The sequence below is a fragment of the Dactylosporangium sp. NPDC048998 genome (assembly GCF_043197855.1).
In the GTDB taxonomy this organism is placed as follows: Bacteria; Actinomycetota; Actinomycetes; order Mycobacteriales; family Micromonosporaceae; genus Dactylosporangium.
This window is the reverse complement of the sequence record NZ_JBICTV010000006.1, coordinates 336,865-393,093: the sequence shown is the minus strand read 5'-3', so window position 1 is coordinate 393,093 and position 56,229 is coordinate 336,865. Positions and strand designations below refer to the sequence as shown.

51 protein-coding genes (2 of these 51 cut by a window edge) are annotated in these 56,229 nt (G+C 71.4%); 26 read left to right on the top strand and 25 right to left on the bottom strand.

The window, feature by feature from the left end:
- Window positions 1–846, top strand: the 3' portion of a protein-coding gene (locus ACGFI8_RS18525) for an SIS domain-containing protein (protein ID WP_392806310.1). It extends 111 nt beyond the left edge of the window; only the last 846 of its 957 coding nucleotides appear in the window; the start codon falls outside the window, past its left edge; the stop codon is at window positions 844–846.
- 122 nt (window positions 847–968) lie between these two features.
- A complete protein-coding gene (locus ACGFI8_RS18520) occupies window positions 969–2,576 on the top strand; it encodes a flavin monoamine oxidase family protein (RefSeq protein ID WP_392806308.1) in 1,608 nt (535 codons plus the stop codon).
- Between the two features lie 64 nt (window positions 2,577–2,640).
- Here the strand turns inward: ACGFI8_RS18520 and ACGFI8_RS18515 are convergent, their stop codons facing one another.
- From ACGFI8_RS18515 to ACGFI8_RS18490, 6 genes are all read right to left on the bottom strand, one after another.
- Complete coding sequence (locus ACGFI8_RS18515) at window positions 2,641–3,912, bottom strand: hypothetical protein (RefSeq protein WP_392806306.1); 1,272 nt, start codon at window positions 3,910–3,912, stop codon at window positions 2,641–2,643.
- The gene (locus ACGFI8_RS18510; RefSeq protein ID WP_392806304.1) at window positions 3,905–4,432 is read right to left on the bottom strand and encodes a SigE family RNA polymerase sigma factor; all 528 of its coding nucleotides are present in this window, start codon (window positions 4,430–4,432) and stop codon (window positions 3,905–3,907) included. The genes ACGFI8_RS18515 and ACGFI8_RS18510 overlap by 8 nt, the downstream gene beginning before the upstream one ends.
- A 140-nt stretch (window positions 4,433–4,572) precedes the next feature.
- Entirely contained in the window at window positions 4,573–4,971 is a 399-nt protein-coding gene (locus ACGFI8_RS18505; RefSeq protein WP_392806301.1) for a hypothetical protein, read from the bottom strand.
- Window positions 4,972–5,231: 260 nt separating this feature from the next.
- Window positions 5,232–6,887, bottom strand: coding sequence for a lectin (locus tag ACGFI8_RS18500; RefSeq protein WP_392806299.1), 1,656 nt, complete (start codon window positions 6,885–6,887; stop codon window positions 5,232–5,234).
- A gap of 133 nt (window positions 6,888–7,020) precedes the next feature.
- A complete protein-coding gene (locus ACGFI8_RS18495; RefSeq protein ID WP_392806297.1) occupies window positions 7,021–7,437 on the bottom strand; it encodes a hypothetical protein in 417 nt (138 codons plus the stop codon).
- A complete protein-coding gene (locus tag ACGFI8_RS18490; RefSeq protein ID WP_392806295.1) occupies window positions 7,434–7,859 on the bottom strand; it encodes a DUF6158 family protein in 426 nt (141 codons plus the stop codon). Before ACGFI8_RS18490 ends, ACGFI8_RS18495 begins: the two co-directional genes overlap by 4 nt.
- A gap of 242 nt (window positions 7,860–8,101) precedes the next feature.
- On the opposite strand from ACGFI8_RS18490, the gene ACGFI8_RS18485 reads away from it, so the two are divergent.
- The 3 genes from ACGFI8_RS18485 (at window position 8,102) to ACGFI8_RS18475 (ending at window position 13,355) form a co-directional block, all read left to right on the top strand.
- Window positions 8,102–9,685, top strand: a complete 1,584-nt coding sequence (locus tag ACGFI8_RS18485) for a sensor histidine kinase (RefSeq protein WP_392806293.1) — start codon at window positions 8,102–8,104, stop codon at window positions 9,683–9,685.
- Between the two features lie 70 nt (window positions 9,686–9,755).
- Window positions 9,756–10,547, top strand: coding sequence for an SAM-dependent methyltransferase (locus ACGFI8_RS18480; RefSeq protein ID WP_392806291.1), 792 nt, complete (start codon window positions 9,756–9,758; stop codon window positions 10,545–10,547).
- Between the two features lie 51 nt (window positions 10,548–10,598).
- Window positions 10,599–13,355 (top strand): AAA family ATPase, encoded by a 2,757-nt coding sequence (locus tag ACGFI8_RS18475; protein ID WP_392806289.1) that lies wholly within the window; start codon window positions 10,599–10,601, stop codon window positions 13,353–13,355.
- Between the two features lie 13 nt (window positions 13,356–13,368).
- Here the strand turns inward: ACGFI8_RS18475 and ACGFI8_RS18470 are convergent, their stop codons facing one another.
- Complete coding sequence (locus tag ACGFI8_RS18470) at window positions 13,369–14,577, bottom strand: RNA-guided endonuclease InsQ/TnpB family protein (RefSeq protein ID WP_392806287.1); 1,209 nt, start codon at window positions 14,575–14,577, stop codon at window positions 13,369–13,371.
- A 156-nt stretch (window positions 14,578–14,733) separates the two neighbouring features.
- Here ACGFI8_RS18470 and ACGFI8_RS18465 point away from each other — a divergent pair, with 156 nt between their 5' ends.
- Entirely contained in the window at window positions 14,734–15,777 is a 1,044-nt protein-coding gene (locus ACGFI8_RS18465) for a putative Ig domain-containing protein (protein WP_392806285.1), read from the top strand.
- 44 nt (window positions 15,778–15,821) lie between these two features.
- On the opposite strand, the gene ACGFI8_RS18460 is transcribed toward ACGFI8_RS18465, so the two are convergent.
- The 3 genes from ACGFI8_RS18460 to ACGFI8_RS18450 all read right to left on the bottom strand — a co-directional run bounded on the left by ACGFI8_RS18460 (window position 15,822) and on the right by ACGFI8_RS18450 (window position 18,130).
- Complete coding sequence (locus ACGFI8_RS18460) at window positions 15,822–16,403, bottom strand: hypothetical protein (protein WP_392806283.1); 582 nt, start codon at window positions 16,401–16,403, stop codon at window positions 15,822–15,824.
- A 75-nt stretch (window positions 16,404–16,478) separates the two neighbouring features.
- On the bottom strand, window positions 16,479–17,687 hold the full coding sequence (locus tag ACGFI8_RS18455) for an RNA-guided endonuclease InsQ/TnpB family protein (RefSeq protein WP_392806281.1): 1,209 nt from the start codon (window positions 17,685–17,687) through the stop codon (window positions 16,479–16,481).
- Window positions 17,672–18,130 (bottom strand): hypothetical protein, encoded by a 459-nt coding sequence (locus ACGFI8_RS18450; RefSeq protein ID WP_392806279.1) that lies wholly within the window; start codon window positions 18,128–18,130, stop codon window positions 17,672–17,674. The genes ACGFI8_RS18455 and ACGFI8_RS18450 overlap by 16 nt, the downstream gene beginning before the upstream one ends.
- Window positions 18,131–18,394: 264 nt before the next feature.
- Here ACGFI8_RS18450 and ACGFI8_RS18445 point away from each other — a divergent pair, with 264 nt between their 5' ends.
- On the top strand, window positions 18,395–18,610 hold the full coding sequence (locus ACGFI8_RS18445) for a DUF3311 domain-containing protein (protein WP_392806278.1): 216 nt from the start codon (window positions 18,395–18,397) through the stop codon (window positions 18,608–18,610).
- Window positions 18,611–18,648: 38 nt separating this feature from the next.
- Window positions 18,649–20,253 (top strand): sodium:solute symporter, encoded by a 1,605-nt coding sequence (locus ACGFI8_RS18440; RefSeq protein ID WP_392806404.1) that lies wholly within the window; start codon window positions 18,649–18,651, stop codon window positions 20,251–20,253.
- A 50-nt stretch (window positions 20,254–20,303) separates the two neighbouring features.
- Here ACGFI8_RS18440 and ACGFI8_RS18435 read toward each other — a convergent pair whose 3' ends face one another.
- A complete protein-coding gene (locus ACGFI8_RS18435) occupies window positions 20,304–21,674 on the bottom strand; it encodes a carbohydrate-binding protein (protein WP_392806276.1) in 1,371 nt (456 codons plus the stop codon).
- A 274-nt stretch (window positions 21,675–21,948) separates the two neighbouring features.
- Between ACGFI8_RS18435 and ACGFI8_RS18430 the strand changes: the two genes are divergently transcribed.
- Both ACGFI8_RS18430 and ACGFI8_RS18425 read left to right on the top strand, forming a co-directional pair.
- Window positions 21,949–22,860, top strand: a complete 912-nt coding sequence (locus ACGFI8_RS18430) for a hypothetical protein (protein WP_392806274.1) — start codon at window positions 21,949–21,951, stop codon at window positions 22,858–22,860.
- 82 nt (window positions 22,861–22,942) lie between these two features.
- Window positions 22,943–23,587: a TetR/AcrR family transcriptional regulator gene (locus tag ACGFI8_RS18425; protein ID WP_392806272.1), complete on the top strand. Its 645-nt coding sequence runs from the start codon at window positions 22,943–22,945 to the stop codon at window positions 23,585–23,587.
- Between the two features lie 34 nt (window positions 23,588–23,621).
- On the opposite strand, the gene ACGFI8_RS18420 is transcribed toward ACGFI8_RS18425, so the two are convergent.
- The gene (locus ACGFI8_RS18420; RefSeq protein ID WP_392806270.1) at window positions 23,622–23,948 is read right to left on the bottom strand and encodes a hypothetical protein; all 327 of its coding nucleotides are present in this window, start codon (window positions 23,946–23,948) and stop codon (window positions 23,622–23,624) included.
- Window positions 23,949–23,978: 30 nt separating this feature from the next.
- Window positions 23,979–24,590, bottom strand: coding sequence for a hypothetical protein (locus tag ACGFI8_RS18415; RefSeq protein ID WP_392806268.1), 612 nt, complete (start codon window positions 24,588–24,590; stop codon window positions 23,979–23,981).
- Window positions 24,591–24,884: 294 nt separating this feature from the next.
- On the opposite strand from ACGFI8_RS18415, the gene ACGFI8_RS18410 reads away from it, so the two are divergent.
- Window positions 24,885–25,103: a hypothetical protein gene (locus ACGFI8_RS18410; protein WP_392806266.1), complete on the top strand. Its 219-nt coding sequence runs from the start codon at window positions 24,885–24,887 to the stop codon at window positions 25,101–25,103.
- Window positions 25,104–25,203: 100 nt separating this feature from the next.
- On the opposite strand, the gene ACGFI8_RS18405 is transcribed toward ACGFI8_RS18410, so the two are convergent.
- From ACGFI8_RS18405 to ACGFI8_RS18370, 8 genes are all read right to left on the bottom strand, one after another.
- Window positions 25,204–27,351 (bottom strand): hypothetical protein, encoded by a 2,148-nt coding sequence (locus ACGFI8_RS18405; protein WP_392806264.1) that lies wholly within the window; start codon window positions 27,349–27,351, stop codon window positions 25,204–25,206.
- Window positions 27,351–29,297: a TIM-barrel domain-containing protein gene (locus tag ACGFI8_RS18400; RefSeq protein WP_392806263.1), complete on the bottom strand. Its 1,947-nt coding sequence runs from the start codon at window positions 29,295–29,297 to the stop codon at window positions 27,351–27,353. Before ACGFI8_RS18400 ends, ACGFI8_RS18405 begins: the two co-directional genes overlap by 1 nt.
- A 13-nt stretch (window positions 29,298–29,310) precedes the next feature.
- A complete protein-coding gene (locus tag ACGFI8_RS18395; protein WP_392806261.1) occupies window positions 29,311–30,132 on the bottom strand; it encodes a carbohydrate ABC transporter permease in 822 nt (273 codons plus the stop codon).
- The gene (locus ACGFI8_RS18390) at window positions 30,129–30,995 is read right to left on the bottom strand and encodes a carbohydrate ABC transporter permease (RefSeq protein WP_392806259.1); all 867 of its coding nucleotides are present in this window, start codon (window positions 30,993–30,995) and stop codon (window positions 30,129–30,131) included. The genes ACGFI8_RS18395 and ACGFI8_RS18390 overlap by 4 nt, the downstream gene beginning before the upstream one ends.
- On the bottom strand, window positions 30,992–32,200 hold the full coding sequence (locus ACGFI8_RS18385; RefSeq protein WP_392806257.1) for an ABC transporter substrate-binding protein: 1,209 nt from the start codon (window positions 32,198–32,200) through the stop codon (window positions 30,992–30,994). The genes ACGFI8_RS18390 and ACGFI8_RS18385 overlap by 4 nt, the downstream gene beginning before the upstream one ends.
- A 72-nt stretch (window positions 32,201–32,272) precedes the next feature.
- Complete coding sequence (locus tag ACGFI8_RS18380; protein ID WP_392806255.1) at window positions 32,273–33,250, bottom strand: LacI family DNA-binding transcriptional regulator; 978 nt, start codon at window positions 33,248–33,250, stop codon at window positions 32,273–32,275.
- A gap of 155 nt (window positions 33,251–33,405) precedes the next feature.
- A complete protein-coding gene (locus ACGFI8_RS18375) occupies window positions 33,406–33,888 on the bottom strand; it encodes a DUF3995 domain-containing protein (protein ID WP_392806253.1) in 483 nt (160 codons plus the stop codon).
- Between the two features lie 38 nt (window positions 33,889–33,926).
- Window positions 33,927–34,166, bottom strand: a complete 240-nt coding sequence (locus tag ACGFI8_RS18370) for a hypothetical protein (RefSeq protein WP_392806251.1) — start codon at window positions 34,164–34,166, stop codon at window positions 33,927–33,929.
- A gap of 570 nt (window positions 34,167–34,736) precedes the next feature.
- Between ACGFI8_RS18370 and ACGFI8_RS18365 the strand changes: the two genes are divergently transcribed.
- Both ACGFI8_RS18365 and ACGFI8_RS18360 read left to right on the top strand, forming a co-directional pair.
- Window positions 34,737–35,873, top strand: a complete 1,137-nt coding sequence (locus ACGFI8_RS18365) for a sensor histidine kinase (RefSeq protein ID WP_392806249.1) — start codon at window positions 34,737–34,739, stop codon at window positions 35,871–35,873.
- Between the two features lie 116 nt (window positions 35,874–35,989).
- Window positions 35,990–36,994 (top strand): NAD(P)-dependent alcohol dehydrogenase, encoded by a 1,005-nt coding sequence (locus ACGFI8_RS18360; protein ID WP_392806402.1) that lies wholly within the window; start codon window positions 35,990–35,992, stop codon window positions 36,992–36,994.
- 159 nt (window positions 36,995–37,153) lie between these two features.
- Here the strand turns inward: ACGFI8_RS18360 and ACGFI8_RS18355 are convergent, their stop codons facing one another.
- The 3 genes from ACGFI8_RS18355 to ACGFI8_RS18345 all read right to left on the bottom strand — a co-directional run bounded on the left by ACGFI8_RS18355 (window position 37,154) and on the right by ACGFI8_RS18345 (window position 39,607).
- Window positions 37,154–37,636 carry an ester cyclase gene (locus ACGFI8_RS18355; RefSeq protein ID WP_392806247.1) on the bottom strand — a complete coding sequence of 161 codons (483 nt, stop codon included), beginning with the start codon at window positions 37,634–37,636 and terminating at the stop codon, window positions 37,154–37,156.
- A 114-nt stretch (window positions 37,637–37,750) separates the two neighbouring features.
- On the bottom strand, window positions 37,751–38,383 hold the full coding sequence (locus tag ACGFI8_RS18350; protein WP_392806245.1) for a TetR/AcrR family transcriptional regulator: 633 nt from the start codon (window positions 38,381–38,383) through the stop codon (window positions 37,751–37,753).
- A 171-nt stretch (window positions 38,384–38,554) separates the two neighbouring features.
- Complete coding sequence (locus ACGFI8_RS18345; protein ID WP_392806243.1) at window positions 38,555–39,607, bottom strand: amidohydrolase family protein; 1,053 nt, start codon at window positions 39,605–39,607, stop codon at window positions 38,555–38,557.
- Between the two features lie 280 nt (window positions 39,608–39,887).
- Between ACGFI8_RS18345 and ACGFI8_RS18340 the strand changes: the two genes are divergently transcribed.
- Window positions 39,888–40,733 (top strand): MOSC domain-containing protein, encoded by an 846-nt coding sequence (locus ACGFI8_RS18340; RefSeq protein ID WP_392806241.1) that lies wholly within the window; start codon window positions 39,888–39,890, stop codon window positions 40,731–40,733.
- A gap of 96 nt (window positions 40,734–40,829) precedes the next feature.
- On the opposite strand, the gene ACGFI8_RS18335 is transcribed toward ACGFI8_RS18340, so the two are convergent.
- Entirely contained in the window at window positions 40,830–41,585 is a 756-nt protein-coding gene (locus ACGFI8_RS18335) for an SHOCT domain-containing protein (protein WP_392806239.1), read from the bottom strand.
- Between the two features lie 385 nt (window positions 41,586–41,970).
- On the opposite strand from ACGFI8_RS18335, the gene ACGFI8_RS18330 reads away from it, so the two are divergent.
- The 12 genes from ACGFI8_RS18330 to ACGFI8_RS18275 all read left to right on the top strand — a co-directional run.
- Complete coding sequence (locus ACGFI8_RS18330) at window positions 41,971–45,087, top strand: BTAD domain-containing putative transcriptional regulator (RefSeq protein WP_392806237.1); 3,117 nt, start codon at window positions 41,971–41,973, stop codon at window positions 45,085–45,087.
- 190 nt (window positions 45,088–45,277) lie between these two features.
- Window positions 45,278–45,814 carry a hypothetical protein gene (locus tag ACGFI8_RS18325; protein WP_392806235.1) on the top strand — a complete coding sequence of 179 codons (537 nt, stop codon included), beginning with the start codon at window positions 45,278–45,280 and terminating at the stop codon, window positions 45,812–45,814.
- A 181-nt stretch (window positions 45,815–45,995) separates the two neighbouring features.
- Complete coding sequence (locus tag ACGFI8_RS18320; RefSeq protein WP_392806400.1) at window positions 45,996–47,315, top strand: aspartate aminotransferase family protein; 1,320 nt, start codon at window positions 45,996–45,998, stop codon at window positions 47,313–47,315.
- On the top strand, window positions 47,312–48,343 hold the full coding sequence (locus tag ACGFI8_RS18315; protein WP_392806233.1) for an NAD-dependent epimerase/dehydratase family protein: 1,032 nt from the start codon (window positions 47,312–47,314) through the stop codon (window positions 48,341–48,343). The genes ACGFI8_RS18320 and ACGFI8_RS18315 overlap by 4 nt, the downstream gene beginning before the upstream one ends.
- A 13-nt stretch (window positions 48,344–48,356) precedes the next feature.
- Window positions 48,357–49,304 (top strand): UbiA prenyltransferase family protein, encoded by a 948-nt coding sequence (locus ACGFI8_RS18310; protein WP_392806231.1) that lies wholly within the window; start codon window positions 48,357–48,359, stop codon window positions 49,302–49,304.
- 30 nt (window positions 49,305–49,334) lie between these two features.
- The gene (locus tag ACGFI8_RS18305; RefSeq protein WP_392806229.1) at window positions 49,335–50,363 is read left to right on the top strand and encodes a glycosyltransferase family 2 protein; all 1,029 of its coding nucleotides are present in this window, start codon (window positions 49,335–49,337) and stop codon (window positions 50,361–50,363) included.
- Entirely contained in the window at window positions 50,360–51,436 is a 1,077-nt protein-coding gene (locus ACGFI8_RS18300; RefSeq protein WP_392806227.1) for an endonuclease/exonuclease/phosphatase family protein, read from the top strand. Before ACGFI8_RS18305 ends, ACGFI8_RS18300 begins: the two co-directional genes overlap by 4 nt.
- Window positions 51,433–52,428, top strand: a complete 996-nt coding sequence (locus ACGFI8_RS18295; RefSeq protein ID WP_392806225.1) for a glycosyltransferase family 2 protein — start codon at window positions 51,433–51,435, stop codon at window positions 52,426–52,428. The genes ACGFI8_RS18300 and ACGFI8_RS18295 overlap by 4 nt, the downstream gene beginning before the upstream one ends.
- Complete coding sequence (locus ACGFI8_RS18290; protein ID WP_392806223.1) at window positions 52,425–53,429, top strand: glycosyltransferase family 2 protein; 1,005 nt, start codon at window positions 52,425–52,427, stop codon at window positions 53,427–53,429. The genes ACGFI8_RS18295 and ACGFI8_RS18290 overlap by 4 nt, the downstream gene beginning before the upstream one ends.
- Entirely contained in the window at window positions 53,426–54,484 is a 1,059-nt protein-coding gene (locus tag ACGFI8_RS18285) for an endonuclease/exonuclease/phosphatase family protein (protein WP_392806220.1), read from the top strand. The genes ACGFI8_RS18290 and ACGFI8_RS18285 overlap by 4 nt, the downstream gene beginning before the upstream one ends.
- Window positions 54,481–55,428, top strand: coding sequence for a hypothetical protein (locus ACGFI8_RS18280; protein ID WP_392806217.1), 948 nt, complete (start codon window positions 54,481–54,483; stop codon window positions 55,426–55,428). Before ACGFI8_RS18285 ends, ACGFI8_RS18280 begins: the two co-directional genes overlap by 4 nt.
- Window positions 55,425–56,229, top strand: partial view of a class I SAM-dependent methyltransferase gene (locus ACGFI8_RS18275; protein ID WP_392806214.1) — the 5' portion only. The gene runs 188 nt beyond the window's last position; 805 of the gene's 993 nt are visible here — the first part of the coding sequence; its start codon is at window positions 55,425–55,427; its stop codon lies beyond the right edge, outside the window. Before ACGFI8_RS18280 ends, ACGFI8_RS18275 begins: the two co-directional genes overlap by 4 nt.

Sequence of the window (56,229 nt, the reverse complement as noted above, 5' to 3'; positions counted from 1 at the left end):
GACCGGGTGCTCCTGCTCGGGATGGGCAGCTCGCGCTACGCGGCCGAGACGGCGGCGCTGCGGCTGCGCGCGGCGGGCATCGACGCGGTGGCCGAGTACGCCTCGGCCACCGCCTCGTATCCCCCCGGACCGCGGACGCTGGTGATCGCCATCTCGGCCACCGGGACCAGCCAGGAGACGCTCGACGCGGCGAGCCGCTATCGGGGCTCGGGACGCCTGGTCGCGCTCACGAACTCGCCGGAATCGCCGCTGGCCGAGGCCGCCGACCTCGTCGTGCCGATGGGTGCGGGTATCGAGGAGGGCGGGGTGGCGTGCCGGACCTTCCAGCACACCCTGGTGCTGATGCTGGATCTGGTGGCCCGGCTGACCGGGGCGCGCGGCGACGTCGCGGGCCTCGCGCGGCGCGCCGCCGACGCCACGGAGGATCTGCTGATCCGCCGCGACGACTGGCTGCCGGCGGCCGACGACCTCCTGGACGGCCCGCACGGGATCTACGCCCTCGCGCCCGCGGAGCGGCTCTCCTCCGCGCTGCAGTCGGCGCTGATGGTCCGCGAGGGCCCCCGCCGCCCGGCCGGCGGGTGCGAGACGGGCGACTGGTCGCACGTCGACGTGTACCTCACCAAGACCCTGGACTACCGCGCGTTGCTCTTCCCCGGATCGCGGTACGACCCGCCGGCGTTGGAGTGGCTGCGGGCGCGGTCGGCCACCGTGCTCGCGGTCGGCGCGGACGTGGCCGGCGCCGCGGCGGTGATCCGTTACCCCGGCGACGACGATCCCGGCGTGCGCCTGTTGACCGAGACCCTGGTCGCCGAGCTGGTGGCGGCCCGGTGGTGGGCCCGCACCTGAATGTGAAATCAGCTCGCATGCGCGCACTTTGTAACTGCTTGATGAACTCCTTGACTGTCTATCTGAATTCGGCTTTAAATTGCGGTCACGCCAGCTGAGGCGCCCGCGACCGGAGGTCAGTCATGGGATCCAGAGGTCGAACTCCACTCACCACCCATCTACGCGCGATCCTCGCCGCGCACGCCGAATCCGAACGGACCGGGATCCCGGTCGACGAAGTCATCGACATGCACGCCGCGGGCCTGTCGCGCCGCAAGCTGCTCGGGGGCGCCGCCCTCGTCGGCGCGGCGACCCTCTCCGCGACCAGCGTCACCCGCCCGGCCGCCGCGGCCGCGGCGCCCACCCCACCCCCGTCGGTGACGATCGTGGGGGCGGGGCTCGCCGGCATCCGCGCCGCGCACTGGCTCTACAAGGTCAAGGGCGTCAAGGCATCGGTCTACGAGGGCAACTCCCGCGTCGGCGGCCGCTGCTACACCCTGCGCGGCTTCTTCGACGACGGCGTGGTCGTCGAGCACGGCGGCGCGTTCATCAACACCGATCACAACACGATCCGGAGCCTCCTCAACAACCTCGGGCTCAGCCTGCGCCCGGTGTACGGCGGCAACCAGCCGCCCGGGGGCGACAAGTACTGGATCGACGGCGCGGACTACTCCTACAGCGCGGCGAACGCCGACTGGGGCCAGGTCTACCAGGCCTTCAAGGCGGCTCAGCAGTCCGCTCCGTACCCGCAGACGTACAACAGCTACACCGCGGCCGGGGCGGCGCTGGACAACCAGACCGTCAACCAGTGGCTCGACGCCAACATCCCGGGTGGACTGTCCAGCCGCTTCGCCAAGCTGATGCAGAGCAACGTCCTCGCCGAGTACGGGCTCGATCCGGACCAGCAGTCGGCCCTCAACCTCATCTACCTGCTCGGTTCGAACGGGCCGAACTCGTTGTCCCCGCTCACCGGGGGCGACGAGAAGTACACGATCATCGGCGGCAACGACCAGCTCGTCACCGCCATGGTCGGCGAACTGCCGGCCGGCACGGTGACCCTGGACCGCAAGCTCTTGGCGGTCAAGTCCAACGCCAACGGCTCGGTGACCTGCACGTTCCAGGCCGGCACCAAGACCGTCGACGTGACCTCGGACAAGGTGATCCTCGCCCTGCCCTTCACGATGCTGCGCGAGTGCGACCTGACCAAGGCCGGGTTCTCGGCGGTGAAGATGCGCTCCATCAACCAGTTCGACCTGGGCAGCAACGCCAAGCTCCACGTCCAGTTCACCCGGCGGCCCTGGGTGAGCCAGGGCTACGGCGGCTCCACCTACACCAACATGACGGGCTTCCAGTGCGCCTGGGACGACACCGTCAACCAGCCGACCACGACCGGCGTCCTGTGCGAGTTCCCGGGCGGCAGCCAGACCCGGGCGTGGACCGGCGCGGCGTTCGGCGCGGCACCGGCCGCGCAGGTGACGTCGCTCCTCAACCAGCTGGAGCCCATGTATCCCGGCATCAGCGCCGCCTACAACGGCAAGGCGTACCGCGACGCGTGGCCGCTCAACCCGTGGTCGAAGGGTGCCTACTCGGCCCAGAAACCGGGCCAGTACACCAGCTTCTTCGGCATCGAGGGCGTCCGCGAGGGCAACGTCCACTTCGCCGGCGAACACACCTCGATCGAGTACTTCGGCTACCTCAACGGCGCGGTCGAATCCGGTGAGCGCGCCGCCAAGGAGGTCACCGGCCCCTAGAACCGCCTGACCGCCTCCTCCTCCGGGCGTGGCCCGGAGGAGGAGGCGGCGACGCCGCTCATCGTCACGCGGTGGCGGAGGGGATGGTCTTCTTCGCCGCCTGCTGGTCGCCGAGGCGTAGCAGCACGAAACCGGCGCCCGGCGACCCGTTGCCGGCCAGGCCGCCGGCCTGGGATTCCTCCAGCTCGTAGCGCAGCGTGAAGGTCTTCGTCGCGCCCGCGGCCAGGGAGCCGGCCGAGCAGCGGTTGGCCTTCGCATCGCTGTACTCCACGGTGACGACCGGGCAGTCGCCTTTCGGCGCCGTCAGCTCGAAGTTGGCGAACACCGTCACGGTGACGTCGGCGACGGTGGCGCCGCCGCCGTTGTGGACGGTCACCGTCAGGGTGACCGGGCGCACGCCGCCCGAGGCCGGCAGCAGGCGCATCGTCGCGTTCGTCACCGTGACGCCGCGGTCCGGCGTGGTGAACGACGTCGAGCCCGCGTACTGGACGAAGGCCCGGCCGTCCCAGCGGTAGCCGCGCCACTGCTGGACCTCCTCCACGAAGGAGGCGCCGTCGCTGCCCTTCAGGTTGCCCACGTGCAGCCAGACGTCGCCCGCGTTGCCGGCGCCGAGGTCGGACACCCAGGAGATCGCGCCGGGGGCCTCGCCGTACGTGGCGAAGTCGCCGAGCGCCCGGATGCTGCCGCCGGTGCGGGTGAAGACGACCACGGCCTGCGTGCCCGGGTCGCTGCCGCCGCAGTTGTACAGCGCGACGGTCTCCGCCTGGCCGTCGTGGTCGACGTCGGTCTGCACGACCCGGACCAGCTTGGTGTAACCACTGGTCCCGGCCTTGAACGTGGCGGGGCCGTCCGGGCAGTTGCCGTTGTGGTCCGACGCGGGCATGTCAAACGTGCCGTTGCACAGGTCCGCCATGCTCACCGGGCCGCCGCCGGTCGGGTGCGCGCAGTCGACCGGCACGGACCTGTTCGGCGGGGCGCCGGCCGCGACGGACGGCGGGGACTGGGTCTGCGGGGCGCTCGACTCCTGCGCCGACGGCGTGTCCGACGGCGGCGCGCTCGACGGCCCGGCCGGGGGCGACGCCGAGCCGATCGCGGCCGGGGACGAGCCGCCGGGCACGGGCGGGCCGCTGTCGCCGTGGTCGCGCGCGGCGAACGCCGCCACCGGGGCGATGACCGCGATCACCGCGATGAACGATGCCGCGGTGATGCGGACGGTACGGCGGTGGCGCACCGTGGCGCGCACCGGATCCATGCCGGCGGGCTTGACGTGGGGCGCGGTGGCGGCGGTGAAGTCGGCGAAGGCCGCGTCGAGCAGCCGGTCGTGGTCGTCAGCCATGGTTGTCCTCCCGTGCGTCGGTGAGCTCGGCGGCGAGCGCGGCGCGGCCGCGGTGCAGCCAGACGCGCACCGTGCCCTCCGCGGCGCCGAGCTGCGAGGCGATCTCGGTGACCGTCAGATCGGCAAGGTGGTGCAGCACCACCGCCTTGCGCTGGTTGGGCGGCAGCTTCGCCAGCGCCGCGGCGAGCGCCACCCGGTCCGGGCCCGGTCCGGCGACGTGCTCCTCGCGCTGGCGGCGCAGGAAGTCCGTCGCCGCCCGCGCGCGCCGCCACCGGCTGGTCGCGAGGTTCCAGGCGACCCGGCGCACCCAGGCGGCCGGGTCGTCGTACGTGCGGATCCGGTGCCAGCGCGGCAGCGCCCGGCAGAACGCCTCCTGCACCAGGTCCTGGGCCGCGGCCAGGTCGCCGGTGTAGGCGTAGAGCTGCAGCGTCAGGCCGTGCACATGGATCGCGTAGAACTCGTCGATGTCCTGACCCACCGGAGGTGACGCATCCCTGGCCTCGGTGCGCAACGTGTTCACACCGTTCCTCCCCCTCGTGACGGCGGCCGGCATCCGTCCGGCCCGATGCGAACCACACGCGCCGGCGCGCCACCGGGTTACAGGCCGTATCGTGCCGCATTCACGACAGTCACGAGCCGCCCTGGGCAGGTCAGGGCAGGTCAGGGCCTCGGCAGCCGCCGGCGCAGCAGAAGCAGGGCGACCACGCCGGCGAGGGAGGCCGCGGCGACGGCGCTGCCGGTGGCGGTGCCGGCCGGGCTGACCTCGTTGACCGTGGCGCCGTTGAGAGTGGCCGGGACCCGGGCGCCCGAGTCCTCGTCGTAGGTCTGGACGAAGTGGACGGCCTCGCGGCGGATCGTGCCGTCGCTGGACTCGAAGGTGCCGATGCATTCGTACCGGGGGCGGTGGGGGCCGGCGTCGAACGCGCACGACCCGACGGTGACGGTGCCCCGGCGGCCGGTCGCGTAGTGCACGACGTCGGTGAGCACCGCGGCGCCCGCGCACAGCGCTAGGAGGGCCAGCAGGCCCGCGGTGGTCAGCAGTGCGCGGCGCCGGGTCATCGGGCCATGCCCGCGAGGGTCTGCGTGAGCGTGGACTTGGCCGCGGCGATCAGCTTGTCGCGGGCGTCGTTCTTCTGCTGGAATGCCACGCGCCACACAGAGGCCATGGCCGAGGATCATCCCATGCCGGGCCCGCGCCCGCTGCCCGCCGCCGCGGTGCGCGCCGTTTTCACAGATCACGGAGTGGACGCGTTGCTCCTTTGTACGTGTCCACTCCGTGATCATGACGAACGGCGCCGCCCACGTCCGGCCGTGCGGGATCAGGCGGTGACGAGGTCGAACTGCTCCCACTGCCCGATCGCGGTGCGGTTGGCGATCAGCGGCGCGGCGCCCGCGTTATCCGCGCACACGTACCGGTTGTTGACCGTGGCCAGCAGGCTCACCGTTCCGTCGGCGTTGCGGACGAGCCTGAAGGTCTCCCACGGGCCGACGGCGGTGCGGTTGGCGATCAGCGGCGCGGCGCCCGCGTTCTCGGCGCAGACGTACCGGCCGTTGACCCGCGCCCGCAGCGCGATGTTGCCGCCGCCCAGGTCGATCTGGTCGAACTGCTCCCACGCGGCGACCACCGAGGCGGTGGCCTGCAGCGCCGAGGCGCCGGCGTCGCGTGCCGAGACGAACAGGTTGTTCGCGCGCGAACGCAGCGCCACCGCGCCGGTCGGGGGCGGGGTGGTCGTGCCGCCGACGACGGGCTGGGTGGGGCGGGTCGCGGTCAGGGCCGCCTGGCCCTTGAACATTCTGCCCCCGTCGGCGGTGATGCGCAGGTAGTAGTCCGACGAGCAGGCCACACCGTCGGCGTCCAGCGCGGGGTGACCGAAGTCGGTCGGCTGCATCGACGCGTTCTCGGCGGTCTTCGCGATCTGGTTGCCCTCGTTGAACTCGTCGAACATCGACACGTACAGGCCCTGGGCGCCCAGCCTGGTCATGTTGTAGATGTGGCGCCAGTAGAAGTCGCCGTGCGCGCGGGCGCCCGCGGACAGGTCGCCGGGCATCACGCAGGGCTGGTAGTCGATGCCGCGGGCGTTGCAGTCGGCCTGGTCGCCGACGTTGACGTTGTTGTAGTAGGAGTCCAGGCCGGCGATGTCGCCGGTCCGGCCGACCATCCACGGGGAGATCATGTTGAAGGCGTGGTACACGTCGAGGAACCCGGGGCGGGAGTCGTTGACGCCGGTGCGCCACCAGGTCGGCACGCCACCGATGACGTAGCAGCCCTGGGCCTTGAACCAGTTCACGACGTCCAGGCACGGGCCCGGCGCGAACGGCCTTCCCGAGTCGTTGAACCCGAAGCCCCAGATGCACACGACCGGCTTTCCGTTCTGCCGGGCGTACGCCGGGGAAGCGGTGTAAGCCGACATCTTGTTCGTCCAGTCGGTCTTGAGCTCCGACTGCATGTTCGTCCAGCCGGTGACGTCGTACATGATGTAGAACTTGCGGCCGTACGTCTCGGCCGCGCTGCGGACCTTCACCGCCATCGCGTCGCGGGTCGGGCCCTCGCCCCCGAACGGGTTGAAGCGCTGCAGCGCGGCGGTGTCGCAGCCGTAGTCGCGCATCCACTTGAAGTGGGTGTCCACGGTCTGCTGGTCGTAGGAGGAGAACAGGCGCGCGGGCTGGCCGTTGCCGAGGTTGGCGTAGGCGGTCGTGTAGCCCTTGGTGAACTCGCGCATGTCCGGCCACGAGACGATCGTGGTGTTGCTCGCGGACGGGGGCTGGCCGCCGTTGCGGCTCCAGTGCCACCACGAGTTGATCGGCGCGCCGTCGCCGGGGCAGGCGAACCAGCCCTGGTAGCCGACGCTGATCTTGCCTACCACGTCGCCCGGGGCGCTGGCCGCCTCGGCCGTGCCGACGGTGAGGTAACCGACGGCCCCGAGGCCGGTGGCGGCCAGCCCGGATGCGAGCACCTGACGTCGTGTGAGACTCATGAGGTTCCTTTCGGCGCGGAACAGGAGCGCGCCGATCGCACCTGCGGGTCTGCCTCAGAATTTGGCCGACGTCGATGCACTTGTCAATGATTTCGTCCGATGATTCGATACCGAATGCAGAAATAATGACCCTTTAAGGTCCGGCGAACACCACCACTCGTCCGATGTCACCCGGTGCGCAGGCCTCTTCCCTGAACACCGTGACCGGACCGGGGAGCGCGGTGCCGTCGCCGAGGATGACCATCCGCTGCATGTGCACGTCGCCCCGGCAGATCGACCGGGTCGGCATGGCGCGAGCGAGCGAGATCGCCCGCGGCGGGGCGGCGGGGGCGGCCGCCAGCAGCGCCAGGGCGGCCACGACGAGCATCCGCGCGCCGGGCCTGCGCCGCGTGGACGCCGGGCCGGGCAGGTCGTCCGGGTCGAGCTCGGGATAGCGGTCGAGGTCGATCACCGGCGTCATGCTACCCGGCGGCTGCGCGCTGAGGCTGCCGATCGCCCGCAGGATCCGCTCGGCCACCCGGCCGCGCTCCTCATCGCCGGGTGCCTTCAAGCGTTTGATTGAGCACGCGCCCCGGCCCGCAGGCGGCGCGGATCCACCTCGCGGTCGGGAAAGCGGCGCAGGTACTCGCCCTCCAGCTCCGCGGTGCGCTCGTCGTGATGCTCCAGCGCCTGCGCCGAGGCGTGATGGAACGCGTCGTCCCGGGTCTTGTGCAGGTGCCGCAGCTCGCGGCCCAGGTCCGCGTCGGAGAGCTCGCCCGCCGGCACCCCGGTGCCCAGGATCGCCCGCCCGTTGAGCTGCACGAGCGCCTCGGCGGCCTCCTCCTGCGCGTACTCACCCTCCGGCAGCGCCTCCAGCGCGGTGACGACCTCCGCGGGCAGGTCCAAGGCGACGGCGCGGCGGTAGATCTCGCTGCGGCTGACCCGTTCCCGCCCGGCGTACACGTCGTCCAGCAGCTCCTCGATGTCGTGCATACGTCCTGGTTACCCGCCCTGCGCCGCGCGACACCCCCGGAATGGCGGACGGCTGGTATAGATCACGGTATGTGGAACCGCCGCGGCCACGGTCCGAGCCTCGGTGCTCGCCGAGCTGCTGCTGGCCGGCCCGCCGCCCCGGCCCGGCGCTGATCAGCGACGGGAAGCAAGGAAGGGTAGCGTAGCTAACGTGTGGTTCTGATCGCGTTCGGTCAGGATTGGCCCATTTGTCAGGCAGACCCTTGTCGTCCCTTCTCGCCATCGCCGCCATGGTGGTGGCCGCTGTCGTCGGTCTGGGCAGCTCGGGGCTGCTGAGCCCGTGGTCGTCGCTGTTCGTCTACGACGCCACGCAGTTCTTTACCGCGCTCGCCGCGACCCTCGCCTGCTGGATGACGGCCGGGCGCCATACCGGCGGGCAGCGGCGGTGGCGGGTGTGGATGGGCGCCGCGACATGCGGCTGGATGATCGGACAGTTCTTCTGGTCCTGGTACCAGCTGTTCCGCAACGTCGGGCTGCCGAGCCCGTCGCTCGCGGACGCCGGATATCTGACCATGCCGGTGTTCGCGCTCGTGGCGATCATCTCCCTGGCCGCCGACCGGCCCGCGCAGGGCATGCCGCGGCACCGCCCGGGTCAGCTGGTGCTGGTCCTCGACGGGGTCATTGTCGTGGGTGCGTTGTTCGTGCTCAGCTGGGCCACCACGCTCGGGCCGGTGGTGCGTGCCGGTGCGGCCACCCCGCTGGCCTATTCGGTCGCGATCGCCTACCCGCTCACCGATCTGTTGCTGGCCGTCATCGTCATCCTGCTCATCGCCGCGGCCTCGTCGACGGCGAACCGGTCACAGCTGATCATTCTCGGAGCCGGGCTGTTGTGCCTGGCGGTCTCGGACAGCGTTTTCGCGTACCGGGTGTCCGAGGGCGCGCACAGCATCCCGTCGCCGGCCTATGCCGGGTTCGTCGCCGGGCTCGCGCTCGTCGCGGTCGCCGCGCTGGCCCCGGCCCGGGAGACGCCGGGCCTGGCGAGACGCCAGGACGCACGCCGGGGCCAGCTGTTGCTGCCCTACGTGCCGGTCGCCGGGATGCTCCTGCTGTTCATCGTGCAGCGCGTCCAGGGCATCCCGCTGGACACCGTCGAGATCGTCATCGAGACCGTGGTCATCGCACTGCTGCTCATCCGCCAGGCGGTCACGCTCGTGCAGAGCGCCAACCTCGTCGCGTCGAGGGCCCGGCTCGTGCTCGCCACCGACCACACCCGCCGGCAGCTCGAACGCGACCTGCACGATGGCGTCCAGCAAAGACTCATCTCGCTGGTCCTGGACGTCCGCCGGGCCGAGGCGGACGTGCCGCCGGAGCTGACCCAGCTTCGGCAGCAGCTGTCCGCCGTCGTGGCCGGGCTGAACGGCACGGTCGACGACGTGCGCGAACTCTCGCGCGGCGTGCATCCGGCGATCCTCACCGACGGCGGCCTGCGACCCGCGCTCCGTGCGCTGGCCCGCCGCTCCGGCGTCCCGGTGGAGCTCGACGTACACGTGGACGGCCGGCAGCCGGAACCGGTCGAGGTCGCGGCGTACTACGTGGTGGCGGAGGCGCTGACGAACGCCGCCAAATACGCCCAGGCCCCGCTCGTCCACGTCTGCGTGCAGGCCCGGGGTGGCTACCTGTACCTGTCGGTCCGCGACGACGGCGTCGGTGGCGCGGACCCGAAGCGCGGCACAGGCCTCACCGGGCTGAGCGACCGCGTCGAGGCCGTGGGCGGCACGCTCACCCTCGACAGCCCGGCCGGCAAGGGCACCCGCCTGCAGGCCGAATTCCCGCTCAACCGACGCTGACCGGGCGGGCGGTACGGTCTGAGCGAGCCCTATGCTGTGGTGGACATTGTGGATACCGCATGGAGGATCAATGGCCGCGCCCTTCGACACTGACCGGCCACACCCCGCGCGGGTCTACGACGTCCTGCTCGGCGGCAAGGACAACTTCGCCGCCGACCGGGCCGCGGCGGCGGAAGGGCTCAAGGTCAACCCGAACGCGGCCACGGCACCGTTGCAGAACCGGGCGTTCCTGCGCCGGACGGTCAGGTTCCTGGCGGCCGAGGCCGGGATCCGGCAGTTCCTCGACATCGGCACGGGGCTGCCGACGTCGCCCAACGTGCACGAGGTCGCCCAGGCGGTCGACCCGTCGGCGCGAATCGTCTACGCGGACAACGATCCCATCGTGCTGACCCACGCACGGGCGCTGCTGACCAGCACACCGCAAGGGCGCACCGCCTACGTCGACGCCAACCTCCAAGACGTCGACAGCATCCTGGCCGCACCCGAGCTGCGCGACAACCTGGATCTCGACCAGCCGGTCGCGTTGCTGCTCTTCGCGATCCTGCACTTCCTGGACGACGAAGACGACCCCTACGGCGTCGTCGAGCGACTCATGGCCGCACTGCCCAGCGGCAGCTACCTGGTGCTGTCGCACACCACTGCGGACTTCGACCCGCAGAGCTGGGCCCGGTTCGTGGAGATCATGCGCCGCCAGGGCATCACCTCGCGGCTGCGCAACCAGTCCGAGGTCGCCCGGTTCTTCACCGGGCTGGAACTGGTCGACCCGGGCGTGGTGTCGATCCTGCGCTGGCGCCCCGAGCACGATTCGCAGTTCACCGACGCCCAGGCCGCACTGTACGGCGGGGTGGCCCGCAAGCCCTGACGCCCGAGTGCGCGTGCTGCGCACCGGCCCTAATTGCCGCGAGGGCGGACCTTGACGCTAGTCGGGAGTGCCGGCGACGTTGATCTCGTCGGCCGTGACGACGATCTGGTGGTGCTGCGCGCGTTCGTTGACCGGGCCGGGCGGGCGGGTGGCACCTTGTTGCTCGTGGGCGAGCCCGGTGTCGGCAAGACGGCGTTGCTGGGGGCGGCATCCGGGTACGCCGAGGCGGCGCGGACGCGGTTTCTGGCGGTCTCGGGCACGCAGTTCGAGGCGGCGCACAGCTTCTCGGCCCTGCACCAGGCGCTGCATCCGTTGGTCGAGGATCTCGGCGGGTTGAGCGCGACCCACCGGCGGGCGCTCGACGTCGCGCTGGGGATCCGCGCCGGTTCCCCGCCCAGCCTGTTGATGATCGCCAATGCGACGCTGGCGCTGCTCGAACGGGTGGCGGCGACCGCTCCCGTGCTGCTGATGGTCGACGATCTGCACTGGCTGGATCGCGCCAGCGCCCTGGCGCTGGCCATCGTCGCCCGTCGCATGCCGGCTCGGGTCGGGCTGCTGGCCGCCTACCGATCCGGGGAGGAGAGCTTCTTCGACCGGGCGGGCTTGCCCGTCCATGAGATTCGGCCGCTTGACGATCGGGCCGCCACGACACTGGTCGTCCAGCGGTTTCCGGCGCTCGTTCCCCGGGTCCGGCGGCGCCTGCTCGATGCGGCGCAGGGCAACCCGCTCGCGCTGCTGGAGCTTCCGCTGGCGCTCACCGACCGCCAGAAATCCGGGCTGGGATCGCTGCCCGAGGTACTTCCGCTGAACCGCCGTCTTCAGGCGGCGTTCGAGTCGCGGGTGAGCGGCCTGCCCGCGCCGACCCGGCGGTTGCTGCTGCTGGCGGCGTTGGACGGCACCGGCAGGCTGAGCACCCTGACCGCCGGCGACGCGGGCCTCGCGGCCCTGGCTCCGGCCGAGCGGGCGGGTCTGGTCCACGTTGACGAGGGTGCCGGCAGCCTCGCGTTCCATCACCCGCTGACCAGGTCGGCCGTGGTTGATCTGTCCACGGTGGACGAACGTATGCGTGCGCATGCCGACCTTGCCGAGCGGTTGGCGGACCGCCCGGAACGGGCCGCCTGGCACCTGGCCCAGGCGACCGTCGGGACGAACGAAGCGGTGGCCCGCCGGCTCGAGGACGCCGCCTACGCGATCCGCAGCCGTGGCGACGCCGCCGGCTCGGTCACCGCGCTGCTGCGAGCCGCCGACCTCAGCCCGGTCGGTGCCGATCGCAGCCGCCGGCTCGCCGAAGCGGCGTACCTCGGCGCGGTCGTGACCGGCGACCTGCGGGACGTCCCGCGCCTGCTCGCCGACGCCCGCCTGGGCGAACGCGAGCGGAACCGGCCGCTGGTCTCCGCCGTCGCCGCCGCCCATCACCTGCTGCTCAGCGGCGAGGGCGACATCGACACCGCCCACCGCCTGCTGGCCGGCGCCATCGAGATGCAGCCGGCCCCGTACGACGGCGGCAACCCCACGCTGGTCGAGGCGTTCTACACCCTAGGCTGGGTGTGCTACTTCGGGGGACGGGCCGAGTTGTGGCAGCCGTTCCACGCCGCACTCGCCCGGCTCGCACCTGGAGTACCCGAACTGCTCGCGCTGCTGGCCGGCACGTTCGACGACCCGGCGCGCACCGCGGCGGCGCTGCTCGGCCGGATCGACACGGCGATCGCCGGCCTCGCCGCGGAGGCGGACGCGGTGTGGAGCATCCGGGTCGGCCTTTCCGCGATGTTCGTCGACCGGCTCACGTTCTGCCGTACCGCGCTGTCCGAAATCCTGGGCGACGACCGCGGTGCGGCGGTCACCCTGTCACTGCACGCCCGCTCGCTGCTCGGGCTGGACCAGCTGATGACCGGGGAGTGGGAAGATCTGCTGCCACTTGCCGAGGAACACGTCGCACTGTGCCGGACGCACGACTACCGGCTGCTGGAATGCGTGGGACTGTACCTGCTGGCGATGGTGGCCGCCGCGCGCGGCGAGCGCGACACCGTCAAGCAGCTGACCGACCGGATGACGATGTGGGCGACACCGCGCCGTGCCGGCCTCGTCCTGCGCATCGCCGCCCAGGCGAAGCTGATGGCCGCGCTCGGCCGCGGGGAGTTCGAGGAGGCGTACCGGCAGGCAACGACGATCGCCCCCGTCGGCGAGCTGGCCGCTCACGTGCCGCACGCGCTCTGGGTGATCATGGACGTCGTGGAGGCCGCGGTGCGTACCGGGCGGATCGCCGAGGCGGCGGCGCACGTCTCAGCGGCCCGCGCCTGCGGCGTGGCGGGGGTGTCCGCACGGCTGGCAATGACCGTCGATGCGGCAGCCGCGCTGATCGCGACCGAGGAGCAGGCGCCGGCCCTGTTCGACTCGGCCCTCGCCGTCGCGGGCGGCGAGCGCTGGCCGTTCGAGCGCGCTCGGATCGCTCTCGCCTACGGCGAACGGCTGCGGCGGGGCAAAGCCACGACCCGGGCTCGCGACCAGCTGACGGCCGCTCTGGACACGTTCAACCGGTTGGGCGCCCGCCCGTGGGCGGCACGTGCGGCTGCCGAGCTGCGCGCGACCGGCCTGACGGTCGACCGTCTGCCCCCGGCCGGTTCGGCCGCGCTGACGCCGCAGCAGCGGGAGATCGCCGAACTCGCGGCCGCCGGCCTCACCAACAAGCAGATCGGCGAACGGCTGTTCCTCTCACCCCGAACCATCGGTACCCATCTCTACCAGATCTTCCCGAAGCTGGGCATCACCTCGCGCGCGGCACTGCGCGATGCGCTGGCGGACACCGATTGACATCCTCCCCTCCCTAAAGGGAGCGGATTCCCTGGGTCACCCCAGGGGTTTCCTGCTTCACCGCTGACTGCCCCGTCCGGGAGGACTCCCGTTGAGGTCTTACACCAGCTCCACAGGCAGACACCGCCAGCCCGGCGGCCAGAAGGTTGCGTGCCGCGTTCACATCGCGGTCGTGGACGGTGCCGCACCGGCACGTCCACTTCCGCACGTGCAGCGGCATCTGTTCGGCCAGCGCGCCGCAGGCGGAGCAGAGTTTGGAGGACGGGTACCAGCGGTCGACCGCGATCACCTCGCGGCCGTACCAGGTGGCTTTGTACTCCAGCATGGTCCGGAACTGCCGCCACGCCGCGTCCGAGATGGCACGGGCCAGCGTGCGATTCTTGACCATGTTCCGTACGGTCAGGTCCTCGATCACGATCGTTTGGTTGTCACGAACGAGCCGAGTGCTCAGCTTGTGCAGGTGGTCGCGCCGCCGGTCGGCGATCCGGGCATGGACGCGGGCGACCTTGACCCGGGCCTTCGCCCGGTTGTTGGAGTCCTTCTCCTTGCGGGCCAGGTTCCGTTGCGCGCGGGCCAGCCGCGCCCGGTCGGCGCGCTCGTGCCGCAGGTTGGGGATCTTCTCCCCGGTGGAGAGGGTGAGCAGGCTGTCCAGCCCGGCGTCGACCCCGACAGCGGTGTCCACTGCCGGGGCGTCGGGGATCATGTCGTCGCAGAGCAGGGACACGAACCAGCGCCCGGCCGCGTCCTGCGACACGGTCACCGTCGACGGCGAAGCCCCCTCCGGCAGCGGCCGGGACCACACGATGTCCAGCGGCTCGGCCATCTTCGCCAAGGTGAGCCTGCCGTCACGGAACCGGAACGCGCTGGTGGTGTACTCCGCCGACCGCCGGGACTTCTTCTTCGACTTGAAGCTCGGGTAGCGGGCCCGGCCGGCGAAGAAGTTCGCAAACCCGGCCTGCAGGTGCCGCAGGGCCTGCTGCAACGGCACGGAGGAGACGTCGTTGAGGAACGCGAGTTCCTCGGTCTGCTTCCACGCGGTCAGCATCGCCGAGGTCGCGTTGTAGCCGACCCGTTCCCGCCGCAGCGCCCACGCCTCGGTGCGGGCGGCCAATGCCAGGTTGTAGACCTTCCGGACACACCCGAACGTCCGCGCCAGCTCGGCGGCCTGCGCGCCGGTCGGGTAGCAGCGGTACTTGAACGCCCGCTTCACCGTCCTGAACACGCCTCACATACTGGCCGATCTATTTTGTGAACCTTGCGGTGACACGCCGGTAGACGCCGATCCGCCCTGGCGGCGAATCGGCTATCTCTGCCCTGCTCCGCAGGGGTTCCGTTTCCTCCCCCGCCTGAAGACGGGGGTCTCCACGGAAGGAATCCGATGAAGACGTTGCGGCCGATCCTGATCCTGTCGGTGCTCATGGTGCTGCTGTTCGGCACGGCGCGGCCGGCGGCCGCCGCGACCATCACCATCACGTCCGGTTCACCGGCGTCCCCGGTCACCGCCTACGAGCCTTACCCGACGCACACGTTCACCGCCACGGGCGGCACCGCCCCGTACTCACTCTCGCTGCGATCGGGCTCGCTGCCGGTCGGCATGGCACTGTCGTCGAGCGGAAGATTCTCGGGCACACCGACCACGCCCGGCAGCTACACCTTCGGCATCCGCATGAGCGACGCCGACGGCTTCTACGCCGAACAGCAGGTCACGGTCGTGGTGGTCGCGCCGGCGATCACGATCACCTCGGGCACCCCGACCTCACCGTGGTACACCGGGCAGCAGTACCCGACGCACACGTTCACCGCCACGGGCGGCACCGCCCCGTACTCACTCTCGCTGCGATCGGGCTCGCTGCCGGTCGGCATGGCACTGTCGTCGAGCGGGAAATTCTCGGGCACCCCGACCACGCCCGGCAGCTACACCTTCGGCATCCGCATGAGCGACGCCAACGGCTTCTACGCCGAACAGGAGGTCACGGTCGTCATCGCGGCTCCGGCCACGGCCATCACCTCCGGCGCGCCGCCGCGGGGCGCGGTCGGCTCGGCGTACTCGTTCACGTTCACCGCGTCCGGTGACTCCAACATCCAGTTCAGCGTGACCGCCGGCGACCTGCCCGACGGACTCACCCTCGCCCCGGGCGGCGCGCTCACCGGCAGCCCCGAGAAGGCGGGCAGTTTCACGTTCACGGTCAAGGCGACCGGCACCGCGTCGAGCGCCACGGTCGACGTGACCCTGGTCATCGACGCGGCGCCCTCGCCCTCGCCGTCGGCACCGGCGCCGTCCCAGTCCTCCGAGCCCGGCTCCGGGCTTCCCGTCACCGGATCCAACCTGATCGTCGTGCTGCTGCTGGGAGCGGTGGCGATCGCCGCCGGTGGCATCCTGCTGCTCGTTTCACGTCGCCGGAGGTCAGTCGCCGGCGAGTAGTGGCCACGCTGCGGCCGGGCGGCTCCCGCCGCCCGGCGAGCGGGTCAGGCGCGGTACTGGTTGCGGGTGTAGGTCAGGCTGAACGCGCCGATGTTCGCGAAGTAGCGCGACACCAGGTACGCCGGGTCGGTGGCGAGGACGCCGGCCTGCAGGTCGCTGCCGTCGTTCATGTCGTCCCAGGCCCATGGCGCGTGTGCGGCGTTGGCCTGCCAGTCGTCACCGGCGAACGCGCCATAGCTCGCGAACGGCGGGTTGCTGCCGCGCCGCTCCCACAGCCCGCCCGGGCCGAAGATGTCGACCAGGCGGTACCGCGCGTTGCGGTCGTTGGGGCCGGTGGGAAGGGTACCCGCGCCACGGCTGGGGTAGTAGACGACGCCGTCGCCGCCGGGGAACGAGCCGCCGGACCAGTTGTAGCAGCCGTGGCCCTTGGACTCCTGGTATGTGGTCGGGTGCGCCGCGCCGTCCCAGGACTGCATCAGCACCGTGCCGTCGATGTTCTCCCGCCCGTTGGTGTAGGTGCTACCGGCCGGCACGTAGGAGTAGAAGTTGTCGTGGGCGAGCGTGACCATCGCCTCCAGGGTGCCGGTGCCGCTGTCCTTGCGGACCGTGAGCAGCACCCCCTCCATGTCGTTCTCGTGCGGGAAGAACGTCTTGTAGTCGCGGGCGTGGTAGTAGGCGTAGACGTTGACATCCTCCCCTCCCTAAAGGGAGGGGATTGCCTGGGTCACCCCAGGGGTTTCCTGCTTCACCGCCGGTCGCCCCGTCCGGGAGGACTCCCGTTGAGGTCTTACACCAGCTCCACAGGCAGACACCGCCAGCCCGGCGGCCAGAAGGTTGCGTGCCGCGTTCACGTCCCGGTCGTGGACGGTGCCGCACCGGCACGTCCACGTCCGCACGTGCAGCGGCATGTGCTCGGCCAGCGCGCCGCAGGCCGAACAGCGTTTGGAGGACGGGTACCAGCGGTCGACCGCGATCACCTCACGGCCGTACCAGGTGGCCTTGTACTCCAGCATGGTCCGGAACTGCCGCCACGCCGCATCCGAGATGGCACGGGCCAGCGTGCGATTCTTGACCATGTTCCGTACGGTCAGGTCCTCGATCACGATCGTTTGGTTGTCACGAACGAGCCGAGTAGTCAGCTTGTGCAGGTGGTCGCGGCGCCGGTCGGCGATCCGGGCATGGACGCGGGCGACCTTGACCCGGGCCTTCACCCGGTTGTTCGAGTCCTTCTCCTTGCGGGACAACGCCCGCTGCGCGCGGACCAGTCGCGCCCGGTCGGCACGCCCGTGCCGCAGGTTGACGACCTTCTCCCCGGTGGAGAGGGTGAGCAGGCTGTCCAGCCCGGCGTCGACCCCGACCGCAGCAGCCGCTGCCGGGGCGTCGGGGATCAGATCTTCGCAGAGCAGGGACACGAACCAGCGCCCGGCCGCGTCCTGCGACACGGTCACCGTCGACGGCGACGCACCCTCCGGCAGCGGCCGGGACCACACGATGTCCAGCGGCCCGGCCATCTTCGCCAACGTGAGCCTGCCGCCACGGAACCGGAACGCACTGGTCGTGTACTCCGCCGACCGCCGAGACCTCTTCTTCGACTTGAAACTCGGGTACCGGGCACGGCCGGCGAAGAAGTTCGCAAACCCCGCCTGCAGGTGCCGCAGGGCCTGCTGCAACGGCACGGACGAGACCTCGTTGAGGAACGCCAGCTCCTCGGTCTGCTTCCACGCGGTCAGCATCGCCGAGGTCGTGTTGTAGCCGACCCGCTCCCGCCGCAACGTCCACGCCTCGGTGCGGGCGGCCAATGCCAGGTTGTAGACCTTCCGGACACACCCGAACGTCCGCGCCAGCTCAGCGGCCTGCACGTCGGTCGGGTAGCAGCGGTACTTGAACGCCCGCTTCACCGTCCTGGACATGCCACACATCTTGGCCGATCTATTTTGTGAACCTTGCGGTGACACGCCGGCAGACGCCGATCCGCCATGGCGGCGGATCGGCTATCTCTGTCCTGCTCCGCAGGGGGTCCGTTTCCTCCCCCGCCTGAAGGCGGGGGTCTCCACGGAAGGAATCCGATGAACCAGTGGGTGCCGGTCTCCACGACCGAGTAGTAGACGGTCCCGGTCAGGCCGGATGCGAACGCGTCGAGGTTGTTCCAGTTGTTGAGCGTGTTCCAGTCACCGTCGTAGTCGACGGGTGCGAGGTAGTCGGCACGGTAGGTGCTCGCGGTGTCCTGGTAGTGCACGGGCGCCCAGCGATAGGCCAGGTCGGCGTCCGTAACCGCCGCCTGCGCGACCTGAGCCGGGACGGTCAGGACCGCCCCGGCCAGCAGAACCGTCATGATGTACCGCCACAACCTCACGGGTACTCCTTGGTCGTCCTCGTATCGGGGTGAAACGGGGTGACCGGAGCGTAGAGAGCCAAGATTGATGGGCATCGACACGAAGCTTGCAGCGCGGAGACGCGCCGCCCAACCGCGCGCGCATGAGCGGTGATCCGGGACTCGTTCGTTCCGGATATTTTCCGCTACCGAATCGAGACGCTGCGTACAAGCTACTCGCCAGTATCATCGCAGGGCGCCGATCCATGCCGGATCGGGGTCGAACCGTGCAAGGAGGAGGATTCGATGACACCGCCCGCTCGTCGCGCCCGCTCCGGCTACTGGCTGCTGGCCATCCCGACGGTCGCGCCGCTGCTGACACCCCTGTACGACCGCGCCACCCCGATGCTGTGGGGCGTCCCGTTCTTCTACTGGTACCAGATGGCCTGCATCTTCCTCGCGATCGCGATCGTCTCCGCCGTGCACCTCGCCAACCGACCCCGGCGGGGGCTCGGCCGGTGACCGGCGGCGGGGTCGAGACCGCGGTCTTCGCCGCGCTGATGGGCGCCATGCTGCTGCTCGGCATCGGCGCCGCCCGCTGGCGGCGGCCGCAGGACATCCACACGCTCGAGGAGTGGGGCGTCGGGGGCCGCGCGTTCGGCAACTGGACCACCTGGTTCCTGCTGGGCGGGAGCATGTACAGCGCGTACACGTTCGTCGCCGTGCCGGCGCTGACCTACGGCGTCGGGGCGATGGGCTTCTTCGCCGTGCCGTTCGCGACCATCGTCACGCCGCTGTCGTTCGTCTTCACCACGCGGGCCTGGTCGGTGGCGCACCGGCACGGGTTCCTGACACCGGGCGAGTTCACCGCCGCCAGGTTCGGCTCCCGCGGCCTCGGCGGGGCCGTCGCGCTGACCGGCATCGTCGCCACCATGCCGTACATCGCCGTCCAGCTCGCCTCGCTGCAGGCGGTCCTGCGGACCGCCGGCATGGCCGGCGAGTGGCCGCTGCTGGCCGCGGTCACCATCGTGTCGCTGAGCACGTTTCGCTCCGGCCTGCGGGCGCCGGCGCTGCTGTCCATCGCCAAGGACGTGCTGCTCGGCTGGGTCGTCGTCGCCGCACTGCTGGTCGTGGCCATGTCCGGCGGCTGGGGCGAGACGTTCCGCAAGGCCGGCGAGCACTTCGCGGCGACCCCGTCGAAGACCGACGGGCTGCTGCTGGGCGGCGGCTCCAGCCAGGCCGCGTACGTCACCCTCGTCGTCGGCTCGGCGCTGTCCATCTTCGCGTACCCGCACGCGCTGACCACGATGCTCGCCGCCAAGGACCGGGCGACGGTACAGCGCAACGCCGCCGCGATGCCGATCTACTGCCTCGCGCTGGGGCTCATGGCGATGCTCGGGTTCTTCGCGCTCTCCCAGGGCATCCAGCCGATCGGCCGGGACCTCAACACGATCATGCCGCAGATGTTCCAGGGCCTGTTCCCGCCGTGGTCGGCCGGGATCGCCCTGGCGGCGTTCGGGATCGCGGCGCTCATCCCGGCCGCGGTGATGTCGATCGCCGCCGCGAACGCGTTCACGCGGTCGATCTACCGCGCCTACCTGCGCCCGGCCGCGTCGCCGGCCGAGGAGGCGCGGGTCAGCCGCTGGACCTCGCTGGTCGTCAAGGTCGGCGCGGTCGGCTGCATCCTGCTGCTCGACCCGGCGTTCTCGGTCGACATGCAGCTCATCGGCGGCGTCATCATCCTGCAGACGATCCCGGCCGCCTTCATCGGGCTGGTGACGAACTGGTTCCACCGCTGGGCGCTGATCGCCGGCCTCGGCGCCGGGCTGGGCGTCGGGGTCGCGCAGCTTTACGACATCGCGCAGCTCGGCGCCGGCGGGGTCGTGGTCAAGGCGCACTTCGGCGGATCGATCACGACGGTCGACGGGATCCCGGTGTACGTCGGCGTCGTGGCGCTGCTGGTCAACCTGGCCGTCGCCGTGTTCGGCACCGTCGTCCTGCGCGTGCTGCGGGTGCCCGCCGGCCGTGACCGGACCCGCCCGGACGACTACGACGCCGACGCGGACGATCCGATGGTCAAGCGCCTGGAGACCCTGCTCGACGGGCTGCCCAGCAGCCCCGCCGGGATGCACGCGGCGAGCCGCGGGCCGCGCTACCGGCGCTGAGACCGGGCGCTCGGGGGTGGCTGCCCCCGAGCGCCCGGCGGTCGTGCGGGTCAGTGTGCGAACGTGAACCAGTTGACGTTGACGAAGTCGGCCGGCTGGCCGCTGCTGAACGTGAGGTACACCGTGTGGACCCCGGTCACGGCCGAGATGTTGGCCGGGATCGTCTTCCACGTCTGCCAGCCGCCGGTGTTGGCGACGGCGAAGCTGCCGATCGGCGCGTTGCTGCGGCTGTCGAGACGCACCTCGACCAGGCCGCTCACCCCGGCCGCCGCGCCGGAGGCGACCCGGGCGGAGAACTGGTGCGCCGCGCTGCTGCCGAAGTCGACGTTGTTGTACTGCAGCCAGTCGCCGTTGCCGATATAGGCGACGTCCTGGCCGCCCTCGCTGCAGGTCTCGACCTGCGTGCCCGACTGGGCGTTGTAGGCCTCGGCCTGGATCGTGCCGTAGGCGGTGCCGCCGCCACCGGTCGGCGGGGGCGTCGTCGTCGGCGGGGGCGTGGTCGTGCCGCCGCCGGTGCTGCTGTACACCGCGACGTAGTCGACGAGCATCGGCACGCCCGAGGCCGTCGAGCCGGTCGGGCCGCCCGGCCAGCCGCCGCCGATGGCGACGTTGAGGATGATGAAGTACCCGTGGTTGGTGGCGTTGGCCCAGGTGGTGGCGTCGACCTGGTTCTGGCTCACCTGGTGGTACTGCTGCCCGTCGACGTACCAGCGGATCTGCTGCGGCGAGACGCTCTGGTCCCACTCCACCGCGTAGGTGTGGAACGCCGCCTGGCAGGTCGAGCCGGGGCAGGCCCGGTTGCCGCCGATGCCGCTGGTCTCGTTGCACGGCCCGCCCGGCGAGACGCCGCAGTGCAGGGTGCCCCAGACGGTGTTGGCGCCGTTGACGTTCTCCATGATGTCGATCTCGCCGACGCTGGGCCAGTTGGTGTAGTTGCCCCGGAACGGCGCGCCGAGCGCCCAGAACGCCGGCCAGTAACCCTGCGCCGCGGCGCCGGTCACGTTGGGCATCTGCAGGCGGCTCTCGATGCGCAGCTTGCCGCCGGTCGGGGGCCGGAAGTCGGTGCGCTGGGTCTCGATGCGCCCCGACGTCCAGGTGCCGTTGGCGGCGCGGATCGGCTTGATGGCGAGGTTGCCGGCGCCGTCCTGGTAGACGTTGGCGGTGCTGTTCGTCATCGTCTCGATCTCGCCGGTGCCCCACTGGCCGGCCCCGCCGGGGTAGGACGTGCCGAGGTCGTACAGCCAGTTCGAGCTGTTCACCGCGGAGTTGGCGGCCCCGTTGAAGTCGTCGCTCCAGACCAGGCTCCAGCCGGCCGGGGTGGCGGGGACGGAGGCGTCGGCGCCGTACTCGACCGCCAGGCCGAGCACGAGCGCACCGAGGGCGACGCATGCACCGAGCACGCGTCGTCGGATCTTCTGCATGTAGGAACCTCTCTGAGGGCGGGTTCGCCCGCCCGGACCGGTGGCGGCCGGTCCGGGCGGACGCTGTGAGAGCGCTCTCACAGAGTTGTACGTCGATATCGGCCTTCTGTCAAACATTCGCTTGCCGGACGGAAACCTTGTCCGTTCGACCGGGGCCGGGGCTGCCCGTACAGCCGAAATCCACAGTCAGCGACGGGTTGCCGACAGTGTCGGGGTACCGCGGCAACATCCGAGTCCCTAGGCTCTGCTCGTCGTCTTTCTGGGAGGTTGCTTCATGGCTGTCTACGTGGACCCACCGGTTTCCGGGGACGAGCTCCGCCAGAAGCTCTACGACGGCCACCTGCTCGTGCTGACGAAGCTGCCCTCCGTCGCCGCGTTCGTCGAGCACGCCCGCGAGCAGCTCACCGAACTCTTCGCGCCGCACGACCCGGAGCACGCCCACGAGCACATCGAGCCCGAGGAGATGGCCAAGCTGCTCGGCCCGTGGAAGCCGCGCTTCATCCACAACGAGCGGTCCAAGACGCTGGTGCGCAACATCATCGAGGAGGCGGGCTTCAAGGCCGCCGAGACGCACTTCGACGTGCCGAAGCCGCGCACCTCGTTCCCGATCGGACACCTCAACACCGGCGTCGCGTTCGCCTTCCCCTGGCACCGCGACGTATGGTACTCCGCCCCCAACCAGCAGCTGAACTGGTGGCTGCCGGTGTTCCCGGTGCGCGAGACCAACGCGATGTCCTTCGACCTGGACCGGTTCAACGCCCCGGTACAGAACAACTCGGGCGACTTCGACTACTACCGCAACAACGTCGGCCGGCTCACCACCGCGCAGTCGGTGAAGCAGGAGGCCCAGGTGCGCCCGGGCGCATACGACCACAACCCGCCCAACGAGCTCATCGCACTGCCCGCGCCCGGCCAGGTGCTGCTCTTCTCCGGCGCGCACCTGCACCGCTCGACCCCGAACACCTCCGGGCTGGCCCGCTACAGCATCGACTTCCGCACCGTGCACGTGCCCGACGTGCTCGCCCGGCGCGGCGCGCCGCTGGCCGACACGTACTGCACCGGCACCGCGATCCGCGACTTCGTCAACGTCGCCGACGAGTCGCGCTTCGACGAGGACACCGTGGTCGAGCTGTACGGCGCTCCCCCGTCCGACGCAATGCTGGTGTTCGAGGCCCCCAAGGCCTGAGGTACCGCGACGACGGGAGGTCCACCGCGGTCCTCCCGCAACCCAGTTGACGGAGTGAATACTCACTCCGTACCGTCGAGGCATGACCGACCTCACGCCGCCCCGACGCCGCGCGCCGGGCATGACCACCGAACAGCGCCGCGAGATGATCCTGCAGTCGGCGCTCCCCCTCGTCGCCGAGCACGGCAGCGCGGTCACCACGGCGCAGATCGCCCGGGCCGCCGGCATCGGCGAGGCGACCGTCTTCCGGGTGTTCGCCGACAAGGACGAGCTGCTGCAGGCGTGCATCGAGCGAGCCTTGGACCCGACGAACGTGCTGCGCGAGCTTCGATCGATCTCCCTCGACCAGCCCCTCGCCGACCGGCTGGTGGAGGCCGCCGACGCGCTATCCGCCCACCTCGGCCGTATGGGGGCCGTGATCGGTGCCCTGCACGCGTCGGGCCACCACCGGCGCCGCCCGCCGGTCGAGGACGAAGGCACGCCCGGCCGCTCGGCGTCCCGCGACGCGTCCCAGGCCGAGACGAAGGAGGCCGTCGCCGAACTGTTCCACCCCGAGTCCGACCGGCTGCGCCTGCCAGTCGGCACGGCGACCGACGTGTTCCTCGGCATCTTGTTCAGCCGCGGACGCTTCGCCCCGACCGGGTCCGACCCGATCGGCGTCGCCGATCTCGTCGACCTGTTCCTGCACGGCGCGCTGCGTCAGCGCTCGAACGCGTCCAGCAGCTGACGCTCCGCCGCACGAATCACCGTATCGCCGGCGCTCAGCCCGGGTCGAGGTCGAGCGGCTCCGGGCCGCACCGCCACGACGCCGCGCCGCGGTCGCGGAGCACCAGGGTGTGCAGGTAGACCGCGTCGGCGTCGGCGTCGTCCTCGCCGACCAGGCGTGACGACGACGGCGGGTGGCCGGCGCCGGCCAAGGCCTCGTCGTCGAGCCACCGGTCGCCCGAGGCCGACGGCACGAAGCATCGTTCGATGCCGGCGAACGCCGGGGACGGCTCGATCCGGCCGTACGCCCAGGGGAAATCGCCGTCCTCCCACACCAGGGTCGCCACGTGCAGGTCGCCGAGCATCCACCGGTCGCGGGTCACGCCGCACACCGTAGAGCACCTGGCCGAGGTTCAGCCGAATGAGACGGTGCCGGTTCCGGTCATGACGATGCTTTGCGAGAGGTACGCGCCGCCGTTCTCCATGCAGGCCGGTGGTTTGTATACCTCGTCCAGGGTGATGGTGAGGTTGAAGGTTCCTCTGATCCCCTGGTACGCGCCGGTTCCTGAGCCCGTCACGACCGGGACGGGCTCGCTCACGCTCGCCGTACCCGAGCAGGTCGTGGTGTTGACCGCGAGCTTGCCCAGGACGGTGACGAACTTCTTGTCGAGGTCCGCGATGTCCAGCCGGAACGAGCCATGAGTGAGCATCAGGTTGAGCTGGCTGTTGTGCTCGGGGTTGACCGAGCCGTCGGGGTTGATGCTCTGCGCCTTCCCGTAATCACCGACGGCGCCGGTGAGGATCACGGTGGACGTGGGCCCGTCGTTGTCGGTGTAGTCGGTCAGATGGACGCTACCGCCGGCGGCCAGGGCCGCCGGGGACGTACCGGCGGCCGCCGACGCGGCGACCGCGGCCGTACCGCCAGCGGCCGGAGGCTTCGTCGAAGTCCACGAGCATCCACCGGTCAACGCCAGGCCAGCCGCCGCGACGACCGCCAGCACAGGCTGAACGGGGGGAAAGCGCATAGCGCTCAGTTTTCTGTACGTCGATGCGGTCCAGCCATCCGGGAGTCCTGCCAGAAAACCCTGACTTTCGGCCCGCGCGGCTCCGGGTTATCCCGGGTAGGGGTCACCTCGTCTCGGCCCGCTGGAACCTTGGCCGGCATGGCCTTGGAGATCCCGCTCGGTTCCATCGCCGCAGCGTACATCGACACTGAGCGGCTCATGCGGCATCGCGGTAAGCCCTGTGGCGGTCCGACAGTGTCCCGCGGTGTGGCTAGGGTGGGCTTAGCCCGGCCCGGCGGGGGTACGGAGGAGGGCATGGACGACAACGCACCGATCATCTCCGGGATACCGGCCGCGGCCCGCACGGTGGACGCGGTCGGCGTGCACAATGCCCGCACCGGCGCGGACCAGGAGTGGACCGCGGAGGACCTCGCCCAGGCGGAGGGGCGCGACCCGACGCCGGCCAACGTCCGCCGCGCCCAGCGGGAGCTCGACGAGCTCGGCCCGGCGGCGATCGAGAAAACCGTGCCGTAACCAATCCACCACACAGCGTCAGCGCGCGCACCGAGACCCACTGGGTCACCGTCCGCGGCCAGGCGCTCGCTGACCGCGGACGATGCCCCGGCGCCGTGCGTCAGGGGGTGACGTCGGCGCTGTCGATCGCCACGTTCCAGCCGCTGCTGGCCGCGTTCTTCGTGCCGGTCACCCTGATCCGCAGGGTGTGCGGGCCGGCGGCGAGCACCGGGCTGGTCCACGCGACCCCGGAGGCGTTGCGGGTGGGGGCGTAGTTGTCCACCGTGGACTCCGCGCCGCCGTCGACGGACAACGCCATGATCTGCTGGTCGACGTCGCGGACCGCGTGCAGCGCCACCCGCGTGCCGGTGAACGTGAACGTCGCCGTGGAGCCGGTCGTGAAGCTCCAGTTCGCGGTGCCGTTGAACATGTCCGGCACGCCCGTGGTGAGGCCCCAGCCGGGGCCGTACGCGAAGCTGCCGTCGGTGCCGTCGAACGTGGACACCGCCGCCGTCGTCACGTCGGCGCGGTCCAGCGCGATGTTGGTGCCGGTGCTGGACGGGTTGCGCTGGCCGGTGTTGACGATCGTCAGCGTGTGCGGGCCGGCGGCCAGCACCGGGCTGGTCCACACGACCCCCGAAGCGTTGCGCACCGGGGCATAGTTGTCCACCGTGGACGGTGTGCCGCCGTCGACCGCGACGGTCATCCGGCCCTGGTCCACGTCCCGGACGGCGTGCAGCGCCACCTGCGTGCCGGTGAACCGGAAGGTGGCGGTGGCGCCGCCGACGTAGCTCCAGTTCGCCGTGCCCGCGTACATGTCCGGCACGCCGGTGGTGCGGCCCCAGTTGGCGCCGTAGCTGAAGTCGGGGCTGTCGGCGTCGATGATCAGCGTGCCGCCGGTGGTGCCGCCGTCGAGCGGGGCGCCGAGGGTCACGGTGTACGCGTCGGTGCCCGACGTCATCGGCACCGCCACGCTCAGCGCGCCGCCGTTCACCGCGACGTCGCCGCTGCTGAGGATCGCGGGGCCGCTCAGCGGCGACTGGTTGACGATGCGCTGCACGGTGACCCGGGCGCGGCCGTTGGTGAGCAGCCACGACGGCACGCCGCTGAACGCGACCGTGGTGGTGCCCGTCTGGCCGGTCTGGTTGCCCAGCAGCGCCACCGCGCGGCCGGCGTTGCGGTCGACGGCCGCCGCGACCGCGATCGGGCCCGAGCCGGTGGCGGTGACGAGGTTGCCGGTCATCTGAGCGTAGGCGCGGTACACCCACCACTGCCCGGTCGGCTGGCCGTTCCACAGCACCGAGTCGAGCGTGCCGGCGGTGCAGCAGTCCGACCAGATCGCGTGCGCGGCCGCGGAGACGTTCGAGGCGGCCAGCCGGTCGAGGAACCAGGCGAGGTACCCGGGCTGCTGTTGCTGCGAGAAGAGGTACTCGTCGATCGTCATCGGCAGCGCCGCGACGCCGCGCGCGGACAGGATCGCCTGCGCGTCGGCCGAGTCGGCGAGCGGGTCGCCGCCGAAGTGCCAGTTGAGCACGTTGGGCAGGGTGCCGTCGGCCTTGGTGCGGGCCACCCAGGCGTCCAGCCAGCCGTGGTTGTAGCCGGAGTACGACGGGCCGACGACGACCGCCGACGGGTCGAGGCGCCGGATCTCGTTCACCGCGGTGTCCCACATCTGGTAGTACTGCGCGCTGTTGACCCCGCGCGGCCAGAAGCCGGTGCCGTCGGGCTCGTTCCAGATGTCGTACCGCACGCGGACCCCCGACGCCCGCACGTCCGTGACGAGCCGGGTGATGAACGAGCGCCAGTTGGTGCAGTCGCCGTTGTCGCACGGGTAGACCGTGTTCGACGGCTGCTCGGTGTCGGCGCCCCACACGTCGGAGACGAGCAGGTGATAGGTGGCGTTGTAGGGCGCGGCGGTGACCCGGCGGGCCTGCGCCACGGCCGAGTCGAGCCGCACCCGGTAGCCGGACCCGGCGGCGTACCCGTCGCCGATCCAGCCGTGGCCGGCGATGCGGGCGCCGCCGCCGCGGAACAGCGTGGGGCGCAGCGGCTGCATGAGGCTGTCGGCGGGGCCGGAGCCGTCCTGGCTGAGGCCGTAGAGGAACCCGGCACCGGCGCCGGTGGGCACCTTGCCGGTGGCGGCGAGGTCGACGGTGACGGTGGTGTCGGCGGCCCGGGCCGCCGGGGTCGCGCCCAACGGCGCGACCGCGAGCGACAGGCCGAGGAGCAGGACGGCGACGAGGCGGCCTGGCGGAGCTGCGCGGGACATCATTCCTCCTGGTGGATCGGGAGACGGGCGTCGTCTCGCAGGAACAAGGGGATCCGGGCCAGCGGCGCGTCGACGGTGACGTGCCGCCCGCCCTCGAAGGTGGTGCCGGAATCGGTGTGGGTCCAGGACGCGCCGGCCGGGAGGTACACCGCCCGCTGCAGCGCGCCCGGCTCGAGGACCGGCGCGACGAGCAGGTCGCGGCCGAACAGGAACGCGTCGTCGGCGTCCCAGGCGGCCGGGTCGCCGGGGAACTCCAGCAGCAGTGGGCGCAGCAGGGGCAGGCCGGTGCGCAGCTGCTCGTGCAGGTAGGGGCGCAGCCGCTCGCGCAGCCGCAGGAAGCGGACCAGGATGGCGTAGGTCTGCTCGCCGTACGACCACACCTCGTTCGGGCCGCCGCCGACCCCGACGCCGGCGCGGCCGGTGCGCGGCTCGCGGTGGCCGTGCAGGCGGAACAGCGGGCAGAACGCGCCGAACTGGAACCAGCGCACGAGCAGCTCGCGGTACCGCGGATCGCCGGGATCGCCGCCGTGGAAGCCCCCGATGTCGGTCGTCCACCACGGGATGCCGCTCATCGCGACGTTGAGCCCGGCCCGCACCGACGCGGCGAGGGCCTCGAACGTGGCCGGGATGTCGCCGGACCACAGCGCGGCGCCGTAGCGCTGCGAGCCCGCCCACGCCGAGCGGACCAGCGACAGTACCTCGGTCTCGCCTTGGCCGCGCAGGTACTCGTAGGCGCCGCGGGCGTGCTCGCGCGGGTAGAGGTTGGCGACCTCGGCCCCCGGCCCGGCGGCGAGGTCGAGGTTGTGGAAGTGGCCGGGGCGCATCTCCGGCTCGCACGCGTCGAGCCAGAACGCCCGCACGCCGTCCTTGCCGTACGACTCGTGCACCCGCGACCACAGGAACTCCCGGGCCCGCGGGTCGGTGGCGTCGTAGAACGAGACGCCGATGGGCGCGTCGGTCGCCCCGTCGGGCCATTCCGCGTGTACCCCGGCCCCGCTGTCGGTCGCGACGAGCAGCCCGGCGTCGCGCATCGGGGCGTGGTTGGCCGACAGCGGGCTGACCGACGGCCACACCGACACGGCCAGCTCGACGCCGAGCGCCCGCAGCTCCCCGGTCATCGCCGCGGCGTCGGGCCAGGCGTCCGGGTCCCAGTCCCAGTCGCCGAGGTGGCGCCAGTGCAGGTAGTCGGCGACGATGACGGACAGCGGCAGGCCGCGGCGGCGGTACTCGCGGGCGACCTCCAGCAGCTCGGCCTGGTCGGCGTAGCGCAGCTTGCTCTGCCAGAAGCCCGACGCCCAGGCCGGCAGCTCGGGCGCGGGCCCGGTGACCTCGGCGTAGCGGCGCAGGACGTCGGCGGGGCCGCCCGCGGTGAGCCAGTAGTCGATCTGGCGCGCCCGGTCGGCGACCCAGCGCGTGCCGTTGGCGGCGAGCTCCACCCGGCCGATCGCGGGGCTGTTCCACAGCAGGCCGTAGCCGCGGCTGGAGACCGTGAACGGGATGCTCACCTCCCCGTTGCGCTGCTGCAGCTCCAGCACCATGCCCTTCTGGTCGAACCGCCCGTGGCCGTGCTGGCCCAGGCCGTAGAAGCGCTCGCCGTCGTAGGCGGCGAAGCGCTGCTCGACGCGGTGCAGCCCGCCGCCGGAGGCGTCGAAGTGCCGGGCGCCCGGCCACCAGAAGTGCGCCGGCGCCTCGCGCAGCAGCTCCTCGCCGGTGTCGGCGCGGGCCGCGGTGAGCAGCCCGTCGGCGCTCACCTCGACCCGCAGCCGGCCGTTGACGAGCGCGCGGCCCTCGAGCGTGGCGGCGGCGGGCGGCGGCTCCGGCAGCAGCGCGCCGGGGAGGCCGGCGTCGATGCGGTGCAGGCCCGCCCGGACCCGGACGCTGTCCGCGCCCCACGGCTCGGCGACGAGCACATGGTGGCCGTGCCGCCAGGTCAGCTGAATGGACACAGTGGACGGTCTCCTAATCCTTGACGCTGCCGCTGGTGATGCCGGCGGCGACGTAGCGCTGCGCGACGACGAGCAGCACGGCGACCGGCAGCGAGGCGATGACCCCGGTGGCCATCACGCTGTTCCAGTCGCTGATGTGCGCGCCGATGAAGCGGTAGATGCCGACGGTGATGGGGGCGGCCTCGTCGCGGGTGGTCAGGGTGACCGCGAAGAGGAAGTCCGCCCAGGCGAACAGGAACGAGAACAGGCTCGCGGTGATGACCGCGTTGCGGCTGACCGGGAGGATCACCGACCACAGCGTGCGCAGCGCCGAGGCGCCGTCCAGCTGCGCCGCCTCGCGGATCTGCGCCGGGATGCCGCGCATGAACGCGTGCAGGATCAGCACCGCGAACGGCACGCACAGTGTCGAGTCGGCCAGGATCAGCGCGAGCGGGGTGTCGAGCAGGAAGAGCCCGTTGGCGGCGACGTAGAACGCGTTGGCCATCACGATGCCCGGGATCATCTGCGCCACGAGCAGGCCGAACAGCAGCGACCGGCGCAGCGGCGCGGCGAGCTGGGCCAGCCCGAACGCGGCCGGCACGGCGACCGCCAGCGTGACGGCGACCGTGCCCAGGGCGACGTACAGGCTGGTCAGCAGGTGCCGGCCCTGGCTGGACAGCGCGTTGCGGTAGCCGTCGAGGGTGCCGTGGATCGGCAGCCACGTGGGCGTGGGCCGGATGAGTTCCGTGGACGGCAGCAGCGAGGCGTTGATCATCCAGTACAGCGGGAACAGCATGACGGCGAGGACCACCACGCCGATCGCGGTGTGCACCGCCTTGCCCACCGGCCGCCTCACGACGAGCGCCGTTCCGCGCGCAGGTAGCCGATCGCGAACACCACGGCGACGAGGATCAGCAGGTTGCCGACCGCGGCGCCGCGCCCGAACGCGAGCTGCTGGAACGACAGGTCGTACGAGAACGTGGTGAGGGTCTGCGACGAGTCGGCCGGTCCGCCCTGGGTGAGCAGCATGATGACGTCGAACACCTTCAGCGTGTAGATCAGCCCGAGCGTCAGCACGACCGAGGTGACCGGGCGCAGCAGCGGGAGGGTGACGTGGCGGAACCGCTGCCACGCCCCGGCGCCGTCGAGCTGCGCGGCCTCGTAGAGCTCGGCCGGGATCGCCTGCAGCCCGCCGTACAGGATCACCATGTTGAACGGGATCCCGACCCAGACGTTGACCAGGGTGACCGCGGTCAGCGCCATGCTCGTGCTGGCCAGCCACGGCACCGGCTCGCCGATGAGGTGCAGCCCCAGCAGCGTCTGGTTGAGCACCCCCGAGTCGGTCTCGAGGATCCAGCGCCACGCCGTGCCGGACACCACCAGCGGCAGCAGCCACGGCACCAGCAGCAGCGAGCGCAGCACGCCGCCGAGCGGGAAGGAGCGGCGGAAGAACACCGCCAGGGCGAGCCCGATGCCGAACTGCAGCGCCAGCGACCCGGCGGTGAACAGGACCGTGTTCGTGACCGTTCCGGCGAACGCCGGGTCGCGGAACACCTCGCGGTAGTTCCGCAGCCCGGCGAACGGCGCGATGCCCGTGTAGAAGGACGAGACCGTGTACTCCTGGAAGCCCATCCGCACGTTGGTGGCGAGCGGGTACAGGTAGAAGACGATCAGGTACAGCCACGCCGGGACAACAAAGCCCAGCCTGCGCAGGGTCATCCGACCGACGCCTGGGCGGCCTTGAGCGCCTCCTCGGGCGACTTCCCGCCGGCCAGGCACGCCTGGATCGCGTTGAACAGCGCCTCGCTCGCCTTCGGGTAGGCGGTGCCGAGCTCGGCGGTGCGGGCCTGTGCGGTGGCGACCTCCTCGACGAACGCGGACAGCTGCGGGTCGCTCTGGGCGAGTTGCTGCGCGGCGGCCTGGTTGCTCGGGATGTAGCCGGCGGCCTTGGACCACTCGAGGCTCTTGTCCTGGCTCAGCAGGCATTTGAGCACGGCCAGGGCCTTGGCCTCGCGCTGCGGGTTGCTGTGCCCGACCGTCCACATCTCGCCGCCGAGCGGGGTCACCGGCTTCGCGGTGGGCGACGGGATCGGGATCGGCACGATGCCGAACTTGAGGTCTTGCCGCTTGTTGAGCGTCGGCAGCTGCCACGGGCCGTTGACCATCATCGCGGCGTTGCCGGCCATGAACTGGTCGTTGACGTCGGCCTGGGTCCAGGTGACGACCGACTTGGAGGCGGCCCTGGCCTCGACGAGGTCCTTCCACAGGCGCAGCGCCTTGACCGCCTCGGGCGAGTCGAGCCTGCTCAGGCTCGCACCCGCGGTCCAGAAGAACGGCTCGAACTGGAAGCTGCCCTCCTCGGTGCCGACGGCGGAGAACGCGATGCCGTAGCGGTTGGCCTTGGTCAGCGCCTTCGCGGCCGCGGTCAGCTCGTCCCAGGTCTTCGGCGCCTGCAGCCCGGCCTGGGCGAACAGGTCCTGGTTGTAGTACAGGGCCAGGCCGTTGACGCCAGGGGCGATGCCGTACGTGTCGCCCTTGTACTTGCCGGCGGCGACGATCGACGGGTAGAGCCCGTCGGTGGACAGGTCCTTCAGCGCGACCAGGCCGCCGGTCGCGGCCAGTTGCGGCAGGTCGGGGTTGTCGACCAGGGCCAGGTCGGGCAGCGAGCGCGAGGACGCCTGCTGCAGCAGCTTCGGCATGAATTGCGCCCGCGGGACCTGCTGGTGCCCGATCTTCACGCCGACCTGGGCGCCGCACTCGTCCAGCAGCTTCGGCAGCTGAGTGTTCTGCGGCGCGGCCTCGTAGTAGTCGATCTCGGTAAGGGTGCCGGTGTCTTCCTTGCTGCCGCCGGTTCCGTTCCCGCACGCGGCGAGCGCGAGGACGGCGGCGGTGGCGGCGGCTAGGGCGGCGGCGACGCTTCTCATGGGAGGGGCCTCTCTGCTGTCGAACTGATTCGACAATTCACGGGGGTGTGTCGAGTGTCGGGTGGGGCGTGTTCAGCGAACCTTGAGCACGGGGGCCAGCATCGTGACGGAGGGCTGGGCCTCGTTGTTGAGCAGCCCGGCGAGGCGCCGCACCGCCGTGCGGGCCAGCTCCTCCACCGGCAGGGACACCGAGGTGACCGGCGTGGCGATCCGCTCCACGGCGTCGTCGGGGCAGATGGCGACGATGTCGACGTCGGGCCGGCCGAGCCCGGCGAGCCGGTCGACGACCAGCGGCAGCGCCCACTCGTTGTAGACGACCATCGCGCTGATCTCCGGGTCGCGGGTCAGCAGGTCACCGAGCGCGTCGACCACCCCGCCGGCCGAGGGCAGGCAGGAGGTCCAGGTGGCCCGGGCGCCCTGCTCGCGCAGGGCGTCGAGGGCGCCGTCGCGGGCGTGCGCGGCGTAGGCGGCGCCGCGCCGGTAGGTCTCCGGGTGCTGGCCGAGGAAGCCGACGTGGGTGTGGCCACGGTCGAGCAGGTGTTCGGCGGAGGCGCGCCCGCAGGCGGCGAAGTCGAAGTCGACATACGGCAGGCCGTAGGGGTTGTCCGGCGTGCCGACCAGCACCGCGGGGCACTTGAGCGAGCGCAGCAGCTTGGCCCGGGGGTCCTTCTGCTGCACCTCCATGAGCATGACGCCGTCGACCATCGCCGAGCCGACGGTGTCGCGGATCGCCGAGGTGCCGTCGTCGTCGGTGAGCATGAGCAGCTTCAGCCCGGCGTCCTGGGCGGCGGTGAGGGCCGCCCACACGTAGGGCATCTGGACCTGGTTGTGCGGCCCGTGCACGAGCGGCAGCGCCATGGCGATGACGCCGGTGCGCTTGGTGCGGATCGACCGGGCGCCGGCGTGCGGGCGGAACTGCAGCTCCGCGATGCTCGCCTCGACCCGGGCGATGGTCTCGGCGGAGATGGACCGATTGCCGCTGAGCACGTAGGAGACCGTGCTGCGCGACACCCCGGCGTGCTTCGCCACGTCCGCGATGGTCACTGCCATTGGTCGAGTCTCCTCCCTCCGCGGCGTCGCCGTGCGCCCGGGCTCGCGCTGAGCGACCACAGGTCGCGGCGGTCCCGCCCGGACTCCGTCCGGGATGTCGAATCAGTTCGACGGACGGACCGTAGCACCGGGGCCTCGGCCGGGCAAGAGGTCGGTCAGGGCCGCGCGCCGCGCTCGCGGTCCGGGCGCCGGCTCGCGAGCAATTCCACGCCGAGCAGCAGGCCCCAGGCCAGGAACCAGGGGTCCCAGAGGTACAGGTGCCACCGGATCGCGGACCGGTCCGCGTCGGGGGCCGCGTCGAGGAGGCCGGCCTCCACGATCGCCTGGCCGGCGACGAGCAGCCCGCCGTACGACACCAGAACGACCGCGGCCGTCCACGCCACGAACCGCAGCGGCCGGCGCCACGCCCCGGGCCGAGCCACCGCGAGCCCGGCCAGCGCGACGGCCAGCTTCAACGCCGCCGTGACCCACACGACCGCGATCAGGCCCGGGTCGCGGGCGCGGCCGAGCTCTTCGATCGTCCCGCCGAGCGTGCTCAGCCCGGCGGTGCCGCCGGCCGCCCAGTAGGCGCTCACCAGGGCGTACAGCACTCCGAGCACGAAGGCGGCCCACCCGGACCGGCCGACACGATGTTCCACGCCGCAATTCTGCCTGGATTCTGCCTGAGGCCACCGCGTCAGGGGTGCCGGCCGGCGGGCACGGGGACCAGGCAGTAGCGCCTCGCCCTTGACGACGAACGGCTGGCCGGCGTCCGGGCAGTGTCGACGGAGCCCGCACCGAGGTCGACGACGGCCACCGAGGCGCCGTCGGGGACGGCGAGCAGCCCGGTCTCGTCGGCGTGCAGCGCGGCGGCGACCGGCTCCGGCACCAGCCGGGTGGGCCGCAGCCCGAGCAGCGCCGCGGCCCGTTCCAGCACGGCCGTCTGCGGCCGGTGCCAGCCCGCCGGATGGGGTCAGGGCGACGCCGGCCATCGGCCCGCCCGCGACCCGCCGGGCCGCGGCGGCGACGTGCGTGAGCACCGCGGCGAACAGGCTGCGCACCGAGCACTCGACGCCGCCGAGCACGACCGAGCCCTTGCCGATGGTGCGCCGCGGGTGCGGCTCGAACCGGTCGGGGTTGGCCTCCCCCGCCTCGACCGCGTCGAACCCGGCGACGAAGTGGGGCGCGTTGTCCAGGCACACCGCGGACGGCTCGAGCAGCAGCTGCTCGCGCCGACCGTCCGGCCTGGCCAGCACCGCGGCGGTCCGCGCGGTGCCGAAGTCGATGCCGAGGTGGTATCCGCCCACGCGTTCAGGCTAATACGACGAAACCGGTCCAAAGGCCACAGAACGGCGATGACTCGAGGTTCCCGTGACATTGCCGTGGGCGATAATCGTGCCGACCGGTAGAATCTCGGACAAACTATCCAGAATGTCCTCGACGCCGGCGCGGCCGGTCGTACTTTGGTCGGATCCGGCGCCGCCGGGCGGCCAATAGAATCGGCGTGATGCTCGGAAAGCTGCGCTCTGTCTGGGACGAGCCGAGCCCGGCCGATCCGCCCGCCCGGGTGTGGCGCGACTGGGTGCTCGTCGGCGGCTTCGCGCTCGCGACCGTCTGCGAGGTGCTGATCCGGCCCGAGCTGCCGTTTCGCTGGTTCGCGGGCGGCGTGGCGCTCGCGGTACTGCCGACGCTGCTGTGGCGGCGCACCCGGCCGCTGCCGGGGGTCGCGTTCGCGTTCGGCGCGTGCGGGCTCGCGCCGCTGGTGACCGGGCACGACCTGGGCCTCAACTCGTTCGTGTTCGTGCTGTTCCTCGGCTACGCGCTGGCCCGCTGGGGCTCCGGCCGCCAGGTGGTCCTCGGCGCCTCGATCATCGTCGCCAAGCTGCTGTTCTCGCTGCTCATGGGGTTTGCGGGGGCGGGCGACACGATGGGCGGCTTCGGGATCCTGTTCGCCGTGACGGCGCTGGGGGCGGCGCTGCGGTACCGGGCCCGGGCCCGCCTGCGCGAACTGGACCAGGTGAAGCTGCTCGAGCGCGAGCGGCTGGCCCGCGACCTGCACGACACGGTCGCGCACCACGTGTCGGCGATGGTCATCCGCGCCCAGGCCGGCCTGGCCACCGCACCCGTGAACCCCGACGCGGCCACCGACGCACTGAAGGTCATCGAGGCCGAGGCGTCCCGGGCCCTGGCCGAGATGCGCGGCATCGTGCGGGTCCTGCGCGCCGACGAACCGGCCGAGCTGTCGCCCATCCCGCGCGTGGCGGACCTGCACGGCCTGGCCGGGCGGCACCGGGTCGGCCCCGCGATCGACGTGGAGATCTCCGGCGACGTCGACGACCTGCCCGCGCCGATCGGCACCGCGATCTACCGCCTCGCGCAGGAGTCGGTCACCAACGCCCGCCGGCACGCCCGCAACGCGACCCGCATCGAGGTCAGCGTCGTGGCCGACGAGGCGTCGGTACGGCTGCGGGTCAGCGACGACGGCGAGACGGCCCCGGCGCGCGCGGCGAGCTCGGGCGGGTTGTCGGGCGGGTTCGGCCTGGTCGGCATGGCCGAGCGCGCCGGGCTGGTCGGCGGCACCTGCGAGGCCGGCCCCGGCCCGATCCGCGGCTGGACGGTCACCGCGGTCCTCCCCCGCGCCTGATCAAAAACGCACCCGACCGGGCCGGCCAAGGTCCGAGGCCGCGGCGCCGGAAGTACGGAAACGGTCCGGCCCATGTACCGATGAACGCCACCGAGAACGACCCCACCATCGACGCCATGAAGGCGATCGTTCAGGAACGGTACGGCTCATCGGAAACGCTCCGGCTGCTCGACGTCGACCCGCCGGCGCCCGCCGAGGGCGAGGTGCTCGTCCGGGTCCGCGCCGCGGCCGTCAACGCCCGCGACTGGCACATCATGCGCGGCGACCCCTATCTGGCGCGGCTCATGATGCCGTCGATGTTCGGCCGCGACGCGCCCCGCCGGCCGATCCGCGGCAGCGACTTCGCGGGCGTCGTCGAGGCCGTCGGCGCCGGGGTGACCCGCTTCGCGCCGGGCGACGAGGTGTACGGCGACCTGCGCGAGGACGACGGCGCGTTCGCCGAACTCGCCCGCGTGCCGGTCGGCTACGCCGAGCACAAGCCGGCCGGGCTCACGTTCGAGCAGGCCGCCGCGGTGCCGCTGGCCGGCACGACCGCCCTGGTCGCGCTGCGCGACTACGCCCGGGTGCGGGCCGGGCAGCACGTGCTGATCAACGGTGCGTCCGGGGGCGTGGGCACGTTCGCGGTACAGCTGGCGAAGGCGTTCGGCGCGGAAGTGACCGGCGTGTGCAGCACCCGCAACGCCGAACTGGTCGCCGAGCTCGGCGCCGACCACGTCGTGGACTACACCCGGGAGGACTTCACCCGCACCGGCGAGCGCTACGACGTGGTGTTCGACCTCGTCGGCAACCGCACGCTCGGCGAGTGCCGGCGCGCCCTCGCCGACGACGGCACGCTCGTGCTCGCCGGCGGCGGCGTGTCCGGCGGCGGCCGGCCCAGCGTCGTCGGCCCGATGACGCTGACCATCCGGGCCACGCTCGCCGCCCGCCTGGGCAACCGCCGGATCTTGCCGCTGCTCAACGTGCCGCCGAGCGCGGAGGTCCTGGCCACGCTGCGCGACTTCCTGGAGGCGGGGCAGATCACCCCGGCGATCGACCGGACCTACCCGCTGGACCGGGCGGCGGAGGCGGTGCGGTACCTGGAGATCGAGCACGCCCGCGCCAAGGTCGTCATCACCGTCTGACCAGGCCGTGGTGCGTGTTGTCGGGGTCGTATGGCTGGCCGCCTGGTTGGTCTCCGACCGATCACCCGATCGTCGTACGTCGATCATTGGAAAGCCCCCTCATGAGCAAAAGGCGCGCGGCTGCAGGACAGCCGCGCGCCTTTCGAACGGGCGGGCCACTCAGGCGGCCGTCGGCGCGGTGGCCGACGCGGCGACGGCGGAGGCGAAGTCGAACTGGACGCCCAGCTGCGCCATCATGATGCTGACGCCCACGTAGCAGTTGAATTCCTTGATCTTGCCTTCTTCGATGTACCAGAAGTCGGCCGTGGGGATGTCGAGCTTGGCGCCGGTGGGCTGGATGACCCCGGCCGGCGTCGGGAACGGGCCGGTGAAGGTGCCCCGGATGGACAGCTCGACGGCGACGACGTTGCCCATGACGTGGAAGCGGTGCAGTTCGCGGTGAACGTCGGGGGCCAGCTGCCCCATGAAGACGACCAGGTCGCCCAGGTGCTCACCGCGGTACGACTCCCCCGCGACGATGTTGTTGAACACGCCGTCCTCGGCGAACAGGTCGGCGAATCCCTGCACATCGAGAACGTCGCCCTCGGCCGCGTGGTAGGCCTGGCGAACGATGGCCTCGACGTCGGCGGTCTCGGTGGTCATTGGTCTCTCCTCCTCCAAAGAAGTAACTCAAACGCTTGATTGAGATTATGGGCGGCAATCGAACCATGTCAAGCAAGTGTTTGCATTACTTGGAGCGGGCGCCCGGCGGCTGGGTCAGCCGGCGCTCGGATGCCCGCGGAACGCCCCGGCCACCACCGGGATGAGCAACCGTTCGATCTGCTTGACGGACTTGGCGGCCAGCTCGGCGCCGATGGGCGCGAGCGCCAGCCAGTTCAGCAGGCCCGCCGCGCACCGCGTCCGGAAGATCAGCTCGGGTTCCTTGACCCCGGGCAGGTTCGCGCTCAACACCCGTACGGCATCTCGGCGGGTCTGGTCGAACTTGCCGGCCAGCCGATCCCAGCTCTCCGGCGGATCGATGCCGACGCGCGCCACGGTCCTCATCACGGCGAGATCTTGCCCACCGGCGGCGAGCGAGCGAATCATCGGTGCGGCGAACGCCGCGGCCAGCTCCTGCAGCGTCGCCTTCGGCGCCAGCGCTCCGATCGCCTCATGCTGGGCGTCGAGGTATCGCTCCAGCGCGTGCTCGATCGCCGCATCGCACAACGCCTTCAGCGATCCGAAGTGGTAGCTCACCGCCGCGACGTTGGCCCCGGCGCTGTCGGTGATCTCGCGGAGCGTGATGCCCTCCGAACCCCGTTCGGAGATCAGTTCCAGGGCGGCCGCGAGCAGGCGGTCGCGCGTACGCTGACCAGCCTCTCGACGCAGATCCGCCTTCTCCGCCACCACAGGCCGAACTCAAGCATCTGCTTGATCTTTTGTCAAACACAGGACCCCTTCAGCTCGGGAATGGTCCGCTCGGCGCCGTTGACTACGCGAGAGATGGGTGCGACACCCACCGCGAAATCGCCCACCTCGATCAACGATCTGAGACGCAGGGCACCGGTAGACCGCTGGCTTTCAGAGCCTGAGCAGTCGCTCGGCGTTGAGGTGCGCGATTTTCTCTTTATCACCGAGGTTGATGGGCATCTGGTCGAGGAATTGGCGAGCGGCCTTCATGTTGGCGTATGGATAGTCGGTGGTGAACAGAATCCGGTCTATCCCGATCAGGTTCACCATGCCGAGATAGGCGTTGTAGGACAGGCTCCAGCTGCTGTCCACGGCGCCGGATTCCTGGTTCGCGAAGTCGCCGGCGAGGATACCGCCGTAGAAGTTTTCGCGAAGGTATTCCTTGATGGTGCGTTTGAGGCCGCCACTCGCGTCCGACTGAAACGAGTAGTCCGTCCGCCACGCCATCCAACTCAATGCTTCAAAATGGTGTCCCACGATAATCTGCAGCCTGGGGAAGTGGTCGAACACCTTGCCCAGGATCAGACGTATGCAGTGTATCCCGGTGTCTATGTGCCAGCCGAGCCCTGCAGCCGACAAGTTGGACGAAACATACGGATCGAAGCCGCTGTAACAGGCGTCGACCACCGGCTTCGGCGGCAGGACGGGATGCAGGTAGATCGGCACGTCGAGAGTTTCGGCGCATTCGAACACCGGCCAGAAGAACGTGTCGTCAAGGTAACGCCCGTTGACGTGGCCGTTGATCAGTGCCCCCACGAAGCCATGGTCGCGGACGACCCGCTCGAGCTCGCCCACGGCAGCCGCCGGGTTGAGCATCGGCAAGGTGGCGAAGCCTCGGAACCGCTCGGGATACTTCGAGACCGCAGCCGCGACGGCGTCGTTCGCCTGCTTGGCCAGGTCGGCCGCGAGCGACGGCTCGATGGTCTCCGGGCCGGGGGTGGTGTGCGAGAGGATCTGCACGTCGATCCCCGCCGCGTCCATAGCGGCGATCCGCCCCTCCCCCAAATCGTAGATGCCTGCCGGCCACCCGCCTTGCGCGTCCGTCTTGAAGCGTCCCGCCTTCTTCCAGACGTTGTAGATCAATTCTTCCGGATCGTTCCGGTTCGCCTCCTGAATAGCCGGAAGCTTGTAGTGCTCCTCGAAACCGATGATCTTGCCCTGCATGGCGATGCTCCTCTCTGGCACGGATTCGCTGACGCCCGGCCGCCGCGGATGAGGTCCGCCGGCGTCACCGGCTGCATCCTGGCCTCGACGAACGACTGCACCTTCGCGTCCAGCTGCACTACCCCAAAAGCCGCCATACCCCCGGGTGCTCGCCGCGGCACTGCTGCGCAACACCGCCGAGGCCCGGCACTGGATTTCGGTCACGGCGTCGGGGTCGCCTGGTAACGCGGCCGCCGGAGCGCGATAGCGGCGTCACGCCGCGTCATGGCATCCTGGCGGGATGCGGGTCGCCTCGATGCACACGTACCCGGTGAAGGGGTGCCGCCGGATGGACCGCGACACGGCGCGGGTCGAGCCGTGGGGTCTGGACGGCGACCGGCGCTGGCTGATCGTGGACGAACACGGGCTCGGCCTGACCCAGCGCCAGCACCGGGAACTGGTGACGATGCGGGCGGTGTCCCGGCCGGGCGGGCTGACCCTGGACGCGCCGGGGCTGGCCCCGCTCGATCTGGCCGAACCGACCGGCGGCGAGGCGATCCAGGTCCGGGTGTTCCGGGGGCGGCCGCCCTCACCGGTACGCGCCGCCGGCCCCGAGGCGGACGACTGGCTCAACCGGCTGTTGGGGCGCACCGCCCGGCTGGTCTGGCTCGGTGACCCCACCGGCAACCTCGTTCCCTGGCCGGTTCCGGCCGGCTCCGGCGCCGAGCTGAGCTTCGCCGACGGCAGTCCGCTGCTGCTGGCCAACACCGCGTCGCTGGACGCGTTCAACGACTGGCTGCTGGAGTCGGGCAGCACCGAGGGGCCGCTGCCGATGGTCCAGTTCCGCCCCAACCTGGTGGTCAGCGGTGCCGCGCCGTGGGCCGAGGGCGAGTGGGTCGGCCGGCGGATCAGGATCGGCGGGGCCGTGTTCCACGGCGTCAACGAGTGTGGCCGCTGCCTGGTCGCGACGATCGACCAGGAGACCGGGGAGCGGGGACGGGAGCCGCTACGGATGCTCGCCGCACGGCGGAACGTCGGCCAGAAGCTCCTCTTCGGTCTCCAGATGACGGTGCGGGCCGAACCGGGCGGACCTTCCCACGAAGATCGTACGGTCAGCGTCGGTGACACCGTGGAGGTGCTGGACTGACCGGGACGGTCCGCTCGGACGTTGATGCGCTGCTGTGCACACCACAGCTGGACACCTTGCTTCGCCGCGCTACCCGCTGCCGGCTGTAGCGGGCCGCTACAGGTTCAGCAGCCGCGCCTTCGCCGCGTCGAACTCGGCCTGGGTGAGCGCCCCGGACCGGCGCAGTTCATCCAGCTTGGCCAGTTGGTCGACCACGCTGCCGCCCAACGGCGCGGCCGGCATGCTGGCCGGCTCCGGCGCGGCTGGCAGCGGTTCGCCGAGGACCAACTGGGTGGGGTTCGCCGGGTCGTACTTGACGGCGAACCGGTCGTTCGGCCGTGGCGGCCCGACCCGGGACACCACCTGGGTCGCCACTATCTCGAACGGCGCTGACCCGTCCGCCGGTTCCACCCGCAGCTGCAGCTTCGCCATTGGGCTCTGGTTCACCGTGGTCCCGGTGTCGCTGACCGACAGCACAACCGCCACCCCTGGTCGGCCGGACTCCTTGAGCGTGGCGGCTCGTCGCGCCAGCCGCCCCGCGATCACGCCCAGCCAGACGAGGCCCAGCCCGACGAGCAGGAAGGCGCCTCCGAAGACCCAGCCGAACGTGTTGCCCTCCACCGCCGCCGCGAGGGCGCCCACCCCGATCGCGGTCACGACGGAGCCCATGACCAGCAGGCCGCCGCCGGCGGCGATGGCGATGACGGCCACCGGCAGGCCGAGGAAGATGCCGCCGACGATGACGACGGGCGGCACCGTGCAGGTCTCGGCCGAGTTGCAGTCGCCGGAGCCGATGAGGCCGTAGGTGCCCAAGCCCACAGCCGCCGCCGCGACGAGACCGATCATCGTGGCGATGATGACGCGGAGTTTCATGGTCGGCACAGTAAGATCGTTCGGCGCCACAAGCCAGATCGCGACACGGATCCGACAGACCGCGACCAAAAGGTGCGGGGTTCCAAAACCCCGTCGCCCGTGCGTGACCTGGACAGACGCAGCGCTCAGCCGTGCCGTCGGGCATCATCACGACGCATGTGCCGAACACTCGATGAATATGCCCGCCATTACAACGGCCGACGTGAGCGAAGTGACGACCGTTCAGACTTTCGTCCGGCGACATTGACCGATTCCGCCTGACTGGGGTACCAGTGGCCGATTACTTCGTGTGGTCAAGTAATCACGTACGCGCTACGCTCCATTCACCATCCTGGATCTCCTTCCTCAACTGCGGCTGGAGAAGACGGCTGGAGAGCGGAGCGGCATGGACATCGGCATCCTCGGGCCGGTCGAAGTCTCGGTCGACGGCCGGTCGCTCCAGCTCGGCGGGCCGCGGACCCACTCGGCGCTGGCCGCGTTATGCCTCGAGGCGGGCCGGATGGTCCCCACCGACCGGTTGATCGAGGTGCTCTGGGACGAGAACCCGCCGGCCACCGCGCGCTCGCAGGTCCAGATCTGCGTCTCCACCCTCCGGCGGGTGTTCGCCGCCGCGGCGTCGGCTGGCCCGCTGGTGGTCATCGAGACCCGCCCGCCCGGGTACGCGCTGATGCTGACCGGCGCGCGGCTCGATGCTCAGCAGTTCGAGGAGCAGGCGGCGCAGGCGACCAAGCTGGCCGCCGACGGTGAGCTGCACGAGGCCGCCGCACTGTTCCGCTCCGCACTGGAGCTGTGGCGCGGTCCGCCGCTCGCCGGGCTGACGGGCCCGATACTGCGGGCCAGCGCCTACCACCTCGAAGAGCGGCGGCTCGCCGTGCTGGAGCGGCGCATCGAGGTCGATCTGCGGCTCGGCCGCCACGCCGAGCTGGTGGGGGAACTGGGCGAGCTGATCGTTCAGCACCCGCTGCACGAGTGGTTCTACGGCGCACTGATGACCGCGCTGCACCGCTCCGGTCGACGCGCCAAAGCCCTGGACGTGTACCGGCAGGCGCGTGCCGTCCTGGTCGACGAACTCGGCCTCGAACCGGGGGCGGAGTTGCGCCGCATCGAACAGCTGGTGCTCGCCGGGGCTCCGGGAGGACCGGCCGCACCGGAGCCACCCCGTGAACGGGCCGGGATGTCTGTGCCGGCGGTCGAGGATCCGCCAAGGGCGGCACGGCCTCGTCCGGTGGCGCCGAACCAGCTTCCGCTGGACACCGCGGATTTTACCGGCCGCGCCGCCGAGGTGGCCCGGGTCACCTCGGCGGTCACCGGCGCAACCGGCCGCAGCGCGACCCGGCAACCGGCGATCGTCGCTATCTCCGGCCCCGGCGGGGTCGGCAAGTCCGCCCTTGCGCTGCACGTCGCGCACAGCCTGCGCGACGCGTTCCCCGACGGCACGCTGTACGCGAACTTGTCCGACGGCACCTGGCCCGTCCACCCGGTGGAGATCCTCGGCCGGTTCCTGCGCGCGCTCGGCGTCAACGGGCTGGCCATACCCGGCGGCGTCGACGCCCTCGGCGAGATCTACCGCGACCTGATCTCGGACCGGCGGATGCTCATCCTGCTCGACAGCGCCACCGACGAGACCCAGGTGCTACCGCTGTTACCCGGCAACGAACCGGCCGCCGTCATCGTGACCAGCCGGCAGCGGCTGACCGCGCTGCCCGGTGCCGAGCACGTGTTGCTCGACGTGCTGCCGCCAGAGCCGTCGGTCGACCTGCTCGCGGCCGTGGTCGGAGCCACCCGGGCCAGCCGCGACGACGCGGCACTGACCGAGCTGGCCTCGCTCTGCGGCGGGCTGCCGCTCGCCCTGCGGATCGCCGGGGCCAGGCTCGCCTCCCGCCCGCACTGGAAGCCCAGCCGGCTGATCGGCCGGATGCGCGACGAGACCCGCCGGCTCGACGAGCTGGAGCACGGTGCGCTCGGGGTACGGGCCAGCATCGCGGTGAGCTACTCCGGCCTCGGCCCCGACGCCCAGCGGCTGCTGCGGCTGCTGGCCTGCCTCGACGCGCCCGAGTTCGGCGCGTGGACCGCCGCCGCGCTGCTCGACGTGGCCTTGGACGACGCCGAGGATCTGGTCGACGACCTGGTCGGGGCGCACCTGCTGGCGGTGCTCACCGAGACGCCCGACTTGCCGGTCCGGTTCCGGCTGCTCAACCTGGTGCGGGTGTTCGCGCGGGAGCGGGCCCAGTCCGAGGAGCCGGACGAGCAGCGGGCCGCTGCGGTCCGGCGGGCCCTCGCCGGCTGGCTGTACCTGGCCGAGGAGGCGCACCGCCGCGAGTACGGTGGGCAGTACACCGTCCTGCACGGCACCGAGCCCCGCTGGGTTGTGCCGAAGAGCGCGACCGCCACCCTGCTGGAGCAGCCCCTCGGCTGGCTGGAGGCCGAGCGGCAGGCCCTCACCGCCGCGCTGCGCCAGGCGGTCCGCAACTGCTGGGACGAGCTGGCCTGGGACCTCGCGCTGACGCTGGTCACGCTGTTCGAGGGGCGCAGTTACCTGGCGGACTGGCGGGAATCGGCCGAGCTGGCACTCGCACTGGTCCGGCAGATGGACAACCGGCGGGGCATGGCCGCCATGCAATACGCGCTGGGTGCGCTGCACATCGTCGAACAGCGCTACGCCGACGCGGGCGACCGGCTGCGCCAGGCCCTCGACGGCTTCACCGCCTGCGACGATCACCACGGGCGGGGGCTGGTCCTGCGCAACCTCGCCTTCCTCGACCGGATCGCCGGACGGCCGGACCTGGCCCGCCTTGGGTACGAGCAGGCATTGCCGATCCTGCGCGAGGCCGGCGACCAGATCGCGGTGGCGCACGTGCTGTCCAGCCTGGCCGCGCTCCGGCTGGACGCGGGCGACGCCAACCAGGCGCAGAAGATGCTCGACGACGCACTGGTGATCGCCCAGATCGCTGGCAGCCGCCGGGTGGAGGGGCAGATCCTGTTCCGGCTCGGCGAGGTCTACCTGCGGCGGGACGAGCTGGATCGTGGCGCGGAGGCGTTCCATCAGGTCCTGCGGTTGACCCGGGACCACCGCGATCGGCTCGGTGAGGCATACGCGTTGCTGGGCCTCGGCCGGATCCGGCACCGCGAGGGGCGGCACGGGGCGGCGGAGACCGCCTTGTCGCAGGTATTGCAGCTGGCCGGGGAGCTCGGCGACCGGCTGGTGGAGGCGCACGCCCAGCAGGCGCTCGGCATGCTGGACATCGAGCGGGACGAGCCGCTGCGGGCTGACGAGTGGCTCAGTGCCGCGGCAAGGACGTTCGGTGCGGTCGGGGCGACCGTGCAGCAGGTCAACGCGCTGGTCGTCCTGGGCGAGTCGCGATTGCGCCTCGGCGACACACACGGCGCCATGCGTGCCGCGGTAAGCGCCGCAGCCCTGCTGGGCGATGCCGATCGTGACGACGACACCGCGGAGGTTCGCGGGCTCCGGCAACGGATCAGCGGGCTGACCCCGCCGGCGTGAGCGGGCTGCCCCAGTTGGTGTCGAGCTTGCGCGTCATCTCTGTGTCCCTCCCGGTTGCCGGATACCCCTGTGGTACCGCCGGGAACACGGGAGCATCGCCACATTTCGATGACCTATTCATCCGCTATTCCGGACTGGCGACGCGCCATGGATAGCGCACCGCTGGTCCGGCGCGGCACAGTCTCAGGTTGTGGTTCACGGCGACGCCCTCCCGCACCACACCGCGCGCCTGGGGCTGACAGTCGCCGGCGCGCTGGTCAACCGAGGGGTGCTCACCGTCGGTCTGCTCGGCGCCGGCGCGCTCGCCGACGAATACCTCGCGCTGTTGCCGGACCTGCTGCCCACGGTCAGCCAGGTCGCGCTCTTCGACCCCGACGACCGGGCCGCCGACGAGCTGTGGGACCGGCTGGTCGAGCCGCTGCGCCGCCGCGGTGTCCAGCTGTGCGTCGACCGGCACGCCCGCGATGTGGTACGCGGCGCCGATCTCGTGCTCCCGATCGACGCGGTGCACGCGGCCCCGCTACGGGCCAGCTGGCTCGCCGCGGGCGCGGTCGTGCTGAATGTCGGCGAGCGGCGCCTGCCCACCCGGCTGCGGACCGCCGCCGACGTGCTCCTCACCGGCGCCGAGCCGAGGGCCGTGCTGCTCGCCGCCATGGTCCGCGGGCTGCACGGGCCCCGCCTCATCGTCGTGGACCTGGCGGCCGGCCGGCCCCGGTCGACTGGATAGCCGCCGGATGCCCGCCGGATAGGTCATCACGTTGCACTGCCGCCAGCTTCCCTATCGGTACTTCGAAAGAGGCGGCAACATGCAGCAGGAACTGATCAGCCTGGACCGGGTGCATCAGCTGTCCACCAAGGAGGTGCACGAGCTCTACCGCCGCTACGTCAGCCGCAGTCAGGTCTCGTTGATGACCACATTCGGCTTCGGCCGGGAGCTGGTCGAGCGGGCCGAGGGCGCGTCGATCTGGCTGCGTGGCGGCCGGCGCGTGCTCGACTTCACCGGCGGCGTCGGCGTGCTCAACCACGGCCACAACCACCCCCGCATCCTGCGGGCCCGGCAGCAGTACAGCGAGCAGGGCCGGATGGAGGTCCACAAGGCGTTCTTCTCGCCCTACCTGGCCGCGCTGAGCCACAACGTGGCCGCGCTGCTGCCCGGCGATCTGAACATCTCGTACTTCCCCAACTCCGGCGCCGAGGCCAACGAGGGCGCCATCAAGATGGCGTACAAGTACCACGGCGGCAGCCGCAACACGATCCTGCGGGCCGACATCAGTTTCCACGGCAAGACCCTGGGCGCGGGCAGCCTGACCGGTTCGACCGAGAACGCGTTCGCCTTCCCGGGCCTGCCGAACATCGGCGTCTACCCGTACGGCGATCTGGCCGGGCTCACCGCGGCGATCGAGGCGGCCCGGCGCCCGGACGGCGGCTGCGACGTCTACGCGATCATGCTGGAGCCGTTCAGCGCCTCCAGCCTGCGTCACTGGTCCGAAGCCGACCTGCGCGCCGTGCGCACGCTCTGCGACCGCAACGACATCATCCTGATCTTCGACGAGATCTACACCGGCTGGGGCAAGACCGGCAGCCTGTTCTCTTTCATGCGGCACGCCGGCCTGGTACCGGACATCCTGACGTACTCGAAGTCGCTCGGTGGCGGCAAGGCGTCAATCTCCGGCTACACCGCGCGGGAACCGGTGTTCCGCAAGGCGTACGACCGGCTGGCCGACGTGATCCTGCACAGCACCACGTACTACGGCTTCGGCGAGGAGACCGCCACCGCGATCGAAGCGGTCAACGTCGTGGTCGAGGACGACTACCCGGCCCGCGCCCGGCGGCTGGAGGCGATGCTCGGCCCTGAGCTGCAACGCATCGCCAAGGCCCACCCGGACGTCGTCCGCGAGGTCAAGGGCGCCGGGGCGCTGTGGGGCGTCTTCCTCGACGGCGGCCCGCGGATCCTGGACCTGGCCGGCAAGCTGGTGCCCGGCTTCGCGCACGACCCGCGATTCAAGACCAAGCTCATCACGCTGTCGGTGATCTCCCACCTGTTCCGCGAGCACGGGATCGTCACCTATTACAGCCCGAACGTCGAGAACCCGCTCATGGTCGCGCCCAGCCTGGTCGTCTCCGACGACGACGTGGAGCACTTCCTGGACAGCCTCGACGCCACGCTCAGCCGCGGCCTGCCCCGGCTGCTCACCTCGTTCGTCCGCGAGAAGGTGACCGGGCGATGACCGTCGTGGTGACCGGCGCGGCCGGCATGCTCGGCACGCACCTGGTCGAGCGGCTGCTCTCGACGGGCGAGCGGGTCCGTGGGGTCGACCGGCGCGGCAGCACCGTGCCTGCGCACCCCCGGCTGGAGCACGTCGAGGCCGACATCCGTGACACCACCGCCATGCGGCGGGCGTTCACCGGCGCGACCGCGGTCGTGCACTGCGCCTCGGCGCTGCCCAGCTACCCGGCCGACGTGATCCGATCAGTGATCGTCGACGGTACCCGCAGCGTGCTCGACGCGGCGGGGGACGCCGGTGTACCGCGCGTGGTGCAGATCAGCTCGACCGCGGTCTACGGCCTGCCGAAGGTCGTGCCCACCACCGAGGAGCACCCGCGCGAGCCGGTCGACACCTACAGCGAGGCCAAGGCCGACGCCGAAGTCGTGGCGGACAAGGCCCGCGCCGACGGGATGTGCCTCACCACCCTGCGGCCCAAGACGTTCCTCGGGCCGGGCCGGATGGGGCTGTTCGCGATGCTGTTCGAGTGGGCCGAGGAGGGCCGGAACTTCCCGGTCCTCGGCCGCGGCGACGTCCGGGTGCAGATGCTGGCCGTCGAAGACCTGGTCACCGCGATCGAGACCACCCTCGCCGCACCGCCGGACGTCGCGACCGACACCTACAACATCGCCGCCGCCGAGTTCGGCACGATCCGCGAGGACTTCCAGGCGGTGCTCGACGCCGCCGGGCATGGCAAGCACGTCGTCGGGCTGCCGGGCCGCACAGCGGTGGCAGTACTCTCGCTGCTGCAGCGCGTCGGGCTGTCCCCGGTGTACGGGCGGCTGCTGCACAAGCTGCTCGCCGACTCCTACGTGAGCATCGCCAAAGCCCAGGACCGCCTCGGCTACGCGCCCGTCCGGTCCAACCGGGACACGATCCTGGCCACGTTCGACTGGTGGCGCGATCAGCGCGGCTCGCCGTCCGGCAACGGGGTCACCAGCCGGGAGCCCTGGAAGCAGGGGGCTCTCGCCGCCGCCAAGGTGCTCTTCTGAGACGGGAACCACGATGACGACTCTGGAAACCACCGCACCCACCGCCGTCCCTACCCGTCTCCTGCCCGACCTCATCCGGGTCGCCCGGCCGGTCCACTGGGCCAAGAACGTCCTGGTGGTCCCGGCCGCCCTGCTCGCCGTGCCCACGATCACCGCGACCACCGCCGGCCACGTCCTGCTGGCCACCGTCGCGTTCACGCTCGCCTCGATCGCCGTGTACTTCGGCAACGACCTCGCCGACCGCGCCCGCGACCGGCTGCACCCGGTGAAGCGGCTGCGACCCATCGCCTCCGGCCGGGTCTCCACCGCCCTCGCCGTGGCGGTCGCCGCCGGTGTCCTGGGGCTGCTCGCCGTGCTGCTCATCGCCGTCCCGGCCGTGCCGTCCGGCCCGATCCTGGCCTACCTGGTGCTCAACGTCCTGTACTGCCGGCTGCTCAAGCACGTACCGCTGGTGGACGCCGGCTGCGTCGCCGCCGGGTTCGTCCTGCGGGTCCTGGAGGGGTACCTCACCGCCGGTGCGCCCGTGGCCACCTGGCTGCTCGTGGCGGTCTTCTCGCTGTGCCTGCTGCTGGTCCTCGGCAAGCGGCGGCAGGAGCTGTCGGTCGGCGGCATCGAGCACCGGCCCGCCCTGCGCGGCTACACCGTCGAGGTCACCGACCACCTGATCCAGCTGACCGCGGTCCTCACCGCCGTGGCGTTCCTGCTGTACCTGCGGGGCGACGCCCAACTCGGCCCGTTCGCGGAGCCGACGACGCTGGCCTCGGTACCGCTGGCCCTCTTCGCGCTCGCGCGGTACATCCAGGCGGTCCTGGTGCGCGGCGTCGGCGACCCCGTCCTCGTCCTGCTCCGCGACCGCGCGATCGTCGGTACGGCCCTGGTGTGGGGCCTGCTCTTCGTCACCGCGCTGGTGCTCTCACACAACCCGGCGCTCGCCCACCGGCTCCAGGCCCTCATCGACTGACCAGAGCTCATCGACCAAGGAGAAGACGCCGTGTCCGCACCCCGGGTCTCGGTCATCATGCCCAACTACAACCACGCGGACTCCCTCGAGCGCACCATCGCGGCCGTCCGCGCGCAGACCGTGCCGCCACTGGAGATCCTGTTTATCGACGATCGCAGCACCGACGACTCTCGGGGGATCGCCGAGGCCGCCGGCGTCCGGGTCGCCAGTACCCCCGTCAACAGCGGACCGGCGGCGGCGCGCAACCTCGGCGCGCAGCTCGCGTCCGGCGACGTGCTGCTCTTTCTCGACTCGGACGTCGAATTGGCGCCGACCGTGATCGAGCGGGCCACGGCGCTGCTGGCCGCCCGGCCCGAGGCCGGCGCGATCTGCGGCATGCTCGACGACGTTCCGCTCAAGCGCGACAGTCTGCTGCAGGAGTGCCGGTGCCTCCAGGCGCACTACTGGCGGATCAGCTCCGAGGGCGTGGTTTCCTTCCTGTTCAGCGCGATCTGCGCGATGCGGGCCGACGTCTTCGCCGAGATGGGCCCGTTCGACGAGCGGCTGCGCGAGACCGAAGAGGTCGAGTACGGCCAGCGGCTGTCGACCCGGTACCAGGTGCTGCTCACCTCGGCGCTGTCCGGCCGGCACCGCGACGAGCCGCGGCTCTGGCCGTTGCTGCGCAAGCTGTTCCACCGCTCCCGGCTGCGCGTACCGCTCTACACCAGACGGCGCAGGTTCGCCAAGGGCTTCGAGACCTCGGCCCGCATCTTCAGCAGCGTCGCCGCCACCGCCGCGGTCCTGAGCGTTCCGGTGGTCTTGGCCGGTCCTTTCTTCGCTCTGGTACCGGCTGTGCTGCTCGCCGTGTCGATCGGGTGCGACGCCGAAATGTACCGGTTCGTGTTCCGCCGCCGGGGGATCGGCTTCGGCCTGTTCTTCACCGGGGTGCAGGTACTGCAGAACCTGGCCATCATGGCCGGCGCGGGCTTCGGCGCGCTGCAATGGCTGGTGTCACGGGAGTTCCGCACCCTGTACGACTTCGCTCCGCAGCCGCGACCGATCCGGGCGGTCGCGGCGTGAGCCGTCCGTGGCGCGGCTGGTGCCGGGCTACGTGGGTCCTGGTCGCCGTGACCGGAGCCTGGCTGTCCTTTGTGTGCCTGCAGCACCTGCTCACCGGCCGCTGGTGGCTCTGGCTGCTGCCCGACCTGGCGCCGCCGCTGACGTTCGTGGCCGTGCCGGTCCTCCTGGCCGCCGCGGTGCCGGCCGCGCGGGTGCTCGGCCGTCGGGTGCCGGTCAACGCCACCTGGCTGGTCCTGGCGGGGACCGTCGCGGCCGCTGCGCTCGGCTGGCCGTACAACGGCCTCAATGTCCAGGGTGGAGCGGCCGGAACGGGCCCGGGTCTGCGGTTGTTCGCGTGGAACACCGAGTACTGGGGCGAGAACGTCCCGCGGGACCGGTTCTACGCGTTCCTGCGGGCGCAGCACGCCGACGTCTACCTGCTGCAGGAGTACCTGCACTGGGACGAGGCGGCCGGGCTGGACGGCGCGCGGCAGGTGGACGACGAGGCGGCGCTGCGGGTGGCGTTCCCCGGCTACTCGATCGCCAGCCGCGGTGAGCTGCTGACGCTCAGCCGCTTTCCGATCGTGGCCCGGCCGCCGGTCGGCCCGGACCGCGACCTGGCCGGCCGCCCGGCCGACTTCGCCCAGGTGTTCGTCGCGGCCAAGGTGCTGCGCACCGATCTCGACGTCGGCGGGCGCGTCATCTCGGCCTACAACGTGCACCTGCCGGTCCAGATCGACCTCGCGGTGAGCCGGCGGTTCTTCACCCTGATCCAGGAACGCGACGAGCGGCGGCACCGTCAGCTGGCCGGGCTGCAGGCCGACCTCGCCGCGAACCACGGTCCCGCGATCATCGCCGGGGACTTCAACACCAGCCCGGCGATGGGTGACATCGATGCTCTGCGCGCGACCCTGCACGACGCCAGCACCGCGCTGTACCCGGGGTCGTGGCCGGCCGATCTGCCGCTGTGGCGGGTCGACTGGACCTTCACCACGGCCGGGCTGGTCGCCGGCGACTACCGGCTGGTGGCCTCGGACGGGCTCTCCGACCACCGGGCGCAACAGGTGCGGATCGTCCTGGGAGGACAGTCATGAACGTCTCGGTGGTCATCCCCAATCACAACTACGGCAAGACCCTGGGCGCCTGTCTGCACTCGGTCCAGCGGCAGACCGTCGAGCCGATCGAGGTGATCGTGGTCGACGACTGCAGCACCGACGACTCGGTCCGGATCGCGGAGGCGGCCGGGGCGACGGTGGTGCGGCACGCGGTCAACCGGGGCGTGTCGGCCGCCCGCAACACCGGGGTGGCGGCCAGCAACGGCGACGTCGTCTTCTTCGTCGACTCCGACGTCGCGCTGGCCCCGGACGCGATCGAGCAGGCCGTCCGAATCCTGGCCGAGGAGCCGGACTGCGGCTGCGTCTTCGGCGTGTACGGGCCGGAGCCGCTCATCGACGACGGCCCGGTGGAGCGCCACCGGGTGCTGCACCTGCACTTCGTGCTGACCCGGCAGGTCGGGCGGACCGAGACCGCGGTGTTCGCGCTGGCCGCGATGCCGCGCCGGGTCTTCGACGAGATCGGCGGGTTCGACGAGCGGCTGCGCAGCGCGGAGGACGACGAGTACAGCGAACGGCTCCGGACCCGCTACCAGATCCGGCTCACCGACACGATGGTCGGCTACCACGACGAGGTGGACCGGCTGCCGGACGCGCTGCACGAGCAGTACCGGCGGGCGCAGCTCATCCCCTTCTCGGCCCGCAACCGGATGCGCCGCGGCGGGCTGGCCGTCAACCGCACCACCGGCGTGGCCGTGGTGGCGCTCATGCTGGCGACGTTGCCGCTGGGCCTGCTCAACCCGGTGCTGCTGGCCGTGCCCGGCGCACTGCTGGCCGCCTTCGCGGTGGCCGACCCGCCGCTGGCCCGATTCGTGGTCCGTCGCAAGGGTCTTGCCTACCTGGCGTACTTCACGGGCGTCAACCTGCTCCTGCACATAGCGCTGCTGGCCGGCTGTGCCCGCGGCCTGCTGCGCATCCTCACCGACCCGACCTTCGGCCCGAGCCGCCGCTTCACGATCGGTACGACACCATGAGCTCTCCACTGGTCTCCGTGATCATCCCGAACTACAACTACGGCGCCACGATCGGCCTGTGCGTCGAGGCCGCGCAACGGCAGACCTACCAGCCGCTCGAAATCCTGGTCGTCGACGACTGCAGCACGGACGACTCGGTCGCGGTCGCGCAGGCCCGCGGCGCGCGGGTCGTGTCCACCGGCGTCAACGGCGGTGTCGCGGTCGCCCGCAACCTCGGTGCGGCCGAGGCGTCGGGCGCGATCCTGGTCTTCGTCGACTCGGACGTGGCCATGCACCCGGACGCGGTGGCCAATGCGGTCGCCGCGCTGCGGGCCGATCCCACCGTCGGCGTGGTCGCCGGCACCTACGAGCCGGAACCGCTCATCGTCAACGGGGTCGTCGAGCGGTACCGCAACTTCCACCAGTACTACTGGCTGGAGGCGGCGGCCGGCGAGTTGCACGACTTCGTGCCGACCGCCATCATGGCCATCCCCGCGATCGTCTACGCGGAGCTGGGCGGGTTCCTGCCGCACCTGCGCGAGACCGAGGGCGCCGACTTCGGCCGGCGGCTCGGCGCGCGGTACCGGATGCTGCTCGCCAGGGCGGTGCGCGGCAAGCACGACAACGATCCGACGCTGCGGGTGGTGCTGCGCAAGGTCTTCCACCGCACCCGGCTGCACATCCCGTTCTTTCTCGACCGCAGCCGGGTCGCTCAGGTGGCGACCAGCCAGCAGTCCGGCGGCTGCCTCGCCGCGGCGCTCGCGCTGGCCACCGCACCGGCGCCCGCGTTGCTCGGCCCGATCGGTGCGCTGATCCCGCTGGCGTTCTTCACCGCCTGGTACCTCGGCGAGCGCCGGTTCTTCCGTGCTGCCCTGCGCCATCGGGGACCCGGCTTCGCCGTCGCCGTGGTGGCGCTGCACTACCTGGTGAACCTCACCACCGCGGCCGGGATCGCCGTCGGCCTCACGCAATGGGCCGGCTCCGCGCGCTTCCGCCGCTTGTACACCGGGCTCGCGGCATGACCGCGACCATCCCCACGACGTCCACAGTGGTCGACCGGCCGGCCAGGGTCCACATCGGACGGCGTGCCGTCGTGGCATCCGGAGTCGCCTGGCTGGTCTTCGCCGGGCTCAACATGGTGCTGAGCGGTCGCTGGTGGCTGTGGCACGTGCCGGATCTCCTGCCGCCGCTGGCTTTCGCTGTGGTACCGGTCGTGCTCACCGCCGGCACCGCCCTGCTCCGGCTGGGCCGCCGGCCGCTGGTGATCGCGCTGGCCGGCCTCGCGGTCGGCGGGGCACAGGCAGGCTTCAACCCTGCGGCGCTGCTGCCGTCGCCCGGGGACGTCGCCGGCACACACCTCAAGGTCGTGTCGTGGAACACGGAGGTGTGGGACGCCTGGGACGATCCGGCGCGGTTCATCGCCTTCCTGCGCGCCCAGGACGCCGACGTGTACCTGCTGCAGGAGTACGCGGAGAACGGCCTGCACCCCGGCGACTTCCCCGGCTACACCGCAATCGAGCGCGGCGAGCTGCTGACGCTCACCCGGCTGCCGGTACGGCGCGTCGTCGCGCTGCCCGCCGAACCGGCCCCCGCCAGCAGCTGGCGAGAGGTGTACGAGCAGGTCAAGTCGCTACGCGTGGACGTGATCGCGGGCGGCGAAACCCTCTCGGTCTACAACGTGCACATGCCGATCCAGTTGGACCTGGTGAGCCCGCTGTCGGCGAAGTTCTACCGGCAGATGCGCCTCCGCGACGCTGCGCGGCACCGGCAGTACACCTCCTTGGAGAACGACGTGCGCGGCAACCGCAACCCGATCCTCGTGGCCGGGGACTTCAACACCAGCCCGGCGATGGGCGACATCCGGTGGCTGACCGGCTCGCTGCACGACGCGGCGAGCGCCAACCGGTCCCTGTATCCGGCGTCGTGGCGCTCGTACTGGCCGGTCGAGCTGTGGCGCCTCGACTGGGCGTTCACGTCCGACCCGGTGACGGTGCAGCGGTACGAGTTCGTCGACCCGCGCGGCATGTCGGACCACAGCCTGCAGCGGATCGAGCTGACCGTAGGGAGGGCACGATGAGACGACGGATCTTCGCGGTACTGCGCATCCTCGCGTACGTGCTGGTCGTGCTGTTCCTCGGCAGCCAGCTGTGGCGGGCACGGCACGGCCTGGTCGACAGCGTCCGAACGGTCGGGCTGGGCAACGCACTGCTCGCGGCCGTCCTGGCGGGTGTCGGTGGCCTGCCCGGCATGTTCGGCTGGCGAATCCTGCTGAGCGGCCTGGGCACCCGGCTGCGGACCCGCGAGGCACTGCGGGTGTACTTCGTGGGCGGTCTCGCCCGCTACATCCCCGGCGGGGTCTGGCCGGCCGTGGCGCACGCCGGCATGGCCACCTCGCTCGGCGAGCCGCCGGCCCGGCTGGCCGCGGCCTTCCTGGCCAGTCAAGGGCTCGCGGTGGTGGCGGGGTTGCTGGTCGGGCTGCTCGCCCTGCCCGCCCTGGTGGCGGTGAGTCCACTGTGGTGGCTGCTGCTGCCGGTGCTCGCCGCCGCCGTGGTGCCCGTCCTGGCTCCCGGAACGCTCCGCGCGCCGCTGACCCTCGGCGCCCGTCTGCTGCGCCGCAACACCACACCGGAGATGCCCGGCCGGGCCGCGCTGAGCAAGGCCACCGGGTTGATGGCGCTGGGCTGGCTCATCAGCGGTACCCACGTGGCGGTCCTGGCCGTCGCGCTCGGCGCCGATCCGATCGCCACGCTCACCGTCGGCATCGGCGGTTTCGCCCTGTCGGTGGTCGCCGGGGTGGTGGCGCTCGTGCTCCCGTCCGGCCTCGGCGTGCGCGAGCTGGTGCTCGGGCTCACCCTGGCCACGCTGCTCACCGGTCCGGCCCTGGTCACCGTGGTGGCGCTGAGCCGGATCCTCATCACCGTCGTCGATGCGGCCTCCACGTTGGTCGTCCTGGCCGCGCTGGGCATGTTCCGCACGGCCCGGGTTCCCGCCCCGCTCACCCTGGAAAGGACTCCGTCATGACCTCCCTCCCGGTGCCTTCCAACCGAACCGGTGTCCGCCGATGGGGGCGGCGGGTCCGAGCCGCCGTCAGCACCTCGTCCGGCCTCGAGCTCCTCAGCGCGCTGCCGGTCCTGCGCGGGCCGGTGCGGTACCTCGACAGCCACCCGGTCTTGCACGGCACGGTGCTGTCCGCATTCGGGCTTCGCCGCCCGCTGTTCGTCGACCACCTCGGCGATCCGCAGCCTCGCTACGGCTACGGGCGGCCGGTCCACCCGCAGCTCGCTGCCCGTTTCGCCGAGGGGCGGGACCGCTACCGCGCGCACCTGTCCGGCTTCCGCGCCTACCTGGACGCCTTCCGGGCGATCCCCCTGCAGGCCGAACTTACCGACCCGACGCCGTACTGGCGCAACGGCTGGCTGCCGCCGCTCGACGCACTGGCGCTGACCGGGTTCCTGGCCGGGACCAACCCGCGCCGGTACCTGGAGATCGGCTCGGGCAACTCGACGAAGTTCGCCCGCCGGGCCATCACCGACCACGGCCTGCGCACCACGATCACCTCGATCGACCCGTCGCCGCGGGCGGAGATCGACGCGCTGTGCGACACCGTGGTCCGCGAACCGCTGGAGCACACCGACCTCAGCCGGTTCGACGAGTTGGAAGCCGGCGACATCGTCTTCTTCGACGGCTCGCACCGGGCGTTCATGGGCTCCGACGTCACGGTGTTCTTCTTCGAGGTGCTGCCCCGGCTCCGGCCGGGCGTGCTGGTCCACATCCACGACATCCTGCTGCCGAGCGACTATCCGCCGGAGTGGCGGTGGCGGG

What these genes read in the sequence shown, in the direction of transcription:
- ACGFI8_RS18520 (WP_392806308.1), top strand. Translation starts at nt 969, where the DNA reads ATGGGATCCAGAGGTCGAACTCCACTCACCACCCATCTACGCGCGATC.
- ACGFI8_RS18515 (WP_392806306.1), bottom strand. Translation starts at nt 3,912, where the DNA reads ATGGCTGACGACCACGACCGGCTGCTCGACGCGGCCTTCGCCGACTTC.
- ACGFI8_RS18505 (WP_392806301.1), bottom strand. Translation starts at nt 4,971, where the DNA reads ATGACCCGGCGCCGCGCACTGCTGACCACCGCGGGCCTGCTGGCCCTC.
- ACGFI8_RS18500 (WP_392806299.1), bottom strand. Translation starts at nt 6,887, where the DNA reads ATGAGTCTCACACGACGTCAGGTGCTCGCATCCGGGCTGGCCGCCACC.
- ACGFI8_RS18490 (WP_392806295.1), bottom strand. Translation starts at nt 7,859, where the DNA reads ATGCACGACATCGAGGAGCTGCTGGACGACGTGTACGCCGGGCGGGAA.
- ACGFI8_RS18480 (WP_392806291.1), top strand. Translation starts at nt 9,756, where the DNA reads ATGGCCGCGCCCTTCGACACTGACCGGCCACACCCCGCGCGGGTCTAC.
- ACGFI8_RS18465 (WP_392806285.1), top strand. Translation starts at nt 14,734, where the DNA reads ATGAAGACGTTGCGGCCGATCCTGATCCTGTCGGTGCTCATGGTGCTG.
- ACGFI8_RS18460 (WP_392806283.1), bottom strand. Translation starts at nt 16,403, where the DNA reads ATGGAGGGGGTGCTGCTCACGGTCCGCAAGGACAGCGGCACCGGCACC.
- ACGFI8_RS18455 (WP_392806281.1), bottom strand. Translation starts at nt 17,687, where the DNA reads ATGTCCAGGACGGTGAAGCGGGCGTTCAAGTACCGCTGCTACCCGACC.
- ACGFI8_RS18445 (WP_392806278.1), top strand. Translation starts at nt 18,395, where the DNA reads ATGACACCGCCCGCTCGTCGCGCCCGCTCCGGCTACTGGCTGCTGGCC.
- ACGFI8_RS18440 (WP_392806404.1), top strand. Translation starts at nt 18,649, where the DNA reads ATGGGCGCCATGCTGCTGCTCGGCATCGGCGCCGCCCGCTGGCGGCGG.
- ACGFI8_RS18435 (WP_392806276.1), bottom strand. Translation starts at nt 21,674, where the DNA reads ATGCAGAAGATCCGACGACGCGTGCTCGGTGCATGCGTCGCCCTCGGT.
- ACGFI8_RS18430 (WP_392806274.1), top strand. Translation starts at nt 21,949, where the DNA reads ATGGCTGTCTACGTGGACCCACCGGTTTCCGGGGACGAGCTCCGCCAG.
- ACGFI8_RS18425 (WP_392806272.1), top strand. Translation starts at nt 22,943, where the DNA reads ATGACCGACCTCACGCCGCCCCGACGCCGCGCGCCGGGCATGACCACC.
- ACGFI8_RS18415 (WP_392806268.1), bottom strand. Translation starts at nt 24,590, where the DNA reads ATGCGCTTTCCCCCCGTTCAGCCTGTGCTGGCGGTCGTCGCGGCGGCT.
- ACGFI8_RS18410 (WP_392806266.1), top strand. Translation starts at nt 24,885, where the DNA reads ATGGACGACAACGCACCGATCATCTCCGGGATACCGGCCGCGGCCCGC.
- ACGFI8_RS18405 (WP_392806264.1), bottom strand. Translation starts at nt 27,351, where the DNA reads ATGTCCCGCGCAGCTCCGCCAGGCCGCCTCGTCGCCGTCCTGCTCCTC.
- ACGFI8_RS18390 (WP_392806259.1), bottom strand. Translation starts at nt 30,995, where the DNA reads ATGACCCTGCGCAGGCTGGGCTTTGTTGTCCCGGCGTGGCTGTACCTG.
- ACGFI8_RS18385 (WP_392806257.1), bottom strand. Translation starts at nt 32,200, where the DNA reads ATGAGAAGCGTCGCCGCCGCCCTAGCCGCCGCCACCGCCGCCGTCCTC.
- ACGFI8_RS18380 (WP_392806255.1), bottom strand. Translation starts at nt 33,250, where the DNA reads ATGGCAGTGACCATCGCGGACGTGGCGAAGCACGCCGGGGTGTCGCGC.
- ACGFI8_RS18365 (WP_392806249.1), top strand. Translation starts at nt 34,737, where the DNA reads ATGCTCGGAAAGCTGCGCTCTGTCTGGGACGAGCCGAGCCCGGCCGAT.
- ACGFI8_RS18360 (WP_392806402.1), top strand. Translation starts at nt 35,990, where the DNA reads ATGAAGGCGATCGTTCAGGAACGGTACGGCTCATCGGAAACGCTCCGG.
- ACGFI8_RS18355 (WP_392806247.1), bottom strand. Translation starts at nt 37,636, where the DNA reads ATGACCACCGAGACCGCCGACGTCGAGGCCATCGTTCGCCAGGCCTAC.
- ACGFI8_RS18345 (WP_392806243.1), bottom strand. Translation starts at nt 39,607, where the DNA reads ATGCAGGGCAAGATCATCGGTTTCGAGGAGCACTACAAGCTTCCGGCT.
- ACGFI8_RS18340 (WP_392806241.1), top strand. Translation starts at nt 39,888, where the DNA reads ATGCGGGTCGCCTCGATGCACACGTACCCGGTGAAGGGGTGCCGCCGG.
- ACGFI8_RS18335 (WP_392806239.1), bottom strand. Translation starts at nt 41,585, where the DNA reads ATGAAACTCCGCGTCATCATCGCCACGATGATCGGTCTCGTCGCGGCG.
- ACGFI8_RS18330 (WP_392806237.1), top strand. Translation starts at nt 41,971, where the DNA reads ATGGACATCGGCATCCTCGGGCCGGTCGAAGTCTCGGTCGACGGCCGG.
- ACGFI8_RS18320 (WP_392806400.1), top strand. Translation starts at nt 45,996, where the DNA reads ATGACCACATTCGGCTTCGGCCGGGAGCTGGTCGAGCGGGCCGAGGGC.
- ACGFI8_RS18315 (WP_392806233.1), top strand. Translation starts at nt 47,312, where the DNA reads ATGACCGTCGTGGTGACCGGCGCGGCCGGCATGCTCGGCACGCACCTG.
- ACGFI8_RS18310 (WP_392806231.1), top strand. Translation starts at nt 48,357, where the DNA reads ATGACGACTCTGGAAACCACCGCACCCACCGCCGTCCCTACCCGTCTC.
- ACGFI8_RS18295 (WP_392806225.1), top strand. Translation starts at nt 51,433, where the DNA reads ATGAACGTCTCGGTGGTCATCCCCAATCACAACTACGGCAAGACCCTG.
- ACGFI8_RS18290 (WP_392806223.1), top strand. Translation starts at nt 52,425, where the DNA reads ATGAGCTCTCCACTGGTCTCCGTGATCATCCCGAACTACAACTACGGC.
- ACGFI8_RS18285 (WP_392806220.1), top strand. Translation starts at nt 53,426, where the DNA reads ATGACCGCGACCATCCCCACGACGTCCACAGTGGTCGACCGGCCGGCC.
- ACGFI8_RS18280 (WP_392806217.1), top strand. Translation starts at nt 54,481, where the DNA reads ATGAGACGACGGATCTTCGCGGTACTGCGCATCCTCGCGTACGTGCTG.